Annotated in this window: 39 protein-coding genes and 5 pseudogenes; 28 read left to right on the plus strand and 16 right to left on the minus strand. The window is 69.6% G+C overall.

Annotated elements, in window-relative coordinates; translation table 11 throughout:
* The first annotated feature begins 337 nt into the window (after positions 1-337).
* Positions 338-832: a hypothetical protein gene (locus tag ACFVXE_RS19450; RefSeq protein WP_389672492.1), complete on the plus strand. Its 495-nt coding sequence runs from the start codon at positions 338-340 to the stop codon at positions 830-832.
* Between the two features lie 148 nt (positions 833-980).
* Here ACFVXE_RS19450 and ACFVXE_RS19455 read toward each other — a convergent pair whose 3' ends face one another.
* Positions 981-1,532: an IS5 family transposase gene (locus tag ACFVXE_RS19455; protein WP_389672494.1), complete on the minus strand. Its 552-nt coding sequence runs from the start codon at positions 1,530-1,532 to the stop codon at positions 981-983.
* Positions 1,439-1,671: pseudogene (locus ACFVXE_RS19460) on the minus strand (IS110 family transposase); the annotation flags it as partial. The pseudogene ACFVXE_RS19460 and the gene ACFVXE_RS19455, both read right to left, overlap by 94 nt.
* Positions 1,672-2,364: 693 nt before the next feature.
* Here ACFVXE_RS19460 and ACFVXE_RS19465 point away from each other — a divergent pair.
* Positions 2,365-2,511 carry a hypothetical protein gene (locus ACFVXE_RS19465; protein WP_389672496.1) on the plus strand — a complete coding sequence of 49 codons (147 nt, stop codon included), beginning with the start codon at positions 2,365-2,367 and terminating at the stop codon, positions 2,509-2,511.
* 173 nt (positions 2,512-2,684) lie between these two features.
* On the opposite strand, the gene ACFVXE_RS19470 is transcribed toward ACFVXE_RS19465, so the two are convergent.
* Complete coding sequence (locus ACFVXE_RS19470; RefSeq protein ID WP_389672498.1) at positions 2,685-3,308, minus strand: TetR/AcrR family transcriptional regulator; 624 nt, start codon at positions 3,306-3,308, stop codon at positions 2,685-2,687.
* A gap of 242 nt (positions 3,309-3,550) precedes the next feature.
* Between ACFVXE_RS19470 and ACFVXE_RS19475 the strand changes: the two genes are divergently transcribed.
* From ACFVXE_RS19475 to ACFVXE_RS19530, 12 genes and pseudogenes are all read left to right on the plus strand, one after another.
* Entirely contained in the window at positions 3,551-4,504 is a 954-nt protein-coding gene (locus tag ACFVXE_RS19475; protein WP_389672500.1) for a 3-hydroxyacyl-CoA dehydrogenase, read from the plus strand.
* A gap of 157 nt (positions 4,505-4,661) precedes the next feature.
* Positions 4,662-7,004, plus strand: a complete 2,343-nt coding sequence (locus ACFVXE_RS19480; protein ID WP_389672501.1) for an alpha/beta fold hydrolase — start codon at positions 4,662-4,664, stop codon at positions 7,002-7,004.
* 97 nt (positions 7,005-7,101) lie between these two features.
* A complete protein-coding gene (locus ACFVXE_RS19485; protein WP_389672503.1) occupies positions 7,102-8,712 on the plus strand; it encodes a long-chain fatty acid--CoA ligase in 1,611 nt (536 codons plus the stop codon).
* Positions 8,713-8,764: 52 nt separating this feature from the next.
* Positions 8,765-10,072 carry a DUF1254 domain-containing protein gene (locus ACFVXE_RS19490; RefSeq protein ID WP_389672505.1) on the plus strand — a complete coding sequence of 436 codons (1,308 nt, stop codon included), beginning with the start codon at positions 8,765-8,767 and terminating at the stop codon, positions 10,070-10,072.
* Positions 10,073-10,204: 132 nt separating this feature from the next.
* Positions 10,205-11,506 (plus strand): MFS transporter, encoded by a 1,302-nt coding sequence (locus ACFVXE_RS19495; protein WP_389672507.1) that lies wholly within the window; start codon positions 10,205-10,207, stop codon positions 11,504-11,506.
* 214 nt (positions 11,507-11,720) lie between these two features.
* Positions 11,721-12,101, plus strand: a complete 381-nt coding sequence (locus ACFVXE_RS19500; RefSeq protein ID WP_389672509.1) for a PAS domain-containing protein — start codon at positions 11,721-11,723, stop codon at positions 12,099-12,101.
* A gap of 149 nt (positions 12,102-12,250) precedes the next feature.
* The gene (locus ACFVXE_RS19505) at positions 12,251-13,024 is read left to right on the plus strand and encodes a hypothetical protein (RefSeq protein ID WP_389672510.1); all 774 of its coding nucleotides are present in this window, start codon (positions 12,251-12,253) and stop codon (positions 13,022-13,024) included.
* A gap of 198 nt (positions 13,025-13,222) precedes the next feature.
* Positions 13,223-13,619: pseudogene (locus tag ACFVXE_RS19510) on the plus strand (PP2C family protein-serine/threonine phosphatase); the annotation flags it as partial.
* Positions 13,616-14,065: pseudogene (locus ACFVXE_RS19515) on the plus strand (helix-turn-helix domain-containing protein); the annotation flags it as partial. The pseudogenes ACFVXE_RS19510 and ACFVXE_RS19515, both read left to right, overlap by 4 nt.
* A 154-nt stretch (positions 14,066-14,219) precedes the next feature.
* On the plus strand, positions 14,220-14,819 hold the full coding sequence (locus ACFVXE_RS19520) for a helix-turn-helix domain-containing protein (protein ID WP_389672512.1): 600 nt from the start codon (positions 14,220-14,222) through the stop codon (positions 14,817-14,819).
* 219 nt (positions 14,820-15,038) lie between these two features.
* Positions 15,039-15,227 (plus strand): annotated as a pseudogene (locus ACFVXE_RS19525) (PAS domain-containing protein); the annotation flags it as partial.
* Between the two features lie 27 nt (positions 15,228-15,254).
* The gene (locus tag ACFVXE_RS19530; protein ID WP_389672628.1) at positions 15,255-17,465 is read left to right on the plus strand and encodes a SpoIIE family protein phosphatase; all 2,211 of its coding nucleotides are present in this window, start codon (positions 15,255-15,257) and stop codon (positions 17,463-17,465) included.
* Positions 17,466-17,684: 219 nt separating this feature from the next.
* Here ACFVXE_RS19530 and ACFVXE_RS19535 read toward each other — a convergent pair.
* A pseudogene (locus ACFVXE_RS19535) lies at positions 17,685-17,941 on the minus strand (transposase); the annotation flags it as partial.
* A gap of 672 nt (positions 17,942-18,613) precedes the next feature.
* Between ACFVXE_RS19535 and ACFVXE_RS19540 the strand changes: the two are divergent.
* On the plus strand, positions 18,614-18,772 hold the full coding sequence (locus ACFVXE_RS19540) for a hypothetical protein (RefSeq protein ID WP_389672514.1): 159 nt from the start codon (positions 18,614-18,616) through the stop codon (positions 18,770-18,772).
* Here ACFVXE_RS19540 and ACFVXE_RS19545 read toward each other — a convergent pair.
* The 7 genes from ACFVXE_RS19545 to ACFVXE_RS19575 all read right to left on the minus strand — a co-directional run bounded on the left by ACFVXE_RS19545 (position 18,769) and on the right by ACFVXE_RS19575 (position 29,387).
* Entirely contained in the window at positions 18,769-20,292 is a 1,524-nt protein-coding gene (locus tag ACFVXE_RS19545; protein WP_389672516.1) for an aldehyde dehydrogenase family protein, read from the minus strand. The genes ACFVXE_RS19540 and ACFVXE_RS19545 overlap by 4 nt on opposite strands.
* 103 nt (positions 20,293-20,395) lie before the next feature.
* Positions 20,396-21,646, minus strand: coding sequence for a GAF domain-containing protein (locus tag ACFVXE_RS19550; RefSeq protein ID WP_389672518.1), 1,251 nt, complete (start codon positions 21,644-21,646; stop codon positions 20,396-20,398).
* A gap of 99 nt (positions 21,647-21,745) precedes the next feature.
* Positions 21,746-22,339 (minus strand): N-acetylmuramoyl-L-alanine amidase, encoded by a 594-nt coding sequence (locus ACFVXE_RS19555; protein WP_389672520.1) that lies wholly within the window; start codon positions 22,337-22,339, stop codon positions 21,746-21,748.
* Positions 22,340-22,390: 51 nt separating this feature from the next.
* Positions 22,391-23,407: an acetamidase/formamidase family protein gene (locus ACFVXE_RS19560; RefSeq protein WP_389672522.1), complete on the minus strand. Its 1,017-nt coding sequence runs from the start codon at positions 23,405-23,407 to the stop codon at positions 22,391-22,393.
* Entirely contained in the window at positions 23,404-24,891 is a 1,488-nt protein-coding gene (locus tag ACFVXE_RS19565; protein ID WP_389672524.1) for an APC family permease, read from the minus strand. The genes ACFVXE_RS19560 and ACFVXE_RS19565 overlap by 4 nt, the downstream gene beginning before the upstream one ends.
* 273 nt (positions 24,892-25,164) lie before the next feature.
* Positions 25,165-26,502 carry an SWF or SNF family helicase gene (locus tag ACFVXE_RS19570; RefSeq protein ID WP_389672525.1) on the minus strand — a complete coding sequence of 446 codons (1,338 nt, stop codon included), beginning with the start codon at positions 26,500-26,502 and terminating at the stop codon, positions 25,165-25,167.
* Positions 26,499-29,387: a DEAD/DEAH box helicase gene (locus tag ACFVXE_RS19575; protein WP_389672526.1), complete on the minus strand. Its 2,889-nt coding sequence runs from the start codon at positions 29,385-29,387 to the stop codon at positions 26,499-26,501. The genes ACFVXE_RS19570 and ACFVXE_RS19575 overlap by 4 nt, the downstream gene beginning before the upstream one ends.
* A gap of 268 nt (positions 29,388-29,655) precedes the next feature.
* Here ACFVXE_RS19575 and ACFVXE_RS19580 point away from each other — a divergent pair, with 268 nt between their 5' ends.
* The 3 genes from ACFVXE_RS19580 to ACFVXE_RS19590 all read left to right on the plus strand — a co-directional run bounded on the left by ACFVXE_RS19580 (position 29,656) and on the right by ACFVXE_RS19590 (position 31,590).
* Complete coding sequence (locus tag ACFVXE_RS19580; RefSeq protein WP_389672528.1) at positions 29,656-30,753, plus strand: fatty acid desaturase family protein; 1,098 nt, start codon at positions 29,656-29,658, stop codon at positions 30,751-30,753.
* A 95-nt stretch (positions 30,754-30,848) separates the two neighbouring features.
* Positions 30,849-31,031 carry a hypothetical protein gene (locus tag ACFVXE_RS19585; protein WP_359114556.1) on the plus strand — a complete coding sequence of 61 codons (183 nt, stop codon included), beginning with the start codon at positions 30,849-30,851 and terminating at the stop codon, positions 31,029-31,031.
* 16 nt (positions 31,032-31,047) lie between these two features.
* Positions 31,048-31,590: an MOSC domain-containing protein gene (locus ACFVXE_RS19590; RefSeq protein WP_389672529.1), complete on the plus strand. Its 543-nt coding sequence runs from the start codon at positions 31,048-31,050 to the stop codon at positions 31,588-31,590.
* A 116-nt stretch (positions 31,591-31,706) separates the two neighbouring features.
* Here the strand turns inward: ACFVXE_RS19590 and ACFVXE_RS19595 are convergent, their stop codons facing one another.
* Positions 31,707-32,639 carry a hypothetical protein gene (locus ACFVXE_RS19595; RefSeq protein ID WP_389672531.1) on the minus strand — a complete coding sequence of 311 codons (933 nt, stop codon included), beginning with the start codon at positions 32,637-32,639 and terminating at the stop codon, positions 31,707-31,709.
* Positions 32,640-32,757: 118 nt separating this feature from the next.
* Positions 32,758-33,057 (minus strand): hypothetical protein, encoded by a 300-nt coding sequence (locus ACFVXE_RS19600; RefSeq protein ID WP_389672630.1) that lies wholly within the window; start codon positions 33,055-33,057, stop codon positions 32,758-32,760.
* 119 nt (positions 33,058-33,176) lie between these two features.
* On the opposite strand from ACFVXE_RS19600, the gene ACFVXE_RS19605 reads away from it, so the two are divergent.
* Entirely contained in the window at positions 33,177-34,079 is a 903-nt protein-coding gene (locus ACFVXE_RS19605) for an oxygenase MpaB family protein (protein ID WP_389672533.1), read from the plus strand.
* A 20-nt stretch (positions 34,080-34,099) separates the two neighbouring features.
* On the opposite strand, the gene ACFVXE_RS19610 is transcribed toward ACFVXE_RS19605, so the two are convergent.
* A complete protein-coding gene (locus ACFVXE_RS19610; protein ID WP_389672534.1) occupies positions 34,100-34,699 on the minus strand; it encodes a class I SAM-dependent methyltransferase in 600 nt (199 codons plus the stop codon).
* A gap of 171 nt (positions 34,700-34,870) precedes the next feature.
* On the opposite strand from ACFVXE_RS19610, the gene ACFVXE_RS19615 reads away from it, so the two are divergent.
* The 4 genes from ACFVXE_RS19615 (at position 34,871) to ACFVXE_RS19630 (ending at position 39,300) form a co-directional block, all read left to right on the plus strand.
* Positions 34,871-35,740, plus strand: coding sequence for an MHYT domain-containing protein (locus ACFVXE_RS19615; RefSeq protein WP_389672536.1), 870 nt, complete (start codon positions 34,871-34,873; stop codon positions 35,738-35,740).
* Positions 35,741-35,801: 61 nt separating this feature from the next.
* Positions 35,802-38,411 (plus strand): nitrate- and nitrite sensing domain-containing protein, encoded by a 2,610-nt coding sequence (locus ACFVXE_RS19620; protein WP_389672538.1) that lies wholly within the window; start codon positions 35,802-35,804, stop codon positions 38,409-38,411.
* Positions 38,408-38,845, plus strand: a complete 438-nt coding sequence (locus ACFVXE_RS19625; RefSeq protein WP_389672539.1) for a roadblock/LC7 domain-containing protein — start codon at positions 38,408-38,410, stop codon at positions 38,843-38,845. Before ACFVXE_RS19620 ends, ACFVXE_RS19625 begins: the two co-directional genes overlap by 4 nt.
* A gap of 20 nt (positions 38,846-38,865) precedes the next feature.
* Positions 38,866-39,300 carry a DUF742 domain-containing protein gene (locus ACFVXE_RS19630; protein ID WP_389672541.1) on the plus strand — a complete coding sequence of 145 codons (435 nt, stop codon included), beginning with the start codon at positions 38,866-38,868 and terminating at the stop codon, positions 39,298-39,300.
* 39 nt (positions 39,301-39,339) lie between these two features.
* Here the strand turns inward: ACFVXE_RS19630 and ACFVXE_RS19635 are convergent, their stop codons facing one another.
* Positions 39,340-39,915: a TerD family protein gene (locus ACFVXE_RS19635; protein WP_389672542.1), complete on the minus strand. Its 576-nt coding sequence runs from the start codon at positions 39,913-39,915 to the stop codon at positions 39,340-39,342.
* 579 nt (positions 39,916-40,494) lie between these two features.
* On the opposite strand from ACFVXE_RS19635, the gene ACFVXE_RS19640 reads away from it, so the two are divergent.
* Complete coding sequence (locus tag ACFVXE_RS19640; protein ID WP_389672632.1) at positions 40,495-41,928, plus strand: LCP family protein; 1,434 nt, start codon at positions 40,495-40,497, stop codon at positions 41,926-41,928.
* 10 nt (positions 41,929-41,938) lie between these two features.
* Here ACFVXE_RS19640 and ACFVXE_RS19645 read toward each other — a convergent pair whose 3' ends face one another.
* The gene (locus ACFVXE_RS19645; RefSeq protein ID WP_389672544.1) at positions 41,939-42,439 is read right to left on the minus strand and encodes a GNAT family N-acetyltransferase; all 501 of its coding nucleotides are present in this window, start codon (positions 42,437-42,439) and stop codon (positions 41,939-41,941) included.
* Between the two features lie 470 nt (positions 42,440-42,909).
* On the opposite strand from ACFVXE_RS19645, the gene ACFVXE_RS19650 reads away from it, so the two are divergent.
* From ACFVXE_RS19650 to ACFVXE_RS19665, 4 genes are all read left to right on the plus strand, one after another.
* A complete protein-coding gene (locus ACFVXE_RS19650; RefSeq protein WP_389672546.1) occupies positions 42,910-43,548 on the plus strand; it encodes an ATP/GTP-binding protein in 639 nt (212 codons plus the stop codon).
* A 116-nt stretch (positions 43,549-43,664) separates the two neighbouring features.
* Positions 43,665-44,075 carry a roadblock/LC7 domain-containing protein gene (locus ACFVXE_RS19655; protein WP_389672548.1) on the plus strand — a complete coding sequence of 137 codons (411 nt, stop codon included), beginning with the start codon at positions 43,665-43,667 and terminating at the stop codon, positions 44,073-44,075.
* A 317-nt stretch (positions 44,076-44,392) separates the two neighbouring features.
* Positions 44,393-44,881, plus strand: a complete 489-nt coding sequence (locus ACFVXE_RS19660; RefSeq protein WP_389672549.1) for a GNAT family N-acetyltransferase — start codon at positions 44,393-44,395, stop codon at positions 44,879-44,881.
* Between the two features lie 216 nt (positions 44,882-45,097).
* Entirely contained in the window at positions 45,098-45,718 is a 621-nt protein-coding gene (locus tag ACFVXE_RS19665) for an LAETG motif-containing sortase-dependent surface protein (RefSeq protein WP_389672551.1), read from the plus strand.
* Positions 45,719-45,840: the final 122 nt, after the last annotated feature.

The raw sequence follows: 45,840 nt of genomic DNA on the forward strand, positions 1-45,840 counted from the left end.
ACCCGAGGAGGCCCTGGACTGCGCCTGCGGCCTCTACCTCGACGACCCCACGCCCTGATCAACACCCCCCACGAACTTCCGCGGAACAGCACTAGGGCCTGTTGCGAAAATACTGGTCACAGACATGCGGGGTCGGTCGTGTTGCGCTTTCATGCTCCGGCGAAACGACAGGGTGCTCCTACGGCCGACGAAACTCCGACCTGCCGCATCCGGCGGCCCGACGCGTCTGACCCTGTCGTTCGTGGTGGGGATCGGAGCGGCTGGAACGCATCGCACGCCGCCCCTGCACGTACACTGCTCGCCAGGAGCGGGGGCTCAGCTCCCAGGGGAGGGCGTCGTGCAGGCGAGCGACAACGAGCGCCACTGGATCAGCGCGTGGCATGTTCCGTTGAACGTTGCCGCCATGCACGTGAGTGGCGTTCTGCTGTTCATCAGCTTCTGCTGGATTCCAGCCGTGTCCACGGCAACCTATGGCCAAGTGTTCGGGCTGATGATCTGGATCTTGATGTTCCACGTCGCTATCCAGATTCCCACTGGCCTTCTTGCCTCCCGCTGGGCAGTCCGCGGCCAGGTAGCCAGGGCTGGCCTGGTCGCGCTGGGACTGGCCGCTGCAGCCACATGGACGTTCTATCTGTGCACGGGTCAAGAGCCAGCGACGCGCGCCTTTTGGTGGCAGACCTTGGGATGTCTCTGCGTCTCCCTGAGCAGCTACGTGTGGCTGTGCACCCTGCGCCGCTCCACTGTCGAGCGATTCGTCGAACGATTCAAATACTCTGCCCAAACACTCGCCATGTGGGCCTTGTTGCGTCCACCACGGCGCGGTCCCCACTGACCGGAAGATCGCCACGACCCGTACCACATCCGTGCCAGAACGGACGGGGCCTTAGAGGGAATCGGGGTGCACGGGGGGACGTCCCGACGGACTTCGCCCGGGCCGGGAACTCCCAGGCCACACCCATGACCGCCCATAAGAAGTCATGTCATTCGGTGAGCCTGCGGTAGCAGATGAGGGTGCAGGCGATGCTCGTGAAGGCGAGGAAGTGCTCGGCTTTGCGCTTGTGGCGTCGGTGGAGACGGCGGCAGCCGGCGAGCCAGGCCATGGTGCGTTCGACGGTCCACCGGTAGCGTCCCAGTCGCTGTGATGAGCCGAATGCCTTGCGTGCGATGCGTTGCCGGATGCCGCGCTCACGTAACCATCGCCGCAGGTGGGCAGAGTCGTATCCCTTGTCGGCGTGGAGCTTTCCGGGTTTGCGGCGCCGCGGTCCGCGGCGGGAACGGATCGGCGGTATGCCTTGCATGAGGGGGATCAGGGCCTGGCTGTCGTGCAGGTTCGCCCCCGAGATTGCGACGGAGAGGGGCAGACCGGTTCGCTCGGTGATCAGATGGATTTTCGACCCGAACTTGCCCCGGTCTACAGACATCCGATGCGGTTTATCTGTCAAGCGGCATCGGTGAGAACCGGTTCGATGGGAGTAGGGAAGGCCGCTGATTCGTCGTAGTCGGTTCGGCTGGTGAGGCAGTGATGGAGACATCCCAGGAAGCGGTTGAGGAGATTTCTCTGGGCGGCGGTGTGCCGGTCAGTGCTGCGAAAGCCCAGACGTAGCCGACGGCGGCCAGGCGCTGGTTCTTGACCCGGCGGGCCATGACCGCCACGCTCTTGCCGGACGCCCGGGGAGGAACTGGGAGTTTCCACGTGAATCACTCTCGGCTCTTCCTGAACCGAGCGACAGGTGCCTGACCGGTGAAAGCCCAGGTCAGGCACCTTTTCTCATGCCCCCTAGAAGAACCCGAGCTTCTTCGCCGAGTACGACACCAGAAGATTCTTCGTCTGCTGATGGTACAGCGGCAGCAACTTTCTGACCTGCGAATATGGCAGCTGTGGAGGCCTTGCCGGGACCGCTGGCCCGGGAATGGTCTGGATCTTGACTGATGCAGACCTTGGGACTGCGGCTCTGTTGGATTGGCCGTAGCCGCCCGCTCCGAGCTGACGGCCCCACCTGGCACAGGTCATAGCTACTGTCCAGGGGTGTGCGGCCGATCCAGGGCGGGAGCATAGTGCCAGGTCAGGGCTTCGTGGTCCGGGGGAGTCCGCACAGTCGGTGAGACCTGTGTGAGAGCACGTAGACGATGAACGCCCCGGTATGTTCGGCGAGGTTTCTGTGCGCGGCGGGCTACTGGGCGTCGCTGTCTACCGTTTCGGACCGAATCGGAGTCTCGTCCGGGGGCCCTATGTCTTGGTCAAGCCGGTCGGGTAGTCGTTCAGGGCGTCTGGAACTGTGCATCGCCCGCTCGACGTATTACGCCTGGTGCCGGCGAGCGCCGCTCATCTGTCGCAGTGACTTTGATGGCACGCCACAAGGAGGCATGGGAAAGGCAGATGTCGTGGTGTCAGGGGACGGGCTGTTCCGCTCAGATGGTTTTGCCTTTTCCGTTGTGCCGGGTGCCCCAGTTCTGGGTGATCTCGGAGACGAGGTACAGGCCGCGGCCGCCTTCGTCTTCGGCGTGTCGTAGATGTGGGGAAGTGCCGCTGGACTCGGTGACCGTGCCCGACGAGGGCATCCGGGCCGGCCCAAGGCGTGCGGGAAAGCACCTGGTCCAAGGGCCGGTCGCGGGCCTTTTCCAGGATGCCGGGCGTGAGCAGGCGGGGTCGGTCGATCCAAAGATCGTTGGGTGGATTCGAGCTGCTAATGCGACTGGCGGAACAGTCCGTCGGTCAGCATCTCGATCATGGTGTTCACGAGCTCTTCGAGTTGCGGTTCGTCGGCCCGGCCCCGATCGCGGCGCCAATGGAGTGCCAGGATGCCGTTCATGGCCGCCCACAGCGTGGTGGCCACCACCTGCGGATTCAGGCTCGGGTTGATGCTCCCGTCGGCCATTCCCTCGCGGATTGCCGCCGCGAGCTTGCCGTTCTCCTCGTCGAGGATGTCGGAAATCCTACCCAGGGCCGTCGGCTCGTTCGGCGGGTCGGCCAGGAGCCGGAACTGGTGCGGGCGCTCGGCCGCGAAGCGGGAGTACGCCTGCGCCGCCTTGAGGATTCGCTCCACGGGTGTCCCGGTGGACGCATAGGCGACGTCTACGTAGTGGCGGACCTCTTCGAGAGCGCGCTCCGCGACTGCGATCAGCAGCGCGGACCGGCCTCCGACCCGGTTGTAGATCGTCTGAACGGCGACGTCGGCTCGCTCGGCGACGGCCTCGAGCGTGAGCGCTTCCGCACCGCCCTCGAGCAGGAAATGTTCGGCTGCGTCGACGATGGCGCGGTGGGTCGCAGCTGCGCGGGCGACAGTGCGGGAAACCTTGGCCTGACTCACACCGGAGACCCTATCGCCATCCCATAGTTGGAACAACTTCCAATGTTGTTACCTCTTCCAATGTTGGATGTCCTTCCGCTATGTTGTGCCGCAATCCCGGTAGCCGCATCCGCCATTTCGGCGCGAGTGACGGTCAGCCGCGCCGGAGGCGATCGACAGCACAGCCTCCCGGCCGGCCGGGGCGCCGTTCTCCAACCGAACCCGTAGATCTCCCCCTGCACGACCCACACAGAGGAACTTCCATGTCCCAAATCGACCGTGTCACCGTGCTCGGGGCCGGTGTCCTCGGCAGCCAGATCGCCTGGCACAGCGCGTTCAAGGGCAAGACTGTGGTGGTGTACGACCTTGATGCGGAACCGCTGGGCCGCTGCCGGACCGCACACGAGCAGTACGCCTCCATCTACCTCGGCCAGCTGGGCGCCCGGCCCGAGGACATCGCCGCCACTCGAGGGCGCCTGACCTACACCAACGACCTTGGATCCGCTGTCGCCGCGGCGGATCTGGTCATCGAGGCCGTTCCGGAGATCCCGGAGGTCAAGACCGACGTCTACGAGAAGATCTCCGGGCTGCTTGCGGACCACGCCCTGGTCGTCACGAACTCCTCCACCCTGCTGCCCAGCGACTTCGCGGCGGCGACCGGGCGCCCCGAGAAGTTCTGCGCCCTGCACTTCGCCAACCTGATCTGGTCGATGAACGTGGTCGAGGTCATGGCCCACCCGGGTACCGCGGCCGACACGCTGACGCAGGTGACGGAGTACGCGATCGAGATCGGCATGGTCCCGGTCCCTGTGCAGAAGGAGCAGAACGGATATGTGCTCAACACCTGGCTCGTGCCGCTGCTCAATGCCGCGCAGACGCTGGTGACCAACGGTGTGTCGATACCCGAGGACGTCGACCGGACGTTCCTCATCGCCAATCGCGGCTGTGCCATCGGTCCGATGGGAATGGTCGACGTCATCGGGATGAAGACGGTCTTCGACGTGCTGGCCTACTGGGGCACCCGGAGCGGCGACCAGCAGATGCTGGACAACGCCGCCTACATCAAGAAGGTCTTCCTCGACGAGGGGAAGCTGGGCATGCACAGCGGCCAGGGCTACTACGCCTACCCCGACCCGGCGTACGCCAGGCCGGACTTCCTCGCGGCGCCCGACAAGTCCGCCGTACCGGGAATCGTCGAGCGCGCCACGCTGTCCTGATCGGCCACCGCTCGCTCTGACCGGCCGAAATCCAGTCGACAGACCGCCACGATTGGGAGCCTGCGGCCGTCCTGCGCCGCCTCCCACCCCACCCCACCCCACCGCGTGCGCTGCACGCTCTCAGCCGTACCCCGAATCGACACCCTCAGGGAATCCCATGCCGCACCCAAGCGTTCAAAGCCGACCGTCCGTTGAAGCCGACACCGAGCACCTGGATGTCCTGATCGTCGGCGCCGGCCTCTCCGGCATCGGGGCCGCCTGCCACCTTCGGCGCGATCACCCGAACCGCAGCTTCGCGGTGCTGGAGACACGCGAAGCGATAGGCGGTACCTGGGACCTGTTCCGCTACCCGGGTGTGCGGTCGGACTCCGACATGTTCTGCCTCGGGTACTCCTTCGCCCCGTGGACCGAGACCAAGTCCCTCGCCGACGGTACGGCCATCCGCGACTACGTGCGGCGCACCGCGCGGGAGTTCGACATAGAGGACCGCGTCCGCTACCGCCACCGGGTGGTGCAGGCCGAGTGGTCATCCGCCGATGCCCGGTGGACGGTGACCGCCGAACGCGGCGACACCGGCGAGCGGACCTCGCTGACCTGCTCGTTCCTCTTCGTGTGCAGCGGCTACTACCGCTACGACCAGGGATACACCCCCGACTTCGAGGGCGTCGAGGATTACGCGGGCCGGCTCGTGCACCCCCAGCACTGGCCCCAGGACCTCGACTACGACGGCAAGCGCGTCGTGATCATAGGCAGCGGCGCGACCGCGGTCACCCTGGTCCCGGCCATGGCCGACCGGGCCGCGAAGGTGACGATGCTGCAGCGGTCCCCCTCCTACATCCTCTCGCTGCCGTCGCGTGACCCCATCGCGAAGGGGCTCTTCCGCCTCCTGCCCACGCACACCGCCTACGCCGCCGCGCGCTGGAAGAACGTGCGCGTGAACCTCGCCGTCTACCAACTCAGCCGCAAGGCACCGAAACTGATGCGCTCGCTGCTCCAGCGAGGCGTCCGCCGGCGGCTGCCCGCAGGCTACGACATAGGCACCCACTTCAGCCCCCGCTACAACCCCTGGGACCAGCGCATGTGCCTGGTCCCGGACGGCGACCTGTTCCAGGCGATCAGCTCCGGACAGGCCGAGGTCGTCACCGACCGGATCGACCGTTTCACCCGCGACGGCATCCGGCTGGAGTCGGGCACCGAGCTGCCGGCCGACGTTGTAGTCACCGCCACCGGCCTGAACCTGCTGCTCTTCGGCGGCATGCGGCTGCTGGTCGACGGCGCGGAGGTGCAGGCCAACGAGACCGTTGCCTACAAGGGCATGATGCTCTCCGGCGTGCCCAACTTCGCCTTCACCCTCGGCTACAGCAACGCCCCGTGGACGCTGAAGATCGACCTCATTGCCCAGTACGTGAGCCGCCTGCTCTCCCACTGCGACCAGCACGGCTACCAGGTGTGCACGCCGCTCACCCCTGTCTCCCCGGAGCGCGAGCCCATCGTCGGGCTCACCTCCGGCTACCTGCAGCGCAACCTTTCCTCCTTCCCCGCTCAGGGCACCGGCGAACCGTGGCGGGCCCACCAGCACTACCTCCGTGACGTCCAACTGATGCGGGACGCACCGGTCGAGGACGCGGGCATGCACTTCCGCCGCGCCCACGAACCCGGGGCCGACATGCTCCCCGCTCCTCGGACGATCACCGTCCGAGGACGCCGCGTGCGCTACCGCGAGACCGGCCAGGGCAGCCCGATACTGCTGCTGCACGGCATCGGCCGCAGCCTCGAGGACTGGGACGAGCAGCACGACCTGCTCGCGCACCGGCACCGGGTCATCAGCGTCGACCTGGCCGGCTTCGGCGGCTCCGAGCGCCTGCCGCAGCCCATCACCCTGGAGGCCCTGGCAGGCTCCGCCGAAGACTTCCTCGATGCCCTCGGCATCGAGGAGCCCGTACGCGTCTGCGGCAACTCCCTGGGCGGGGCCGTGGCCATGCAACTGGCCGTCCAGGCGCCGAACCGCGTGCACAGCCTGGTCCTGGCCAACAGCGCCGGCTTCGGCCGCGAGGTCATCGCGGCACTGCGCGCGCTCACCGTCCGCCCCCTCGGCCGGCTGCTGCTGCGCCGCCCCAGCCGAAGCGCCGCGAGGCGCCTGGAACGAGCCGTCTTCCACAATCCTGCCTTCGCCACACCGGGCCGCGTGGAGCGCGCGCTGGAGCTGGCCGCCCGCAAGGACGGCGCGGCGGTCATGATCGAGACCGCCGGCAGCCTCGGGAACCTCCGCGGCGTACGCCCCCAGTGGCGCCGCCGGCTCCTGCCAGCCGTGGCCGACCTGCGCCTGCCCACCCTCGTGGTGTGGGGCGACCGCGACGCCGTCCTCCCGGCCACCCACCTCGAAGCGGCACGCGGCGCGCTCCCTCACGCCCGCACCCACCTCTTCCCGGCCACCGGCCACATGCCGCAGATCGAGCGCGCGAAGGAGTTCGCCGCGCTGGCGCTGAACTTCTGGGCGTAGCCGCATCCCGACATGTCGCCGCGTCCGCGGCCCCTCCCACCCGCCGGGTGCCGCCGGGCCCGAACCCGAGTCATCCTGCTCCACGAAGGAAACCCCCATGATCAATGGCCTCAGCACGGACGACTATCCACTCACCGTGACCTCGCTGGTCGAGCGTGCCGAGCGGTTCCACCCCCACCGTCCCGTCGTGTCACGACGGCCGGACACGAGCATCCACCGCACCACGCTCGGCGAGTGCAGCCGGCGCGCTCGGCAGCTGGCATCCGCACTGCGCTCGCTCGGCATCGGCGACGGCGACCGGGTCGCCACCCTGCTGTGGAACCAGAGCGAGCACCTGGAGCTCTACTTCGCCGTTCCCCCGATGGGTGCGGTGATCCACACACTCAACCCGCGGCTGCACGCCGAGGAGCTCGGCTTCATCGTCGCCGACGCCGACGACCGAGTGATCGTGGTCGACGAGTCCCTCCTCGAGGTGTTCTCGACCTTCCGTGACGCCCACGCCTTCGAGCACGTCATCGTGGTCACACACGACTGCTCCGCCCCCGAGGGCATGCTCGCCTACGAAAACCTGGTCGCCGGCGCCGAGCCGATGACCTGGCCTGTGCTCGACGAGCGCCGGGCCGCGGCGATGTGCTACACCTCCGGCACCACCGGGCGCCCCAAGGGAGTCGTCTACTCACACCGGGCCGTCGTGCTGCACTCGCTGGTCATCGCGCTGCCCGACACGCTCGCGGTGTCCGCCCGGGACGTGCTCCTCCCGGTGGTCCCGCTGTTCCACGCCAACGCGTGGGGCCTGCCGTACGCAGCCGCGCTTGCCGGGGCCGGCCTGGTGCTGCCCGGTCCCCGCCTGGACGCGGTGAGCGTGCTGGACCTGCTGGCCGACGAGCGGGTCACCGTGACCGCGGGCGTGCCCACGGTATGGATGGCCATGCTCAACGCTCTGGACGCCGAGCCGCACCGCTGGGATCTGTCCGCCCTCAGGGGCCTTGCGGTGGGCGGGGCGGCCGTTCCCCGCAGCATGCTGGAGGGGTACGACCGGCACGGCCTGACCGTCCTGCAGATGTGGGGCATGACCGAGCTCGCACCGCTCGGCACCGCATGCCGGCTGCCCCAGGCCCTCGAGCACAGCACCCCCGACGAGCAGTACGACTTCCGCAGCCGCCAGGGTGTGGCCGTTCCCCTCATGGAGATCCGGGCCCGGAACGACGACGGCGAGCTCATCCCGTGGGACGACACCGCCCTGGGCGAACTGGAGGTGCGCGGCCCCTGGGTCGCGGCGGGCTACCACAGCGGACGCGGCGCCGACAACTTCACGTCCGACGGCTGGTTCCGCACCGGTGACATCGTGCGGATCGACGAGCGCGGCTGCATCCGGATCTGCGACCGGGCCAAGGACCTGGTCAAATCCGGCGGCGAATGGATCTCCTCGGTAGACCTGGAGAACCATCTGATGGCCCATCCGTCCGTCGCCCAGGCGGCTGTGATCGCCGTGTCCGACGAGCGCTGGGGCGAACGCCCGCTCGCGGTGGTCGCCCTCCGCGACGGCGCCACGGCCGAGCCGCAGGACCTGCGCCGGCACCTGGAGCGGGACTTCGCCCGCTGGCAGGTCCCCGATCGCTTCGAATTCGTGCCCGCCATCCCCTGTACGGCCACCGGCAAGTTCAAGAAGACCCAACTCCGCGAGACCTTCGGCGACGCCGGCCGCTGAGCGGCCTCCCCGCGATCGCCACTACCACTGTGCTACCGGAAAGGAAGAGCGTGTGAGCACGTTCTCGAACGACCTGCGGCTTCTGAGCCGCGAGGCCTACCACTATCTGTATCCGCTGGTGACGATGGACGTCACCCGGCTGCAGATGATCAACGCCGAGCCGGGTACCCGCCTGGGCTTCGGCCCCCCGAACACCTTCCACCACCTGCGGGCTTTCCCGGCCGCAGAGATGCGGGCGGTGGTCCGCCCGAACTTCGACACGCTCTACTCCATCGCCTGGCTGGACCTGACCGCCGGACCGGTGGTCCTGCACACGCCCGACACCGCGGACCGCTACTACCTGCTGCAAATGCTGGACATGTGGACCGACGTCTTCGCGACACCCGGCAAGCGCACCACCGGGACCGAAGCCCGCGACTTCGTCGTCGTCGGTCCCGGGTACGCGGGCGAGCTGCCCGCGGGGCTGCCGGTCATCGCGGCCCCGACCCCGTGGGTCTGGATAGTCGGCCGTACCCAGACCAACGGGCCGGCAGACTACCCGGCCGTCCACGCCGTCCAGGCCGGGTACCGGATCACACCCCCGGCGCACTCCGCCGAGCATCGGATCGACCCGGCGCACGACACCACCACCGAGCCCCTGCACCTGGTCAACGGCATGGACGCGGTCGAGTTCTTCACCCGCGCCGCCGAAGCGCTGCGGTTCAGCCCGCCCCATGCCAGCGACTTCTCGGTCCTCGCCCGGATCGCCCACCTCGGCATCGCCCCCGGCGAGGACTTCGACCCGGGACGGTTCGACGCCGCGCAGCTCGTCGAGATCCAGGCGGGTGCGGACGACGCCCGCCGCGCGATTCTCGGTGCCCTGCCCACCCTGGGCCAGCAGGTCAACGGCTGGACGACGTTCACCGACTCCATGGGGGTCTACGGCAACAACTACTTCTTCCGCGCCGTCATCGCCGCGATCGGACTCGCCGCCAACGAGGCCGAGGACTCCGTCTACCCCATGCTGGTCGCCGACGCCGACGGCGAACCGCTGGACGGCAAGCACGACTACGTCCTCCACTTCGACGCCGACCAACTGCCGCCCGTGCACGCGTTCTGGTCGGTCACGTTGTACGACGAGGAGGGCTTCCAGGCCGCCAACGAGCTCGACCGCTTCGCGCTCGGCGACCGCGATCCGCTGGTGTTCAACGCCGACGGCTCCCTCGACATCCACGTCCAGCACACCGAACCGGAGCTGGAGCATCGGCCGAACTGGCTGCCGGCGCCGCGCGGCCCCCTCGGCATCACCATGCGCCTGTTCGTCCCGAAACCCGAGGTGCTGGACGGCCGCTGGAACCCGCCAGCGGTCCGCAGGATCTGAGCCGCGCGACGCACCGGAGCTCGAGGGCTGCACGACGCAGCCGCCGTGCAGCCCTCCTGCCCCACGCAGTCTCAGGTCTCGCGCAACGGGAAGATCCCGGCCCTCACCGACCGTCCACTCAGGGGAACAACCATGCCCGACCTCGGTATCACACACAGATCCGCCCCGGCCCTCCGCACGAACGCCCCATCGGCCGCCCGGGCCTGGGCCGTGGTGGCCATGATCACGCTGCTGATGGCCATCAACTTCGCCGAGAAGTCGGTCCTCGGACTCGCCGCTGATCCGATCATGAAGGAACTGCATCTCGACGCCTCCGAGTTCGGTCTGCTGGCCAGCAGTTTCTATCTGCTCTTCAGCCTCTCCGCGGTCCTGGTGGGCTTCCTGGCCAACCGGGTGCGCGCCAAGTGGATCCTTGGAATCCTCGCGGTGGCCTGGTCCCTGACCGCGCTTCCGGTGTTCCTCGCGGGCAGCCTGGCGATGCTGTTCGCGAGCCGGATCACGCTCGGCGCCGCCGAGGGTCCGACCGCCCCTGTCGCGGTCCATGCCGTGCACAAGTGGTTCCCGGACCGACGCCGGGCGATGCCCACCGCCGTCACCCAGGCCGGTGCAGTGCTGGGCACCGTGATCGCGGTCCCCGTGCTCAGCTGGTTCATCCTCCACCACGGCTGGCGCTCGGCGTGGCTGGTGCTGGCCGCGTCCTGCCTGGTCTGGGCGGCGGGCTGGCTCGTCGTCGGACAAGAAGGGCCGCTCACCGACGAGGCAGGCCCAGCAGCCGACGCGGCACCGGACGCTCCCCGCTATCGGCCGGTGCTGCTGAGCGGCTCCTGGCTCGGCATGCTGGTGTGCGCATTCGGCGTCTACTGGGCCGTCGCCGCCAACCTCGCGTGGGTGCCCACCTACCTGACCAAGGCCGGCGGGTACGCCCCCGCCACGGCAGGCAGACTGGCAGCCCTGCCGTCCGCGCTCGGTACGCTCGCGATGCTCGTCCTGCCGTGGCTCTCCGGTCGCTGGATGCGCCGGGGCGCCACAAGCCGGTGCGCCCGGGGCATCCCGGCCGGCCTGCTCGCGATCGTCAGCGGTTGCTGCCTCCTGGCCGTTTCAGCCGTTCCGGCCGGCCCGCTCCGGCTGGTGCTGCTGTGCCTCGCCTTCGGGCTGCCCGTCGCCGGGGTCCCCCTCATGTACCTCGTGAACGCCGAGATCTCGCCGGTCCGACTGCGCGGCGCCACCTCCGGACTGTGCGTCGGCATCGTCACCCTCGGCGGCATGTTCGCCCCCGTGGTCCTGGGCCGGCAGCTCGACGCCGCCGCCACCCCTGTCGCCGGCTATCAGGCAGGCTTCGCGCTGACCGCCGCCCTACTCGTCGTCGGCGGCATCGTCGCCGTCATCGCCGTCAACCCGGAGCGCGACGCCCGCCGGACCGGCATGCGCACATAGAAAGCGCGAGTCCGCAGCGGTGGGGGCCGGGAGCGGGGGACGACTCCCGCCCGGCCGCAGCCTTCCCACGGTCTGGCGGGGCAGTTCGGGTACCCGACTCGGCGTGACGGTCCATCGGTACGCTGCGTCGGGAAGTCTGGGTGGCGGAGGTGATCTTTGTGGCGGACGAGGACCCGATGCGCCGAATGCCGGCGGGTGGAGACGCGGGGGACTGGTGGGAGGGGCGATCTTGAACGCCTTGTTCACCCAGTCGCCGGTGGGACTGCACGTTCTGGATACGGAGCTGCGGGTCGTGCGGGTCAACACCGCCACGCGAGGCATGCGCGGCATGGCGGTCGAAGGCCTGCTCGGGCGGCATTTCGCCGAGGTCCGGGTGAGCGTCGCCAAGGTCTGGGCGAGAGAGAAGCAGGTCACCGCGCATGGCTGGATGCGGTTCCCGGGCCCCCTTGACGTATCCGCCGTGCTTCGGTCTCCACCTGCTCCCACCGGGTGCCGCTCTGCGCCATGGGTTCCTTGCACTACAGCCGATCTACGCCGCCAGGCCATGTCCCGTACATCGCGCAGTTCACTCAGGCCTAAAGCATTCATGACTTGAAGATCGTTTCTTCGCCGGTGTCGTCTCCCGTCTTTGCGCTCACCGTCGCCCCGTCGACCGGCTGCAGGACGGCCGGCATCGACGGACATGAGGCGCACCCTTGAAGTACGAACCCCTTGTCGAGTGACCTAAGAAGGGACCAACACTTCATGAAGCAACGCGATTTCGCTGCCGCCTTGACCGTGGGCGTGACCGCCCCCGCACTGCTGAGCGCGACCCCTGCGAGTGCGGCCGACCGCTCCGCCACCGGTCTGCTCCCTCACATGCGTGCCGTTCTGGCCTCGGAACTTGACGACAGGAACACGGCCGAAGTCCTGATCCCGCATGTCTACGATGTGGGCTTTGACTGGCATCCGGAGACGGCGCCGCCGGCGGAGTGCGACTTCGTCGTGGCGTACGCCTTCGGCAACCGTCCCCCGGTCGGTGGCGGCGACCCGACCAAGGTCCGCTACGAACCGGGTCCGGTGAACGAGCAACTCGCGGACACGGTCGCCAAAGTCCGTGCCCGGCGGGATGTCCCCGTCTATGCCCAGTGGGAGATAGCCCGCTTCCTGGACTCCAAGTACGGGATGTCCGACGTCACGTCGATCGAGCCGGTGATCGCGCCGGACGGCACAATCACCTATCTGAGCACCGACGGGGTCGCCGCCCAGGTTCTGGAGGCCCGCAAGAAGGCCCCGGGCGGCATAGGCACCGCCTGCGTCATCGGCTTCCGCGACCACCACAAGCGCTGCGTCCAGACCACCCGCGACCGAGGCATGAAGGCGTACGCTCCGCACGGCTTCGCCATGCCACACACGTACGACACGGAGTCGGGCCAGGCCTGGACCCGCCGCCGCGACCTCTACCTCGTACACGACATGCTGGCTCAGTGGACGGTCCTGCACGCCAAGCAGATTGCCGAGGCTTACCCGAACGGCTGACCAAGCGCTGACGGTCGCACTCGGATGCCGCCCTACGCGGCGCCCCGCAGAACCTCGAACGCTTCCCTCAGTAGCGCGGTGAAGTCGCCGACGGAGCGATGGTCCGCGTCCCCGGTGCTGTCGGAGGAGCAGGCGATCAGGGCGCCGCGGACGGCGGCGACCGCCGCGCAGGCCAACGGAGTACGGTGGGGCTTCTGTCTGGACATCGCCACGGGCCGGTTGCAATGGGTCAACGCCGGCCATCCGGCACCGCTGCTGATCCGTGACCGCGCCGTGGTGAACCGGCTGGAGAGCCCCACCACATTGCCGGTCGGCTTCGGCTGAGCAACCGACAGTCAGCGAGCGGATCCTGGAACCCGGGGACCGGTTGCTGTGCTTCACCGACGGCCTGATCGAGGAGCACCAAACCGGCGGGGAACAGTTCGGTGAGGAACGACTCATCGAGTGCACCAACCGGATCCTCCGTGACCGCACCGCGGTCAGGTCGGTGGTGCGTGGGCTCTCGCACGCCCTCAAGCAAGAACGAGGCGACGTCACCAGCGACGACGCGACCGTGTACGCGCGGGTTGCCGAGACTTGGATGTGTCGGCCATGACGGTCGGCAAGTGGCGCAAGCGGTTCGCGGAGTCACGGCTGGAGGGCCTGGCGGACACCGACCGGCCGGGGCGGCCGAAGGCCGGCCTGTCTCTGAGCGATCTTGAACGGGAACAGCTGACGCGTTGGGCCCGTCGGGCGAAGTCCTCGCAGGCATTGGCATTGCGGTCGAGGATCGTGCTGGCGTGCGCCGAAGACACGTCGAACAAGGGGGTCGCCAGCCGGCTGGGGACGTCAGTTTCCACGGTGGCCCGGTGGCGGCGTCGGTTTGTTGAGCTGCGGCTGGAAGGTCTGGCCGACGAACTGCGGCCGGGCCGGCCCCCATCGATCCTCCTCGACCGGGTCGAGGAGGTCGTCGTCACCACGCTGGAGACGTCGCCGCGTGATGCCACGCACTGGTCGCGGGCGTCGATGGCCGAGCGGACCGGCCTGTCGAAGGCGACGGTCGGACGGATCTGGCGGCAGTTCGACCTGAAGCCGCACGTCCAGGACACGTTCCACGATGCTACGACGGCCGAAGTCGCTGGAGACTGGGAAAGCATCGAGCGCACCCGAGTTGTGCTTCGCGAAGACGGAACGGCCCTCCTCGAGAGGCTCGACTTTGACCGTCGACGCCGAAGCAACCCTGTCGCACCCGCTCGGGCCGCAGACGTACGCGGCATGGCTGAGCCGGATCACTCCGTTCACGGACAAGGATCTCGACCCCGCCCGGCTCAGCGCACCGACCGGCTTCCGGATCGCACTGGGCGGCCCCGCGCAGGGTCTGGACGGCTTCCGCCGCACGCACATCGAGGCCACCCACGCCCGTCGCGTGGCCACCCTGGCAGAACCCCACGCCTCGCCGATCACCCGCTACCGGGACGTGGCCGTCGCCGCACTGGGCACCGTGGACGCCGACCAGGCCCACGCCTTCGTCACCCGGGTACTCGGACGTCTGACCGCCGACGACGAGGCCACCTACCGGGTGGCGATGACCCTGGCGCGGTACCTCGACGAGAACCGCAGCTGCACCCGGACAGCCGAACGGCTGATGATCCACCCCAACACTGTTGCCTACCGGGTCAACCAAGCCGAGCAGATCCTCGGCCGCAGCATCGACCGCGACACCCTGGACCTGCGGATGGCCCTGGTGCTGCTCCCATACTGCGCGGCCCGCCGCAGGCGTAGTGGATGGGGATACAAGCGTTCCGGGGTGGGTTGAGGTACACAGAGCCGTGACGGTGACGTGAGGTACGCGCTCCGTTCGCGTTCAGCCGCCACCACGCCCCTCACCAGCCCGTTCGTCCTGCTGGTAGGGATGGATGTGCTGGCCCAACGGCCCGTCCTTGGCGGCATCTGGTCGCCGACTTCGGTCATATTGGTCCCGTAGGCCTCGGTCACTCCAGGGCAGTGAGCGGGAGGCGCCTGAACGGAGTCGACGATGAACGCGCGAAGGGACGCTGCTGAGCGCCAAGGCGGGCCACACCCGACACGCGGCGCTTGGTTGGTGCTGGACGAGCAGGGCTTGGTGGCCGAGTGGAGTCCGGTGGCACGGGAGCTGCTCGGGTATCGGTCGGAGGAGATCGTGGGCCGGCCGGTGGCAACGCTGCTGGCCCCGGAGCAGCGGGCCTGCGGAGGTGGAACGTCTGGAGCGACTGTGGCCGCACGGCACCGGGGCGGGCACCGGCTCGATGTCTGCGCCATGGTGTCTGCGCTGCTGGACGAGGACGCGACCGTGCGCTGGTGTGTGCTTCTCGACCCCGCGGACCGAACCGAGGAGGAGATGGTCGACGCGGCGTTGCTCAGGGCGTTGCTGACCGAGTCCCCCCTCGGTGTGCAGGTCCTGGACCGGGAGCTGCGGATTGTCCGGCTGAACCTTGCCGGGCCGGGAATCCGGGGGGCGGTGGGCCAGGAGGCCAGCGGGCGCCGGGCTCGCGAGGTGGCTCCGGGCATGGTCGACGACGAGGCGGAGCGGAAGTTCCGGTCAGTGATGGAGACCGGCCGGCCGATGGCCTTCGACCACGTCGGCCGCCCGCCGGCCGACCCTGACCACGATCACACCTACGCCGTGACCCTCCTGCCCCTGAAGGACCCGGCCGGCGCCGTCCACGGGGTGGTCGTCGCCACACAGGACGTGACCGAGCGGCGACGGGCCCAGACCCGTCTGAATCTGCTGGTGAAGGCGGGCGCGCGGATCGGCACGACACTGGATGTGATGACCACGGCCGAGGAACTGGCCGAGGTCGCGGCGCCTGCCCTTGCCGACATCGCGGCGGTGGAGGTCCTCGACGACGTACTCGCGGGAGAGGCACCGCCGCCCGGTCCGGTGAGCTCTGAGGCGCTGCTGCGGCGGGCCGGCTTCCGCGCCGCCGAGGGGCTCCTCGCGCGGCCCGCCTATAGCCCGGGCGAGGTGATCCCGGGCTACCCGTCGTCCTTCACCGCGTGCCTTGCCGACCTGCGCCCCCGTCTGGTTGAGGAACTGCAGGTCGACCACGAGTGGCTGGCCCATGACCCCCGCCGCGCAGAGTTGATGCGCCGGGCCGGAGCGCACTCGATGATGGTCGTACCGCTCACCGCCCGGGGGGTGGTGCTCGGCCTGGCCAGCTTCTACCGGGTGCAGGGACCTGATCCGTTCGATGAGGACGACTTGGCCCTCGCCGCCGAACTCGGCGCCCGGGCAGCCGTATGCCTGGACAACGCGCGCCAGTACACCCGCGAGCGCAACGCCGCCCTCACCCTGCAGCGCAGCCTGCTGCCCCAGACCCTTCCCGTCCAGAGCGCCGTCGAGGTGGCCTGGCGCCATGAGTCCACCCGCGGCGGCGGGGACTGGTTCGACGTCATCCCGCTGTCCGGTGCACGCGTGGCCCTGGTGGTGGGACACCTGGTCGGGCACGGCATGCAGGCAGCAGCGGACATGGGCCGGTTGCGCACCGCCGTCAACACACTGGCCGCCCAGGACCTGGCCCCCGACGAACTGCTCGCCCAGCTCCACGACCTGGTGTCCGGCCCCACCAGCGAACACGCCCACCTGGCCGATGACGACTCCGCCGGCGCACACCTGGCGGAGGCCACTTGCGTGTACGCGGTCTACGACCCCATCTCGCGCCGCTGCGCCTTTGCCCGGGCCGGTCACCCCGCACCCGTGATCGTCCACCCCAACGGCTCGCTCGAGGTCCCCGACGTCCCAGCCGGTCCACCCCTGGGAAGCGACCACCCTCCCTACGAGACCACCGAGGTGGAACTACCGACCGGAAGCACCATCGCCCTGTCCACCCTCAACCTCGCCCAGGCCGGTAACCCACCCGAGGAGCCGACCAGCCCCTTGCGGATCCTCGGCAACCCCCACCAGACCCTCAAGGACACCTGCGACGCCGTGGTCCGAGCACACCAGGGCAGCGGCGAGGAGAGCATGGTGCTGCTGCTGGCACGCACCAAAAGCCTCGACGCCGACCAGGTGGCGACCTGGACCCTGCCCAACGACCCCGCACTCGTCACCACCGCCCGCACCCTCACCGGCCGACAGCTGGCTTATTGGAACCTGGAGGAACTGGAATTCACCACCGAACTGATCGTCAGCGAACTGCTCACCAACGCCATCCGATACGCCACCGGCCCCATCCAGCTGCGCCTGATCCGCGATCTCACCCTCATCTGCGAGGTCAGCGACGAAAGCAGTACCGCACCGCGCCTGCGCCACGCGTACGACACCGACGAAGGCGGGCGCGGCCTGTTCCTCATCGCCCAACTCACCCGACGCTGGGGCACCCGCTACGCCGCCCGAGGCAAGACCATCTGGGCCGAGCAAACCCTGCCCACGACAGAGCCCCGCGCAGAGAAGCCGGACGGTCAATCATCCGTCACCCGCTGAGGTTACCGGCGCTGGCAGGGGCGTTCGGGCGAGCGGGCAATGCCCCCGACGGGCGACGTCGGCAATGGTGCCGCTGACCAGCCGACCGAGGTGACTGATCCAGCCAACTTCCCTTCCCTTGTCGTCCACTGGAGATACGCACCTAGAATCCCCTCGTGGTCGTCTGGCGCTTTCACCCCTTCTGTGCGCCTCCCAGGGATGGCGGCTTCGGCAGGTGATTCCTTGGCGGCGTGGCCACGGGGTTGTTGACTTCTTCGTCCGTCGTTTTGCGGGGCCCGGCTTGCCGACCGTGTGCACGTCATAGCGTGGAGCGGGCGGGGTGTTCTTGCGACCGGATGGTCGGCCCGGGCCGGGCGGGAGGATTTCGGTGCTCCGGCAGGGGAGGCTGCCGCTTTCGGGCGGAGGTGCAGGAAATCGCGGCGGACTCGGGCGGGAGCAAGCTTGACGGGCGGACTCGGTCTCTCCCGCGGCCGTCGCAGGAAGCCACACTCGACGTCTCTGGGGCGGTCAACCATACGAAGGGCTCACCACGTCCCGCAGAACAACGTAGGGAAGCGTGGCAGTTCCTCAAACAGATCCTGCCGGACAGCACCCTGCGCCGCAGCTACTCGCGGTATTTCTCGTCCGACGCCGGTCGTTGAGCTGAACCGGATTATCGTCTTCGCCTAAAGTCCCCCTTGTTATGGCGCGCTCTGGCGACATTCCGTTAACCGGGCCTAAGCTTAAGCTTAGGAGGCCAGTCTGTCGGATTCCGCTATCCGATCCGCCCGCTTCACTTCCTCCGTACTCTTTGCGCTCGGCGCACTGAATGCTTGGTCCGGCCAGACGGCTGGGGAGTACGGTGCCATGTCCACCGGGCTGTGCATTTGCGTCTGTGCGGCCGGCCTGTTCGGCGAGGACCTACTGCAACGCGGCTACCACCGCGACCGGGCCGTCCTCGCACACATCGCGGCGCACCCCGGAGCAGCAAGTCGGGGCGTGGTCGGCGCCATTGGGGTTCATGAGCGTGTCGTAGCGCGAAAAACTTGACCGCCTCACGGGTGACGATCTGCTGGTGTTCGTCACGGACGACGCGACCCCAGCCCTGCGCTCATGTCAGTTGGCCTCCTGGCCGAGGCCAGACCGGGAAGCTATCGGATTCTGCTGGGGTGGCGAACAACATGGACCACGATCGCCGGTTGGCCAAACCGGCGATCGTCGTGGCCATTGAGGAGTTCGCATCGGCTGCGCTTGGCGGTGGTGACGCATGCCTCGAAGGGCTCCTGACTGGTAAAAAGCCTGGTCAGGCGCCATTTTTCTGTGGCTAGAAGAAGCCCAGCTTCTTGGCGGAGTACGACACCAGAAGATTCTTCGTCTGCTGGTAGTGCTCCAGCATCATCTTGTGGTTCTCCCTGCCGATGCCGGACTGCTTGTAGCCGCCGAACGCGGCGTGGGCCGGGTACGCGTGGTAGCAGTTCGTCCAGACCCGACCCGCCTGGATCGCCCGGCCCGCTCGGTAAGCGGTGTTGATGTCCCGGGTCCAGACGCCTGCCCCGAGCCCGTACAGGGTGTCGTTCGCCGTCTTGATCGCGTCGTCGAAGTCCGCGAAGGAGGTGACCGCGACCACCGGGCCGAAGATCTCCTCCTGGAAGACCCGCATTCGGTTGTCGCCCTCGAAGATGGTGGGCTGGACGTAGTAGCCGCCGGCCAACTCGCCGTCGTAGTCGATCTTCTGACCACCCGACAGGATCTTCGCCCCTTCCTGCTGACCGATGTCGAGATAGGAGAGGATCTTCTGCAGCTGATCGTTGGAGGCCTGGGCGCCGATCATCGTGTCCGTGTCCAGCGGGTGCCCCGGTACGATCTGCTCGGTGCGGGCGATGCCCGCCTCCAGGAACTCGCTGTAATGCCCGCGCTGGATCAGCGCACGCGACGGACAGGTGCACACCTCGCCCTGGTTGAGGGCGAACATGGTGAATCCTTCGAGGGCCTTGTCGCGGAAGTCGTCGTCGGCCGACCAGACGTCGTCGAAGAAGATGTTCGGGGACTTGCCGCCGAGTTCCAGGGTCACGGGCTTGATGTTCTCGGAGGCGTACTGCATGATCAGCCGCCCCGTCGTGGTCTCGCCCGTGAAGGCGATCTTCGCGACACGGGGACTGGAGGCGAGAGGCTTGCCCGCCTCCGCGCCGAAGCCGTTGACGATGTTGACGACACCGGGCGGCAGCAGATCGGCGACCAGGCTCAGCCACACATGGATGGAGGCAGGGGTCTGCTCGGCCGGCTTGAGGACCACCGCGTTACCCGCGGCGAGCGCCGGGGCGAGTTTCCAGGTCGCCATCAGGATCGGGAAGTTCCACGGGATGATCTGGCCGACCACACCGAGTGGTTCATGGAAGTGGTAGGCGACCGTGTCGTCGTCGATCTCGCTGAGCGAGCCCTCCTGGGCGCGCAGCGCACCCGCGAAGTACCGGAAGTGATCGATGGCGAGCGGGATGTCGGCGGCTAGTGTCTCCCGTACCGGCTTGCCGTTGTCCCAGCTCTCGGCGACCGCCAGTTCCTCCAGATGGGCCTCCATCCGGTCGGCGATCCGGTTGAGGACCGAGGCACGGTCGCCGGCCGCGGTGGCCCCCCAGGCGGGTGCAGCGGCGTGCGCCGCGTCCAGGGCGCGCTCGACGTCCTCGGCCGTGCCGCGGGCGATCTCGGTGAACGGGCGGCCGTTGACGGGGCTCGGGTTCTCGAAGTACTCGCCCCGGGCCGGCGGGACGTACGCGCCGCCGATCCAGTGGTCGTAGCGGGACTCGTACGAAACGATGGCGTCCGCGGTGCCCGGCGCAGCGTATCGGGTCATCTCTGTGGCCTCCTGGATCCGGTGCCGCCCGCCTTTGGACGGCCCTCGGCGCGAGGCTAGGGGCGGGGACGTTGCAACCTCGTTGCGCCCGGGCGCGGAGCGTTCAGCGTTGTTCGGCGTCGATGGCGCGGGCGCCGGCCAGCAGCGCCGGCCGTTGCCCGGGGGGCGCGGCCGCGGCGAGTGCCTGCCATACCGGAAGGTCGTCCTCACCCCAAGGGCTGTACGCCCAGTCAGCCAGCAGCACCGGGTCACCACGCGCGATCAGCGAGGCCCGCAGCTGATCGTCGAGACGGCGCCGCAGCCGGACGACCGACGGTGCCTGCGAACCCGGCAGCAGCGGTCCCGCGTACGCACTGAGCGCCGCGGCCACGGCTCCGGAGGCCAGCCTGCGTGCCACGGTGTCGAAGTCGGCGTCGACCGGCGCGGCGAACCGGTAGGGGCGGGAGAGAAGCAGTTCGGGACCGAGCAGCCGTCGCAGCCGGGAGAGTTCCGCCCTCAGCGTCACCGGGGTGACCGACTCGTCCTCGTACAGTTCGACGAGCAGCTCCTCGCCGCCGAGGCCCTCCGGATGGTGGGCAAGCGCCACCAGGATCTCGCTGTGGCGCCTGCTGAGCCGGACCTTGCGCCCTCCCGCGATGAGCAAGGCCTCGTCCCGTCCGAGCGCGTCGAGCTGAACGGACTCGCCGGCCGGCGCGGGTGCCAGCAGCGCGAGGTGGGACTCGGCGGCGCGCGCCACCGCCTGGACGAACGCCAGGCTGTGCGGATGGGCGAGCCGGTTGCCGCCGGTGATGTCCACGGCGCCCAGCACCCGTCCCGTGTGCGGATCGTGCACCGGAGCCGCGGCGCAGGTCCACTGCTGGACCGGCCGCAGGAAGTGCTCGGCGGCGAACACCTGCACCGGCCGGTCCACGGCGATCGCGGTTCCCGGGGCGTTCGTCCCCGCCGCGGACTCCGACCAGCGGGCGCCCTCCACGAAGTTCATGTCCCCCGCCCGGCGCCGCGCCGTGGCATGTCCCTCGACCCAGAGCAGCCGGCCGTGCGCGTCGCACACCGCGAGAAGGTGCTCGCCGTCCGTCGCGTACGCACTCATGAGCTCGCGGATCACCGGCATGGTGCGGGCCAGCGGATGCCCCTCCCGGTACGGCCCCAGCTCGTCCGCCCCCAGCTCGACCCGGGCCGCACCGTCCGGGCTGACCCGCGCCCGCGCGGAGCGGCGCCATGACTCGCCGACCACGGACCGGACCGGACGTTCCAACCGTCCCGCGGCGGTGAACACGTCGTGGGCGTGGCGCAGTTCACCGAGCCGCTCGCCGGGGTCAGTGCCGGTGGCCAACGCCACCCAGGGGTCCGTCAACTCGCCCTCCCGTGCAAGGTGCCTCGTGCACCCCCATCGTCGTCGCAGCGGGGCTCTGCGACAACCTCGGTGCGGAGAGTAATCGGACCGGTCTCGGGGTCAGCCGGTGCTGAAGAGGTTGACGAGGCGGATGTAGCGAACCCAGTCCCAGTCGGGGCCCGGGTCTGTGTGGTCGGTGCCGGGTACCTGGGCATGGCCGAGGATGTGCGCACGGTCCTTGGGGATGCCGTAACGGTCGCAGACCGATGCGGTCAGCAGCGCCGACTGCTCGTACAGAGCATTGGTGAAGTACGCCGGCTGGTCGACCCAGCCCTCGTGCTCGATGCCGATGCTGCGGGTGTTGTAGTCCCAGTTTCCCGCGTGCCAGGCGATGTTCTTCTCCCGGACGCACTGTGCGACGTACCCGTCGGCCGATCGCACCACGTAATGCGCGGAGACCTGCTTCGCCGGATTCTGGAAGATCCCGATGGCGTCGGCGAAGGTCTCCTGCGTGACATGGATGATCACATACTGCACCGGATACGCCGAAGGGCGCGTCGAGGCGGTGTAGTTGGAGGTGGACGCGGGCGTCCAGTGGGCCACCGGGTAGTCGGTGCTGCCCGCCGTCGAGGAGGCCATGGCGCGGGTGGACGCCGGGAGCAGAGCGGCGGCCGCGGTCGCCGCGCCGCCCTGAAGGATTCTTCTGCGGTGCATGAACGCTCCTGTGTGTGGGGGAGGGGAGAGGGAGCCGGTGGGTCTGCCGGTTCAGGAGCCGGACAGCACCGCGGCGGTCTCACGAAGGTGGCGGTGCAGGCCGCGGTGCGGGTCCCCCGCGGGGAGCCACTCCTTGCGGATCTTGGCCACGCAGGTGTAGTTGGTGTCGCAGACATTCGCCAGCGGAGCCTCGCCCGCCTGACTGACCAGCTGGTACGCGTCCAGCTCGGAGAACCCGTAGTCACGTGCCAGCCACTGCACCAGGTCCAGCTGCGAGATGCGGAAAGCATCTTCGAGGGGGCGGGCGGAACCGGTCGAGATGAGATGGGTGTCCGACTCGATCCGCGGCCATGGCGTCGCCACCCCTTTGAGGAGCTCCACCAGCACCACGGTGTTCATCGCGCACTCCACCGCGACCCCGCATGTCTCGCCCTCGCCCTGCCGGGCATGTCCGTCGCCCAGGCTCAACAGCGCTCCCTCGACATTGACGCCCAGGAAGCAGGTGACACCGGCCCGCATCTCGGGTGTGTCCATGTTCCCGCCGTGGGCGTCGGGCACCAGCGCCGACCGTACCTCCAGATTGGCGGGCGCCACCCCGACCGTGCCGTGCATCGGGTCCATCGGCAGCTCGATCCGGATGTCGCTGTCCCGGGCGCTGAACAGACAGGTGCGGCGGGCCCGGTCGAGCTGCCACATCCACACCACCTCGGGCAGCGGGGCCTGCAGCGTGGCCGTCGTGTGGGTGGAGGTGAGGGCGCCGAACAGCGGCACGGTCGTGGACGCCGCCCAGTCCCTGGCCGGCTCGACCGACACGAAGTGGACCGCGACGGTGTCGCCGGGCTCAGCCCCCTCCACATGGAACGGGCCGGTCTGCGGATTGAGGAACGGGAACTCGCACACGGCCGAGACCAGGTCCTTCTCCGAGCGCACCCGGCCCGCGAAGCAGTCCTCCGTGTACACGTCGAGGAAGGTGCCGGGCTCGATGCGGGCCACCGGTGCGGCGCCGCCGAAGGTCCACGCGTAGTCGCCCTCCTTGGGGCGCACGGTCAGGATCCGTGGGTCGTTCATCCTTGTTCTGCTCCTGTTCCGGTGTCGACGAAGGCCTCCGGGGCCTCGTCCAGATGGATGCGCCCGGTCTGCGCCACCCGCTCGGGGTGTCTGCGCACGAGCACCATCAGCACAACGATCCCGATCACCATCCAGACACCGACGACAGGGCCGGCGTACGAGATCGGGGCGCTCAGCTCGGAGACGAAGTCGAAGGCGGGGATCCCCGCGGCCGTGAGCAGCGCGGGGACGAACGCCGCGATACCCAGCACCGGGAAGAGGAGGTGCAGGACGGGGTTGAAGGCATCACGACGGCGCCGCAGGAAGTACCCGGCGCAGGCCAGGTTGACGACGATGTACACGCCGATGATCACGGTCACGATGACGGTGGCCAGCAGCACGAACGCGGTCACCGGGTCATAGCCGAACCCCAGTCCGAGCGCCGCGCCGACCGCGATCACGAACTGGACCGCGACACCCGTGACGGGGGAGCGGCGGCGCGGATGGAGCCGCGCGAACGCATGGGGGAACACACCGATGCGGCCGAGCGCGAAGGCGGTACGCGTCGACACGTTCGCGCACGCATTGGCGTTGGCCACGGTCGAGTTGACCACGGCGAGGAAGAGCAGCACCCAGAACAGCCCGAACGAGGCACGCGCCACACCTTCCCATGACGCCGAGCCCGAGGCGCCGAATCCGGCGAACCGGTCGGGCCCGAAGTACACGGACATGGCGTACGTGGTGAGGACGTACACCAGGCCGATGGAGAGTGCGGCGCCGAGTACCGCCTTGCGCATGGTGCGCCGTGGGTCCTTCGTCTCCTCGGCGAGTGGTGCGGCCGCCTCGAAGCCCGCGAACGCCAGTACGGTGTAGACCGAGCCGGCGAAGATTCCGCTGATGCCGACGTAGCCGTCCGCGGTGTGCGACGTACCGAAGACCGACAGGGTGTTGTCCGAACCCGCCTGCCCGATCAGCAGCACCGCGAACACGACGAAGACCAGCACCTCGAAGATGCCGAGGACGGTGCCGAACCGGGCGGAGGCCCGAACCCCGAAGTAGCCGGCGAGCGCGATGATCACCGCGCCCAGCAGCGACCACGGCCACCACAGATCCGCCGGATACGACGGCCACTCCTGGTGCAGGGTGCCCGCCGTGGTGAAGCCGAGCTGCAGCAACAGCAGTGCGGGCACCAGCGCCTCGACGAAGACATAGCCCCAGCCGACGAGGAACCCGACGCCCGGATGCAGGCCCTGCGCGGAGTACGTGGCGACCGAGCCGGCCGCCGGCAGATGACGGGCCAGCTCCGCGACACAGGAGGCGGTGAACAGGCAGGCCACCAGTGCCACCAGGACGGAGAGCGGCAGGCTGCCGCCTGCGAACGCGGCTCCCGACGGTATGGATGCGGCGATGGCGGCCGCGGGCGCCATCGCCGTGATGCTCTGGAAGAGAACTTCGCGCAGCCCGACGGCGTTGCGCAACAGCCCGGGACCCGATTCCCCCGACATCCCCGTGACCCCCCTCTGGTCCGTTGACCGGAATGCGTTGTCCGATGTACGGCCGAGCGTCTCGCGCGCCCTACCGTACGACCGCGACGCGAGTGACGGAAGACGGCAGGCGGACGAAAGTCGTTGCACCGAGGGGGAGTTGAGAAGAGTCGGCTGGCGGGTGGGTGGTCCGTCCGCTCGGTCGGCGCACCGGTTTCGGGCAGGGCCGGCGAGGTGAGCGCGGCGGGCGGCCCGGCCCGGCGTACGAGGGGCGCCGCCGTCGGGCGGAGCCGGTCATCCGTCGCCGAGCGCCACCGCCAGCGCCGTCGCGGGGTCGTCGTCCGCCGGGCCTGCCGGGATCCACCGTCCGTGCTCCTTGCGGTACGGCCACCAGCGTCCGTCCCGCCCGAACCGCAACTGTACGTCGCCATCGGCCGCCGTCCAACGGTTGGCGGCGGCGCGCAGCCGCGGGCGATCCCCCTCCTCCCATGCCGCGGCGAGCCGGGCGCGGGCACGGGCGAGGGACTCCGGATCCGGTGTCCACTCCTCGTCCAGCACGGTGAGCGCGGCAGCCCCGCCGTGGCCCCAGGCGCGCACCGCCACGTCGAGCGCGGTCCGTTGCCGCCCCGATCCGGTGGCCAGCCGTGACACGATCCACGGTTCCGGACGGGCGTCCGCGGTCAGCCGGACGGCGTCCTGTTCGGGCGTCAGCCCGTCCTGCACGGGCTGCTGTTCATGGCTCGGCGACAGAGCGTCCGCCAGCATGCGGTAGGCACGTACCGCACTGTCAGCCGCCAGTACCTCCAAAGCTGCCGGATCGAGGCCGGGTTCCGGTCCGGTCTCCGTGTCCAGCGAAGGCGCGGGACCGGGCTCCGCCGGCAGCGGCGGGGGAGCGGGCAACGGGGGCAGGATGTCCCGCGCAGCGAACGCCTCGTCCGCCGGAACGCCACGCCTGCGGTCGTTCTCCTCGTCGGACGGGTTCGCCGCGGCACGGGCCGCGATCCGCACCTGGAGCTCGTCGAGCAGCCGACGTTCGCCGCGGCCTCGCACCAGCAGCAGCACGAAAGGGTCCTGGTCCAGCAGCCGCGCCACCTGGTAGCAGAGGGCGGCGGAGTGCGGACAGTGGTCCCACGCCTCGCAGGTGCACTCCGGATCCAGATCGCCGATGCCCGGCAGCAGCTCCACTCCGGCCGCCGACGCGTCCTCCACCAGATGTGGCGGCATCTCCCGGTCGAGCAGTGCCGCGATGTGTCCGGCCCGGTCGACCGCCATGTCCAGGAACCGGTCCCACTCCTCCTCGCTCAACTGCTGGAGCAGCACATCGCTGCGGTACGCGGTCGTGTCCTGGTCGTGCACGACCGCGGTGATCCTCCCCGGCCGCACCGACACCGCGCCGACCCTGCCCTCGCGGGCGAACCGGCGTCCCTTCCTGACCTGTTCGCCGTCGAGTGCCGTGTCCTCGAGTGCCTGCAGCCATGCCCGGCCCCACCAGGACTCGGCGAAGCCGCGGCCCCGCGCGGGTGGCAGCGCGGTGAACGTCCGCTCCTGCCCCGGCACCGCCTCCTCGGCGCTGCCTCCGTCGGTCTCGTGGCCGGGATCCTCGTACCCGTCGTTCCCGTATGCGTCGATCATCGCGCGCCCCCTCGCAGCTCGACCAGGTCCGCCAGTTCCGCATCGGTGAGTTCGGTCAGCGCGGTCTCCCCGGAACTGAGCACCGCGTCGGCGAGCCCCTGCTTGCGGGCCAGCATGTCCGCGATCCGGTCCTCGACCGTTCCCTCCGCGATCAGTCGGTGGACCTGCACGGGCTGGGTCTGCCCGATGCGGTATGCCCGGTCGGTGGCCTGCGCCTCGACCGCCGGGTTCCACCAGCGGTCGAAGTGCACCACATGGCCTGCCCGGGTGAGGTTGAGCCCCGTACCGGCGGCCTTCAGCGACAGCAGGAAGACCGGTGTCCCGCCCGCCTGGAAGCGGTCCACCATTGCCTCGCGCTCCGGGACAGGGGTACCGCCGTGCAGGAACTGGGTGCGTACACCGCGCGCCGCCAGATGGCGTTCGAGCAGTCGCGCCATCTGCACGTACTGGGTGAACACCAGCACGCTTCCGTCCTCGGCGAGGATCGTGTCGAGCAGCTCGTCCAGCAGTTCCAGCTTCCCCGAGCGGCCGGCGACGCGCGGCTGTTCCTCCCTGAGGTACTGCGCCGGGTGGTTGCAGATCTGCTTCAGCGCCGTCAGCAGTTTCACCACGAGTCCGCGTCGGGCGAAGCCGTCGGCGCCGGAGATCTCGGCCAGGGTCTCCCGTACCACCGCCTCGTACAGACCGGCCTGTTCAGCCGTGAGTGACACCGCGTGGTCCGTCTCCGTCTTCGCCGGCAGTTCCGGGGCGATGCCGGGATCGGATTTGCGCCGCCGCAGCAGGAACGGGCTGACCAGAGCGGCGAGCCGCTCGGCCGCCGCGGGGTCGCCGCCGCGCTCCACCGCCCGGGCGTACCGCGAACGGAATGTCCCCAGCCGGCCCAGCAGCCCGGGGGTCGTCCAGTCGAGGATCGCCCACAGTTCGGAGAGGCTGTTCTCCACGGGCGTGCCGGTGAGGGCCACCCGCGTTTTCGCACCGATCGTGCGCAGCTGCTTCGCGGTCGCCGAATACGGGTTCTTGACATGCTGTGCCTCGTCGGCAACCACCATGGACCATCCGGCGCCGGCGAGTTTCGCGGCGTCGAGCCGCATCGTGCCGTAGGTGGTGAGGACGAACTCGCCGTCCTCCAGGGCCTCCAGACCGCGGGACGCCCCGTGGAAGCGGCGCACCGGTGTGCCGGGGGCGAACCTCTCGATCTCCCGCTGCCAGTTGCCCATCAGCGAGGCCGGGCAGACCACCAGAGTGGGTCCGGCGGTCTCCTGGAGGACCTGCCGGTGCAGATGCAGGGCGATGAGCGTGATGGTCTTTCCGAGGCCCATGTCGTCGGCGAGGCAGCCGCCGAGGCCGAGTGAGGTCATGGTGTGGAGCCAGTTCAGCCCGCGCAGCTGGTAGTCGCGCAGTGTGGCCGCAAGCGCGGTGGGCGGGCCGACCGTCTGCCGCTCACCCGATTCGGGTCGGGCGAGCCGGGCCCGCAGCCGTTCCAGCCAACCGGTGGCCTGCACGTCGACCCGGCGGCCGTCCACCTCGGCGGAACCGGTCAGTACGGCGCCGAGCGCCTCGATCGGGGTGACCTTGCGGTCCTGCGCCCGGCGGGCGCGGCGTACGTCCTCGGGGTCGACGAGAACCCACTGGTCGCGCAGCCGGACGATCGGCCGGCCGGCCTCGGCAAGCCGGTCCAGCTCAGTCCGGCTGAGCTTCTGGTCGCCGAGTGCGAACCGCCAGTTGAACGCCAGCAGAGCGTCGGCCGACAGGAGCGAGGGTGTGTCGGACGCGGACCGCGCGTCGTGGGATTCGCGCTCACCGTCGTGATCACCGTCCCCCTCGTCCGGCGGGCCGATCACGGCGCGGGCGGTGAGGGTCCGGGCCAGCTCCTTCGGCCAGTGCACCTGGACCCCGGTCGCGGCGAGCGCCCGCGCGGCGGAACCGAGCAGTTCGGTGATCTCGTCGTCGGCCGGTTCGACGGCGTCCGGCACGGCCGCCGACAGCAGCGGGGCCAGGGGTGGCCAGGCACGGGCGGCCCGGCGCAGGGCGAGGAGGGCGTCCATCCGGGCCCGTGGGCCGAAGCCGTTCGCGCCGCCCGCCCAGACGGCGGCGGCATCGGCGACCAGCGTCGGATCGCTGACGCTGTGGATCTGCAGGACCGCGCGGAAAGTGGGTCCGCCACCGGTCTCGTCGTACGTGTGGCCGCCGCCCGCGCCGCAGAGCTCGATGCGCAGTGAGAGCCGCACACCCGCGTCGTGGCCGGCCGCCACATCGGCGGCCCAGGCGCGCTGCTCCGGAAGATGCTGCGGGGCGTCGGCGGCGAACGCCGGGCTGCCGGTGGCGAACGCCGCGGCGGGTGTGCGCGGCAGACCGTCCGCCACGGCGTCGAGGAACTCGCGCAGCAGCCGCTCCGGCTCGGGCAGCAGTACGGGTTCCGCCGACGCGTCGAGTGGTACCGCGTGGGCGGTGGGCGGCATGGAGGCGGCGAGGTCGCGGATCCGATCGAGGTCGGCGGCGGTCAGCGGACCGGCCCGCCAGGCGTCGTGGTCGGTGGCGCTCAGTCCCGGCAGCAGGAGTCCGCGGGCCGCGAGTTGCAGCGAGAGGAGCGCGGCCGCACCCCAGAACGCAGCCGCGGAAGAGGCATGTGCCGAGGCTCGTGCGCGGGTCAGCACCGGCAGGGCGTCGCGCACCGGCAGCAGCAGCGCCTGGACTCCGTACGGGCGGGCATCGGCTCCGACGACAGCCAGTTCCCCGATCGTCCCAGGGGCGTCGGGCGGGCTGCTGCCGTCCGGATTCCAGAAGGCCATACGACCGGTGCGGGCAGGGTCCGAGGGCAGAAGGACGACGGAGCAGCGGGAGAGCGCGGAGATCTCGGCGAGGGTCGCCGCGGGAAGCCTGTGCACAGCGATGTCAGATTCCTCAAATTTGACTAGTGGGGGCCCAAGGTCGCCGAGGGTACCTCAAGCGCACGCCGCCCGGGAGCCGGACGGCCGTGACCCAGGTCACGTGGCCGGTCTCCGTGAGCCGTCGGGTGCAGCCAGCACCACCCTGCGGGGAGGGGGCTGCCCCCCCGCATTCCCGGGTGGTGGCGCCATGGCTGCCGCGGATCCCCTGCCCGTACGTTTCAACAGGTCAGAGCAGATCTCAGCCCTCCCAGAGACCGGAGACGACATGCCCCAGGCCGTAGCCACCGTCGCGGACCACGCTCGCGACCGTGCCGGAAGCACGGACAGCGCGGGAGGTGTGGGGGCGGCCGGGAACGGGGACGCTGCCGGCGGGTCGGGCAGCGACTTCGCACCGCTCTTGCGGGCCGTCAAGGCACAGGGACTTCTGGAACGGCGCACCGGATGGTACGCGGCGCGCATCGCCACCAATCTCGCCGCCCTGGGCGCAGTGGTCACCGCCCTGGTCCTCCTCGGCAACACCTGGTGGACGCTGCCGCTCGCACTGCCGCTGGCGATCGTGTGGTCGCGGACCGCGTTTCTCGGTCATGACGCCGGACATGCCCAGATGACCGGCGACCGCAGGGCGAGCCGGATCATCGGTCTCGTCCACGCCAACCTGCTGCTCGGCATGAATGAGGCCTGGTGGAACGAGAAACACGTACGCCACCACGCCAACCCCAACCACATCGACAAGGACCCGGACGTCGGCGTCGGAGCCCTCGTCTGGACTCGGAAGCAGGCGGCGCAGCGCGAAGGGATCGCCCGTGCGCTGACCCGTAACCAGGCGCGGTTGTTCTTCCCGATGCTGCTCCTCGAAGGCATCGCCCTCAAGATCTCCGGCTTCCAGTTCCTGCGACGGCAGCCCGTCCGCGAGCGCGGCCTGTCCGCCCTGCTCCTCGTCAGCCACCTCGGGCTGTACGCGACTCTGCTGCTCGCCGTCATGTCGCCCGGCAAGGCCGTCGTCTTCGCGCTCGTGCACCACGCGCTGTTCGGGCTCCACCTGGGAATGGCCTTTGCGCCGAACCACAAGGGAATGGAGATGCCCGACCCGGAGGGCGACCGCTGGGGACATCTTCAGCGGCAGGTCCTGACCTCGCGAAACGTGCGCGGTGCGGTGCTGACCGACTGGTTCCTCGGCGGCCTCAACTACCAGATCGAGCATCACCTCTTCCCGAGCATGCCACGCCCCCACCTGCGCCGGGCACAACCCCTGGTACGGGCCCACTGCGAGGCTCTCGGCATGCCGTACGCGGAGACCGGCCTGATCGAGTCCTATCGGCAGGCCCTGCGGCACATGCACGAGGTCGGCGAGCCGCTGCGGTGAGCCGGCCGGTGTCCGCGGCCGCGAACCGGAACCGATGGGGACGCACGGGCGTTCTCACAGCAGGAGCGGCTTGAGCCGCGTAGGAGGCAGGGACGATGTCGAACAGCGCAAAGATTGCCATCGGGGGAGTGGTCGCGGCAGTCATCCTGATGCCGTTCATCGGATTCTGGCTGTCACTGCTGGTGCTGATCGGAGTGCCTGCGGTGGCCTATCTGATGCTGGATCCCTCCCAGCGGCGCAGGCTCCGCAGGATCACCCGCAAGGAAATAGGTCGTTGAGAGGGGTTCTCCGTAGATGAGCGGAACAGTCACCGCGGTCAGTAGTAACGGCACGTACACGTTCACCAAGCCCAACCGTGCATGCATCACCCTGCTGGCCGGACTCGGTGTGGAGGGGGACGTGCACGCGGGAGTCACGGTGAAGCACCGCTCCCGGGTCGCACAGGATCCCACGCAGCCGAATCTCCGGCAGGTCCACCTCATCCACGAAGAACTCTTCGACGAACTGCGCGCGGCGGGCTTCGAGGTCGCCCCCGGCGATCTCGGGGAGAACGTCACCACCCGCGGCGTGGACCTCCTCGCCGTGCCTGTCGGCACCCTGCTGCACCTCGGCACCGAAGCCGTGGTCGAGGTGACCGGACTGCGCAACCCGTGTGCGCAGATCGACAACTTCCAGCACGGGCTGCTGAAGCAGGTCGTCGGACGGGACGCAGCAGGCGGCATCGTGCGCAAGGCGGGCATCATGGGCGTCGTCGTGACCGGGGGGACGATCCGGCCCGGAGACACCGTGAAGGCCGACCTGCCCGCTGAGCCGCACCGCCCGCTGGAACGCGTCTGAGGTCCGTCCCGTGAACCGTGTCGGCCGGGCGGATCACGGGATCACCCCGGCACCGGGGCAAGTGCTCTCGGCGCCGGGAACTCGAAGCCGCCCGGCCGACGGCCGAGCGCCGTGGCTCAGGAGGGGCGCACCGCCAGCGTGTCGAGTGCTTTCAGCAGGGTGGGCAGCTCCGTCCCGCGGCCGACCGGCAGGACCTCGCCGGGTTCCTCGTCCAGAAGAATGAAGGCGATGTCGTCGGTCCTGGCGACCAGGGACCAGCCGGGGCCGTCGGCGCGCAGGGTGCGGGCGTCGCCCGGCGCGAAGGAGGAGCGGATACGGCCGGGCGGCGGAGGACTGTCCACATACGCATGGGCCTCCGCGAGAGCACGCCGGACACCCGGGTGCGCGCCGGAGGGCGCGCCGTCGTCCGTGCTCGTCTCCCCGCTCTTCTCCCCGGCGTCGGTTTCCCCTTCGGCGGGCGCCGGGCCGGGGGAATCCGCACCGGCGATGTCGGCGGTGTCCGGTTCCGCGGCATCGGCCCCGTCCGCGCCGGCCGCCCCCGCGAACGCCGTCGCGTCGTCGATCTGCTCGCGCCAGGCCGCCCACTGCAACGCGATCTCATCAGCGCCCATCCGTCGCTGTGCCGGTCCCCACGACTCCGTGTCGGGCGGGCTCAGCGGCGTCAGATCGTCCTCCCCGGCCTCCGGCTCCGGGTCGTGCGGTGCCGGCACCCCGGGCGCGGCGACCGCCAGTGCGAGTGGCCAGCCGGGCAACGCGCAGACCACGGAGCGGTCGTCGGGGGAGAGGTCGTACTCCATGCCGCAGTCCCAGGAGGCGATCGCGACCGCGACCAGGGACACGTCATCGATGACGACGGTCCACCTGGCCCCGCCGCCGTCCTGGCCGAGGACGAGTCCGTAACCCTCTGCATACGGTTCGAGGCCGAGTGCCGCGCATGCGGCCGGGTAGTCGTCGCCGAACACGCTCGGGAACTGCGCGGGTGTCAGCAGCACCGCGGTCAGCACATACAGCGCGTCGTCCTCGGCGACTGTGTCGTCCGTCCCGGCCACAGCACCCTCCTCGTCCCTCATCGTTTTCCGTCGGCGCACCTTAACCAGTGGGTAACCCGGTCGTCGAGGCCCTGACGAGGCAGAACCCTCCGGGCCGTCACCGAGTGGACGCCGCGGTTCAGTCGGCGGACAGTCCGAGGAGCGTACGGGCCACGGTCCGCGGTGACTGGCCGCGCTCACGCGCCAGTGCGGTGACGGCCCGGCAGGCCAGCTCGTTGACGCCGAACGAGAGCGCCTCGGGCGACACCCAGCCGCTTGCCTCGTCCATCCGCTCCTGGTCGTCCTCCACGGACGCCGCGACATAGGTGGCGGCCGCGTCGAACAGATTGTGCTGCTTGCGCTGCCTTTCCCCACGCGGCGGTGTGGCGCGCTCGCCCTTCCGGCCGGGTGACACAGCCTTCCGCAGACTGCTGAGCATGTCGATCATGGGGGACCGCCTTTCCGGGAAGTCGTGCACGCATGGTGCGGTCGCACGTACTTACGGTCTTACCCCGCCACATAGAATTGGACCTTCGGCCGAGGAACGGGGGCAGTGCAGTGAAGCGATACGACCGGCTGAAGGAGATTCAGCGGCTCGATCCGGAGCGGGACTTCCTGGAGATCTACCGACTCACGGTGACCTACGAATTCCCCTGGGACATCACCAGGGCCCTCGAACTGGCCCTGTACCGCACTTACGCGGTCCCCGCCATCGGCCGGCTCCTCGCCGAGACGGCCGAGCTGACGGACCGTTCACAGAAGCGGTACGACGACACCGCACTGCTCCTGGACGCCGTCGTGGAGCACGGCTTCGACAGCGATCCGGGACGCACGGCGATCCGCCGGATCAACCAGATGCACCGCAGCTACGACATCAGCAACGACGACATGCGCTACGTGCTGTGCACGTTCGTGGTCGTCCCGAAACGGTGGCTCGACAGCTATGGATGGCGCAGGCTCACCGGCCACGAACTGCGTGCCTTCGCCGTCTACTACCGCACTCTGGGTGCCCACATGGGCATCAATGACGTGCCGCAGACGTACGAGGAGTTCGAGCGCACCCTCGACACGTACGAGGACGAGCACTTCGGCTGGGACGAGGGGGCACGCAAGGTCTCCGACGCCACGCTGGCGCTCATGGGTTCCTGGTATCCGGCGCCGCTCGCACCCGCCGTCCGGAAGGCCGGCCTCGCGCTCCTCGACGATGCGCTGCTGCGGGCGTTCCGATACGAACGTCCTGGTCCCCTTGCCCGCGGTCTCACCCGCGGTGCGCTGCGGCTGCGGGCGCGGGCCGTGCGGCTGCTGCCGCCCCGGTCCACCGCGCACCACGCGCGCCAGAACCCGGAGATCAAGGGCTACCCGGACGGTTACGAGGTCGGCGAACTCGGTACGTTTCCCACCCCGGGTACCGGCGGCTGCCCGATTCCGCACAAGCGGCGTCCGGATACCCCGGTCGAATGAGCACGTGAGCCGGGTCCGGATCAGTCCGTCCGTACGGCACGTGCGAAGAACCGCGCGTCCTCGTCGGTGTACGAGACCAGTCGCCAGCCCGAACGCGCCAGCAGTGGACGGAGCCTGGGCTCGGCCCGCAGATCGTCGTCCGTGATCCGGCGGCCGTGTCGCGCGGCCAGCGCGGCCCGGCCGATCGGATGGAACAGCGCCAGCTGCCCACCCGGCCGTACCGCGCGGGCCAGCTCCGCCAGCCCCGGACCGGGAGGCGACAGATGCGAGATCAGCCCGGCACCGAACACCGCGTCGAGGACCCCGGCCTGCAGCGGCAGACGGGTGACGTCGGTGAGGAGCAGCTGACCGCTCCGGTCGCGTCCGGCCCGGCCCGCGGCCTCCAGCATGGCCGGGGTGAGGTCGGCTCCCAGGACCCTGCCCCGTGGTCCGACGGCCCCACGCAGCGCGGGCAGCGCCCGTCCCGTACCGCAGCCCGCGTCGAGGACGGTGTCGCCGGGGCGTAGCCCGAGCGCTCCGACGGCCGCGGCGTACGCCGGACCGTCGTCCGGGAACCGGTTGTCCCAGTCCGCGGCACGTGCGGCGAAGAAGTCCTGGACCTGCGTCTGGTCGTCAGCCATACCGACATGATCGCGCATGAGCAGTCGGAGCGAAACGGAGTGAAACGGACGGGATTGGCCTACATGTTCGAGCACGGTGCGATCGTTCGGGGCTATTTCTCTGTCATGTTTCGTCAGCTTTCGAAATGCGCCCCAGGCGCGCGCCCCCGGGGCGACTAGCGTCCCCGAGTCATGGGACACCTGGACCACGCCACCTTCGGCTGGCTGACACCTGTGCTGTCGTACGCGATGGCAGCGATCGGCGCGGCGCTCGGACTGAGCTGCACCGTGCGCGCACTCGAGACGAGCGGCCGGTCGCGCCGCAACTGGCTGCTCACCGCCGCCTCCGCCATCGGCAGCGGCATCTGGACGATGCACTTCGTCGCGATGCTCGGATTCGGTGTGACCGGCACCGACATCCGCTACGACGTGCCGCTGACCCTGCTGAGCCTCCTCGGCGCCATGGTGGTGGTCGGCGGCGGGGTCTTCGCCGTCGGATACAGCCGCGACCGGACCAGGGCGCTCCTCATCGGCGGGTTCGGCACCGGGCTCGGCGTCGCCAGCATGCACTACCTCGGGATGGCGGCGCTGCGGCTGCACGGCACGATCCACTACGACCCGCTGCGGGTCGTACTCTCCGTCGTGATCGCTGTCGCCGCCGCGACGGCTGCCCTGTGGGCGGCGCTCAACATCAAGTCACCGCGTGCCGTCGCACTCGCCTCGCTCGTCATGGGCGCGGCGGTCAGCAGCATGCACTACACAGGAATGCTGGCGGTCGGCGTCCACGTCACACCCTCCGGCAGCGAACTCCCCGGTGCGACGACGATGCAGTTCATCTTTCCCCTCGCTGTCGGGCTGGGCTCGTACCTCTTCCTGACCTCGGCGTTCGTCGCCCTGTCCCCGTCGGCCGGGGAGCGTGCCGCATACGTCTCCGCCGAGCGCGCCGCGGAACCTTCCGACACGTACGCCGGAGGCCCCACGCGATTCACGAAGCGCGCGGGCGAACCGGGCACACGTCGTGGTTCCGGCGGTCCCGACGTCGTCCCGTCGGCGACGCCCTGACATCACGGCACAGCACCCATTCTTCACTCCCGCCAAGAACCACATCCGGAACGAGGAGGCCATGCGCCCACCCCGCACGACCCCGGACCCCGGCGCGACGACCGCCACCCGGCCCAGCTCCTCGCCCGCGGCCCGCGGACGCCGCGCACACGCGGGACCGCCCGCCGACGAGAGCGCCGAACGCGACGCACGGCTGCTGCTGACGCAGGACACATCCGGGCCCCGCGGACGACGGACCCTGCGCCCGAGGACCGTACGCGCCAAGATCATCTCGTTGCTGATGGTGCCCGTCGTCTCGCTGCTGGCGCTGTGGGGCTTCGCCACGGTCAACACCGCCCAGGACGTGGCACGACTGAGGCAGTTGCAACGGGTCGACACGGAAGTCCGGGCCCCCATATCGACCGCTGTCGCAGCGCTCCAGGCCGAGCGCAGAGCCGCGCTGCTCCAGACCGCCGCTCCTGGCGGCGCGCACGCCGCAGCACTGGAGCAACGGGCCGGACGGACCGACTCCGCTCTCGCCGCACTCCGACTGGACAAGCACCACACCATCGCGGACACCGGGAATCTCCCGGAGGGCGTCGCCGACCGTCTCAACCAGTTCCTCGACAGCACCGGCGCACTGCGTACCGCGAGCGGCCACGAAGGGAGCCGGGAACGCGACCTGAGCGCCGTGTACGACCGTTACACCGAGGCGGTCACCGCGGGCTTCGCCGTCTTCGGCGCCCTCACCGGGATCCAGGACGACGCGGCGGGATCCGACGCCCGCGTACTCCTCGAACTGGCACGCGCCGACGAGATGCTGGCACGTGAGGACGCCCTGCTCGCCTCGGCCGCCCTCACGAAGAGCCTCGACGGCCGCCGGCTGGTCCAGTTCACCGGGGCGGTGGAGACGCGCAGGAACCTCGTCGAGACCGCGGGCGCCGATCTGCCGGCCACCGAACGGGCCACCTGGCGGAAGTTCACCGCCCGGTCCGCGTACCACCGGATCGAAACGGCCGAGGACACCGTGCTCACGGCGCGTCCCGGCCGGGCAGCCGCCGGGGCGGTGTCCGCCGCCGACTGGGATCCGGCAGCCGCGAGCGTACGGAGTGAACTGCGCACCATCGACGACGGTGCGGCGGGACGCGTGGCCGACCGGGCCGATCCGCTGGCCGGCGGACTGCTCACCCCGTCCGGGGCAGCCGTCCTCTTCGGCTTCGTCGCCGTCGCCGCCTCGCTGGTCATCTCCGTGCGCATCGGCCGGGCTCTCGTCGTCGAACTCGTCAGCCTCCGCAACAGCGCCCTGGAGATCGCCCGCCGCAAGCTGCCGCGAGCGATGCAGCGGCTGAGAGCGGGCGAGGAGCTCGACATCCAGGCCGAGGCGCCGCCCGGCCCCGCCTCCCAGGACGAGATCGGCCAGGTCGGTGAGGCTCTCGGCACCGTGCACCGGGCCGCCCTCAGCGCCGCGGTGGAACGCGCCGAACTCGCCGACGGCATCTCCGGGGTCTTCGTCAACCTCGCCCGGCGCAGCCAGGTGCTGGTCCACCGCCAGCTCAATCTGCTCGACAGCATGGAGCGCCGCGCCGACGATCCCGACGAGCTCAGCGACCTTTTCCGCCTGGACCATCTGACCACCCGAATGCGGCGGCACGCGGAGAGCTTGATCATCCTCTCCGGAGCGGCCCCCGGGCGCGCCTGGCGGATGCCCGTACCGCTGACCAATGTCGTACGCGCGGCCGTCTCCGAGATCGAGGACTACGCCCGGGTCGAGGTACGGCAGCTGCCCGACGCCGCGGTCAAGGGCACCGCGGTCGCCGACCTCACCCACCTGCTGGCCGAACTCGTCGAGAACGCAGCACAGTTCTCGCCCCCGCACACCAAGGTGCGGATCACCGGCGAGCCTGTCGGCAACGGCTACGCCCTGGAGATCGAGGACCGCGGACTCGGCATGGGCAGCGAGCTCCTGGGCGAGGCGAACCGGCGCATCGAGCAGGCGGAGGCGCTCGACCTCTTCGACAGCGACCGGCTCGGACTCTTCGTGGTGAGCCGCCTCTCGGTCCGGCACCACATCAAGGTCAAGCTGCGCACCTCACCGTACGGCGGGACGACAGCGGTGGTCCTGCTGCCGACCGCACTCCTGCAGGGCGCACTCCCGGCCGGCGCGGAGGACGCCGAGAAGACATCGGTCGAGCGTCAGCACGCGAGCGACCCCGTGACGTCCGGCGCCGCAGCCGTCCCCCGAGCGGTGCGTCCCCAGACCACGGCGTTCCCCGCCCCGGTACCCGTACCCGCATTGGAGTCCCGGACCGGTCCCACGGCCGGAGTCACCTCGCTGCGCCCCCGCTCCCGCAGGACGGACGGGGACAGGGTGGAGGACCGGGCCGAGGGCGACGGCAGCGAGACCCGGGGGAGTCATGAGAACCAGGGCGACGGCGACGAAGGTCTGCCCCGCAGGGTGCGGCAGGCCAGTCTCGTCCCGCAACTGCGCGAGGAGCCCCGGTCGGAGCCGGTCCGCAGCGGGGGCGGCAACGGCGCGGACGGACCGGCGGCACGCAGCCCGGAACAGGCCAGGGACCGCATGACCGCCTATCGCAACGGCTGGGTGCGCGGCGGGGGCCCGGTACCCGGCACGCCGGTGCCTCGCCGGACCACCACCGAACCCCGCCCCCGCAGCGAAGGAGACGATGCATGATCGCGAACGAGTGGACCGAGGCGCGCCGAACGTCGGGCGAACTCGACTGGCTGCTGGACGACCTGGTCGCCCGGGTCGGCGAGGTCCGCCACGCCGTGGTGCTCTCCAGCGACGGCCTGGCGGTGGGTGCTTCCAGTGCGCTGAGCCGCGAGGACGCCGAGCATCTGGCCGCGGTGGCCTCCGGCTTCCACAGCCTGGCGAAGGGAGCCGGAAGGCATTTCCAGGCCGGCGAGGTGCGCCAGACGATGGTCGAGATGGACGAAGGCTTCCTGTTCGTCGTGGCTGCGGGAGACGGCTCCTGCCTCGCCGTACTGAGCACGGCCTTCGCCGACATCGGCCTGGTCGCCTACGAGATGGCCCGGCTCGTCAAACGGGTCGGCGAGCATCTGCGGACGCCGCCGCGGCTCTCCGTGCCCCCCTCCGCGGCCGGCTGAGGGCGGAGACAGCAGTGGACATGATCAACGAGGGTCCGGGATCCGGCCGACGCTTCCCGGACCCGCTCGAACTGCCGGGCAGCCAGTGGTACGACGCCGAGGCAGGACCGCTGGTCCGCCCGTACGCCATGACGGGCGGGCGGACCGAACCGGGCCCGAGCGGGGTGCACTTCGACCTGATCGCACTCGTCTCCATGGAAGATCACGCTCCGGAGAGCTCCGAGGACTTCCCGCTGGGCCCCGAACACCGCGCGCTGCTCGCGCTGTGCCACGCCGAGACCCAGTCCGTGGCCGAACTCTCCGCGGACTCCGACCTCCCGGTCGGCGTCGTCCGGGTACTCCTCGGTGACCTGCTCGAAGCGGGCCGTGTACGGGTCAGCCGCCCCGTGCCCCCCGCGCAGCTTCCGGACGAGCGCATTCTCCGCGAGGTGATCAACGGACTGCGGGCGCTGTGAACCCGCTGCCCGGGAAGGCCGCCGGAGGGGCCGGCCGGGTCAGACGTTCACGCCGTAGTCGGACGCGATGCCGGCCAGTCCCGACGCGTACCCCTGGCCCACCGCGCGGAACTTCCACTCCGCACCGTGCCGGTACAGCTCACCGAAGACCATGGCCGTCTCGGTGGAGGCGTCCTCGCTGAGGTCGTACCGGGCCAGTTCCACGTCGTTCGCCCGGTTCACCACGCGAATGAAGGCGTTGCGTACCTGGCCGAAACTCTGGCCACGGCTCTGCGCGTCATGGATGGAGACCGGAAAGACGATCTTCGCGACCTCCTGCGGGACGCCGGCCAGGTCCACGTCGATGGACTCGTCGTCGCCCTCGCCCTCACCCGTCAGGTTGTCGCCGGTGTGCTGAACCGAACCGTCAGGACTGGTCAGGTTGTTGTAGAAGACGAAGTGCAGGTCCGAGAGAACCTTGCCGGCGTCCGAGCACAGCAGCGCACTGGCGTCCAGGTCGTGGTCGGCACCGGTCGTCGTCCGTACGTCCCACCCGAGACCGACCGTCACTGCGGCCAGGCCGGGAGCCTCCTTCGACAACGAGACGTTGCCCCCCTTGACCAGGGTCACACCCATGAACATCCTCCGTTGGTCCGGTGATCCGTCGACCACCGATTCTTCGGCCGCCCTCGCGCCGACGACGGCCCTTCGATCCGGGATTCCCCGATTGAACAAGCCCTGAGATGGCGGGCAGGCGCCGCGCCGCCCCGTACTCCGGGGCGCTCGCCCCGGCTCACTGCGGGCCGGTCCCCCTCATGGCCTGTGCCTCACTCTTCAGGATCCGCGTGGTTCTGCCCAGGGCGCGGGCGGTATTCGCCGATTCAGCCGATGCGGACTGCGCGGCCGGCGCAGTCGCGACGATCAACGGGTGTCAGGGATCGAGCAACTGGCACAAGGGCGCACGGCCGTTGCGCAATGTCCTGAACCAGCCCGTGGTCCGGCAATCCGGAGTCGGTGGATCCGGAAGTCAGTGGGTAGGGCGGATGATCCATAGCGCAGTCATACTGGCTACGTTGCGCAACTGGACAACCACGGGGCAGGGGTGGACGTCTTCCTCCACGGAAGCCGGAAGCCGGACGGACGAGGTGACCAATGACTGGCAGTCGCACGGTGGCGGCGGGTGGAGGACGGGGCAGCCGGCTGTGGCGGACCGCGATGACGGGACTGTCGTTCCTCGTCCTGCTCGTCGCGGGGGTGGGCTGGTGCTACCTCAAACTCACCGGCCGGATCGACACCTTCAGTGCGGACGGGATCTCCGGTGACCGTCCGCCCGACTCGTCGAACGGTCAGAACGTGCTCGTCATCGGTTCGGACTCACGTGCCGGCGAGAACAAGGAACTCGGTGGCGGCAAGGGCGCTGTGGGGCGCTCCGACACCGCGTTCCTGCTCCATGTGTACGCGGATCACCGGAATGCCGTCGCCGTCTCCATTCCCCGTGACACCCTCGTCGACATCCCGGCCTGCAAGACCCCCGGGGGCCGGTGGACCGCACCTCAGCAACATGTCATGTTCAACGGGGCGTTCTCGGTGGGGGATACCGCCGAGGGAAACCCGGCCTGCACGCAGAACACCGTGGAACACCTCACCGGTCTGCGGGTCGATCACACCGTCGTCGTGGACTTCGCCGGTTTCTCGGCCTTGACGTCGGCCGTCGGCGGGGTCCCGGTCTGTCTGCCGGAGGACATCTACCAGCGCGACCTCAGCCCGAACAGGCCCACACGCGGCGAACTGGTCTTCGCCACCGGGCCTCAGACCGTTTCCGGACAGCGGGCGCTCGACTACGTACGGATCCGGCACGGCATCGGTGACGGATCCGACATCGGCCGGATCAAGCGGCAGCAGGCGTTCATCGGCTCCCTCATCAAGAAGGTCAAGTCCCAAGGCCTGAATCCGACCACGCTGCTGCCGCTCGCCAGGGCGGCGACCGACTCGATGACCGTCGACCCGGGCCTCGGATCGGCCGACCGGCTGCTGAAGTTCGCCATGTCGATGAAGAACATCGACCTGCGCAACACCAAGTTCGTCACCGTCCCGTGGCGCTACGAGGGTTCCCGCGTCGCGATCGTCGAACCGGATGCCGATGCTCTGTGGGCGGCGCTCAAGGCCGACCGTACGATCGACGGCCAGGACGCGTCCGGCAAGGGGCGTGGCAGCGGCAGGAGTGCGGGTGGCGCCTCGCAGCGGCCGACCACCGCGGCCCCGATCCCCGGTGCGGGTATCAGCCTCGCTGTCTACAACGGCACCAGGGTCGACGGCCTTGCGGCCCGCGCAGCCGAACTCCTCCGCGCCCGCGGTTTCACCGTCACGGGCGCGGCCACCGCGAGCAGCCAGGACCACGCTGCGACCGTCATCGAGTACGGACCGGATCTGCGGGACCAGGCGGAGGCCGTCGCGCGACTGTTCGCCGGTGCGCGGACGGAGCCGTCCGCCTATGCCGGTGTCCGAGTCGTCCTCGGGACCTCGTTCGCGCAGAATCCGTCGATCGACGAGGCGACGCCCACCCCCGCGCCGAGCGCGGTTCCCTCCGCCGTCGGCGACGGCGCCCGATCGGCCGACGAAGACCTGTGCAAGGACCTCTCGTACGGCTGACCGCGACCGATCAGGACCAGGCTCCCGTGCGGAGCTGCAGGGCCGGGTTGCGCGGCGCGACGAAGCCGAACGACTCGTACAGCGCTGCCCCGTCGCCTGTGGCATTGAGGTTCACCACCGTGACCTCGGTCTCCTCCCGGAACCAGGTGAGCAGCGCACCGAGGCAGTCACGGGCATATCCGCGGCGCCGACGCCGCGGATCGGTGCTGACATTTGAGATGTGACCCTGCAGCCCGCTCCGGTTGGCCGGGCTGGGGGCGTGTGCATCGCACGCGCCGACCGCACTCGCCACGACCCCGAGCTCCGGATCGTCGACCAGGAACGCGGCGAACTCGCCGGGAAGCCGCATCCGCTCGGCGAACCACTGAGCCGAGGCCGCCCGCCACGGGGCTTCGGCGTCCCCGGTCTCCATTCCCATGTCCGACAGCATGAGGGCGCGCATGCGCACCAGTGCGGGTACGTCGTCGGGGGTCGCGCGGCGCACGCCGACGCGTAGAGGTGACAACGTCATGATCATCTCCTGCTCTGCGGAAGGCACTTGCGGGGCGGCCGCGCTGCCCCAGAAGTACAGGGCGGGCGTCGCGGCTGGCAAGATCCGGCAGAACGCGGGGCGGGCCGCCCTTCCTGAAGTGCGGTGCGGGTGGAGTCGGCACCGACGGCCGTGCCCGGGGAGTCGGCCGTGTCCGACCCGGCGTTGCAGCTCTACGGGAGCCGCGAGCGTGCCACCCAAGTCCCGACCACCACCAGGATCGAGTCCGGCTCGAACCGGAGTCGCATTCGACTCGAATAGCGACCCCACACGGACATTGAGCGATCCCTCTTCGGCTACTACGGTCAAAAATCGATCACACCGCTCGGAATGGGCCATGGCTTGCCATGCTGTCCCCCGTACCGCTGCCCACAGATACCGAACCGAGCCCGTCAAGATGGCTCTGAGCTGCACTTTTACGTCTTGAGGCTCACGGGTGAGAGAAGTGATCGATGCCTTCCGAGCACGCTGACAGAACGGGCGGGGAGACCGTCGAGGGAACGGCCGGGGAGGCCGTGGAGAGCGACGCCCTTGCACTGAAGATATTGGTCGCCGGTGGATTCGGGGTCGGCAAGACGACACTGGTCGGCGCGGTGAGCGAGATCAGGCCACTGCGCACGGAGGAACTCCTCAGCGAGGCCGGACAGTCGGTCGACGACACCGACGGGGTCGACCAGAAGACCACCACGACCGTCGCCATGGACTTCGGGCGCATCACCATCCGCTCCGGCCTCTCGCTCTATCTGTTCGGCACGCCTGGACAGGATCGCTTCTGGTTTCTCTGGGACGAGCTCTCCCAAGGGGCGCTCGGGGCCGTCGTGCTCGCGGACACGCGGCGGCTCGAGGACTGCTTTCCTGCCGTCGACTACTTCGAACACCGGCGGATCCCCTTCGTCGTCGCCGTCAACTGCTTCGCGGGCGCCCGCGCCTACGGCGAGCGTGAGGTGTCCCGCGCCCTCGACCTCGACCTGGGCACACCCGTCGTGCTGTGCGACGCGCGCGACCGCGATTCGGGCAAGGAAGTCCTCATTCGCATGGTCGAGTACGCGGGCCGGATGCATACGGCCCGGCTCCTCGACTCGGTGGGCTGATCCGGCCTCGGCCGATGCCGCTGCGACGGAGGGGCTGTTGCCCCGACGTGAGCTGTGCGCAAGGCTTACGTGATAGGTGGGGCACGGGGAACGTATGAGCGGGGAGGAGCGGGGAATTGGCGCTGGACAGGGGACTCGACTGGCTCCTCGACGATCTCACCAGCCGGGTCGAGTACATAAGACACGCGCTGGTGTTGTCGAACGACGGGCTGGTGACGGGTGCGAGCACGGGACTCGTGCGTGAGGACGCGGAGCACCTGGCCGCCGTCTCATCGGGACTGCACAGTCTCGCCCGAGGGTCGGGGCGGCACTTCGGGGCAGGAAGGGCCAGGCAGACGATGGTGGAGTTCGACGAGGCACTCCTCTTCGTGACCGCTGCCGGAGACGGCAGTTGCCTGAGCGTGCTGGCCGAGGCCGAGGCCGATGTCGGCCAGGTCGCCTACGAGATGACACTGCTCGTGAACCGGGTCGGGGAACACCTCGGGGTCACCGCGCGCCAGGGCGGCGGGGGGACCAACGGGTTCTGACGGCTCGGAGCCCTCGGAACGGCATCTCCGCCCGGTTGTGGGAGTTCTCCACAGGCCGGGCGGAAGCGTCCTCCGTCGCACCGAGCTGGTCACGGAGAGTTGCCAGGACGTCACGAGGCGGATCGGTGTGACGGTTGTGGAAGCCGTGCGCGTCCGCGGGAGATCGACCGACTGCGGTGAGAGGCGGTCCGCTCGACGCGACTGCGCCGGAGTCGTCCGTTCTCTCGATGGTGCAGAGGGAACCGGTGCAGGCGTGCCCAACGGGTGTGACGCATAAGGGTTCGCGCACCGAGACCGGCGCTGGCATTCTGACCCCCATGTTGATCAGGGAAGCGACAACTGAGGACTGGTCTGCCATCTGGCCGTTCTTCCACGAGATCGTCGCAGCGGGGGAGACGCTCACCTACCCGTTGCAGCTCGGCGAGGACGACGGCCGCGGGTGGTGGTACCAGGAGGCGCCGAACCGAACGGTAGTCGCGGTCGACGACGACGGGACGGTTCTCGGTACGGCGAAGATGAACCGCAACCATATGGGCAACGGCGCGCACATCGCCAGCGCCACCTACATGGTCGACCCCAAGCACTCCGGGCAGGGAGTGGGCCGGGCCCTGTGCGAGTACACGGTGGACTGGGCCCGTACCTCGGGATTCCGGGCCATGCAGTTCAACGCCGTGGTCGAGACGAACATCCACGCGGTGCGGCTCTACCGTTCACTCGGGTTCGAGATCCTGGGGACGCTGCCCGAGGGGTTCAACCATCCGACGAAGGGATTCGTCGGGCTGCACATCATGCATCTCCCGCTCTGACCGCCGTTCGGCACGGTCCGGCAGCAGACGCTCACTTCACGCGACCGCCTGTCGGGTCGCAGCTCGAACGATGTGTCCGGCATGTTCCAACCTGCGGTGATGTGGTGAGAGTTGTGAACTCGCGTGGTGCATGGGTCGGATGGGAGGCTGCGGGAGTGGGGCAGTACTGTGCGCCCCACCGCCATTCGGGCGATGAAACATGCGGAGGAAGAATCCATGACCATACCCAGGAGATCGTGGCGTGCCGCGGGTACTCTCGCAGCCGCTTCGGTTGTCGGCCTGACCGGCGCGGTCCTCGCCGCCAGCCCGGCCGCAGCTCACACCCCCACCTGGGCCGTGACCTGTACTGATGTGACGCTTGACCTGACCGCCTACAACAGCGACGTCGCCAACACGGTGACCGTCACTGTGGACGGCAAGGACCTCCTGCCCACCGAGACGTTCGGCCGGGAGTTCCACAAGAAGCTCGTACTGCCGAGGCACGACAAGGAACTGACGGTCCACCTGGTCGTCAAGGCCGGCGACGGTGCGAACTTCTCGAAGGACGATGAGAAGACGTCACCGGTGTGTGACGACTACACCCCGACGCCCACGCCGACGCCGTCCGTGACGAAGTCGACCGAGGCACCGGTGGAGGCGCCCAAGCCGAGCGCCACGCCGAGCCAGAGCTCCTCGGAGGCCGCGCCTGCCGCAGCTTCGCCGAGCAGCTCGCCGGACCTCGCCGAGACGGGTTCGTCGTCCTCGACCCCCATCATCGGTGGTGCGGCGGTCGCCGTGCTGCTGGCCGGTGGCGGCATCATGTGGTCCGTGCGCAAGCGTCGCACGGCACAGCACTGACGTAGCTCAGTAGCCCGGTCCAGGCGCGGGACTGTGCCGTGACGACCGGGCGGGGGGGGGTGGGGGGGGGGCGGGCCGGGGGCTGCGGGCGCGGACGGGAGCCCCAGGCGCCACGCGCCGCG

The organism is Streptomyces sp. NPDC058231 (genome assembly GCF_042882275.1).
In the GTDB taxonomy this organism is placed as follows: domain Bacteria; phylum Actinomycetota; class Actinomycetes; order Streptomycetales; family Streptomycetaceae; genus Streptomyces.

Bases quoted from the DNA above. Each gene is read 5' to 3' on its own strand.
- ACFVXE_RS19640 (WP_389672632.1), top strand. From the start codon at position 40,495: ATGACGGGACTGTCGTTCCTCGTCCTGCTCGTCGCGGGGGTGGGCTGG.
- ACFVXE_RS19570 (WP_389672525.1), bottom strand. From the start codon at position 26,502: ATGATCGACGCATACGGGAACGACGGGTACGAGGATCCCGGCCACGAG.
- ACFVXE_RS19610 (WP_389672534.1), bottom strand. From the start codon at position 34,699: ATGGCTGACGACCAGACGCAGGTCCAGGACTTCTTCGCCGCACGTGCC.
- ACFVXE_RS19650 (WP_389672546.1), top strand. From the start codon at position 42,910: ATGCCTTCCGAGCACGCTGACAGAACGGGCGGGGAGACCGTCGAGGGA.
- ACFVXE_RS19560 (WP_389672522.1), bottom strand. From the start codon at position 23,407: ATGAACGACCCACGGATCCTGACCGTGCGCCCCAAGGAGGGCGACTAC.
- ACFVXE_RS19455 (WP_389672494.1), bottom strand. From the start codon at position 1,532: ATGTCTCCATCACTGCCTCACCAGCCGAACCGACTACGACGAATCAGC.
- ACFVXE_RS19600 (WP_389672630.1), bottom strand. From the start codon at position 33,057: ATGCTCAGCAGTCTGCGGAAGGCTGTGTCACCCGGCCGGAAGGGCGAG.
- ACFVXE_RS19585 (WP_359114556.1), top strand. From the start codon at position 30,849: ATGTCGAACAGCGCAAAGATTGCCATCGGGGGAGTGGTCGCGGCAGTC.
- ACFVXE_RS19565 (WP_389672524.1), bottom strand. From the start codon at position 24,891: ATGTCGGGGGAATCGGGTCCCGGGCTGTTGCGCAACGCCGTCGGGCTG.
- ACFVXE_RS19645 (WP_389672544.1), bottom strand. From the start codon at position 42,439: ATGACGTTGTCACCTCTACGCGTCGGCGTGCGCCGCGCGACCCCCGAC.
- ACFVXE_RS19665 (WP_389672551.1), top strand. From the start codon at position 45,098: ATGACCATACCCAGGAGATCGTGGCGTGCCGCGGGTACTCTCGCAGCC.
- ACFVXE_RS19465 (WP_389672496.1), top strand. From the start codon at position 2,365: ATGGGAAAGGCAGATGTCGTGGTGTCAGGGGACGGGCTGTTCCGCTCA.
- ACFVXE_RS19590 (WP_389672529.1), top strand. From the start codon at position 31,048: ATGAGCGGAACAGTCACCGCGGTCAGTAGTAACGGCACGTACACGTTC.
- ACFVXE_RS19615 (WP_389672536.1), top strand. From the start codon at position 34,871: ATGGGACACCTGGACCACGCCACCTTCGGCTGGCTGACACCTGTGCTG.
- ACFVXE_RS19545 (WP_389672516.1), bottom strand. From the start codon at position 20,292: ATGACCCGATACGCTGCGCCGGGCACCGCGGACGCCATCGTTTCGTAC.
- ACFVXE_RS19555 (WP_389672520.1), bottom strand. From the start codon at position 22,339: ATGCACCGCAGAAGAATCCTTCAGGGCGGCGCGGCGACCGCGGCCGCC.
- ACFVXE_RS19625 (WP_389672539.1), top strand. From the start codon at position 38,408: ATGATCGCGAACGAGTGGACCGAGGCGCGCCGAACGTCGGGCGAACTC.
- ACFVXE_RS19630 (WP_389672541.1), top strand. From the start codon at position 38,866: ATGATCAACGAGGGTCCGGGATCCGGCCGACGCTTCCCGGACCCGCTC.
- ACFVXE_RS19475 (WP_389672500.1), top strand. From the start codon at position 3,551: ATGTCCCAAATCGACCGTGTCACCGTGCTCGGGGCCGGTGTCCTCGGC.
- ACFVXE_RS19620 (WP_389672538.1), top strand. From the start codon at position 35,802: ATGCGCCCACCCCGCACGACCCCGGACCCCGGCGCGACGACCGCCACC.
- ACFVXE_RS19505 (WP_389672510.1), top strand. From the start codon at position 12,251: ATGAAGCAACGCGATTTCGCTGCCGCCTTGACCGTGGGCGTGACCGCC.
- ACFVXE_RS19660 (WP_389672549.1), top strand. From the start codon at position 44,393: ATGTTGATCAGGGAAGCGACAACTGAGGACTGGTCTGCCATCTGGCCG.
- ACFVXE_RS19485 (WP_389672503.1), top strand. From the start codon at position 7,102: ATGATCAATGGCCTCAGCACGGACGACTATCCACTCACCGTGACCTCG.
- ACFVXE_RS19495 (WP_389672507.1), top strand. From the start codon at position 10,205: ATGCCCGACCTCGGTATCACACACAGATCCGCCCCGGCCCTCCGCACG.
- ACFVXE_RS19635 (WP_389672542.1), bottom strand. From the start codon at position 39,915: ATGGGTGTGACCCTGGTCAAGGGGGGCAACGTCTCGTTGTCGAAGGAG.
- ACFVXE_RS19480 (WP_389672501.1), top strand. From the start codon at position 4,662: ATGCCGCACCCAAGCGTTCAAAGCCGACCGTCCGTTGAAGCCGACACC.
- ACFVXE_RS19580 (WP_389672528.1), top strand. From the start codon at position 29,656: ATGCCCCAGGCCGTAGCCACCGTCGCGGACCACGCTCGCGACCGTGCC.